Below are 57,671 nucleotides of genomic sequence, written 5' to 3'. Positions count from 1 at the left end.
CATAAGGGTGTTCTTCATTTTTCCAAAGAAACATCCTGCAGTTTACGTAATCTTAATGGCTAGCCAAATCATGCTCCAAAGCTTGAAGAGAAAGGCTATCCCTCGTACTGCCTCCCTCTCCCGGTCTCATATCAAAAATACGATCGACAAATCGATTGACATCCAGCAGCATTGCTTTTCGTTCCTCCAAGGTTACACGCGGCACCGAGTAAAGAAGCTTAATCTCGGCATCCGAAAACTTGGCGAACCCAAACAAATTATCGTTAGCCGCGTAGAGCATATCTTTCTGACGTGATATGCGAATATAATCTTCTGAAGATCCTGTTGTAAAAATCGAGTAGGCTCTCTTGCCCTCAAGCCCATATACACCATCAGAAGAGCGTATGAGTCCTGTTGTGAACACTCTATCTATATATCCTTTAATAACAGCGGGAAATCCGCCCCACCATACCGGTGAAATAATAATCAAGGCATCTGCCCACAATAAATCCTCCTGTTCTTTTACTATCTCCTCTGGCAATACGTTAGTGACCTTAGCCTCTAAATCCTTTAAGCCTGCCGTCGGATTAAATGACATTTGAATTAAATCTTTTACCTTAACATTCGCCCCTCGTACGTTTAAATGAGCGATCACCTGCTCCAAAATCGCTTTGTTAAAGCTCTTAGCATAAGGGTGACCGTATAAAATATTAATATTCATCTTCTTCGCCCCCAGAATATTTTCAGATGGCTTGTCAAAGCTTTAATGCTAATGTAATGTTAAGCCAATGGTATCGAAACAACAAGTAGGCATATTTATAGTATATACTATCAAAAATCATACTAATTGATTTCATAGGACTTTCTGGAATACAAACGATAAGGAGATGGCACAAATGAGTGAAAATCTGAATTATTTTACAGATTGCCCCTTAACAAAGGTTCAGAAAATCATTGGCGGCAAATGGAAAATAGTGATTTTATGGTTTCTGTCCCGTGGTACCCGAAGATTCGGTGAAATTAAACGCGCCTTTCCTGATATCACACAAGCGATGTTAACCAAGCAACTAAGAGAATTAGAAGAAGACGGATTTGTGCATCGTGAAATATTCAGAGAGATTCCTCCCCGGGTAGAATACTCGCTAACAGCTCACGGAGCAAATTTCGTCCCCATATTGCGCAGTATGTATGATTGGGGGGAGGTTCATCTGGAGCACTCGAAAATTAGATGCGTTGAAAAATAGCGATTAAATATACATCCCTTCTTGCCTAGCGTGATCAGACTTTCATCCCTATGTTATAAGTCCATACCAAGTGCATAATGAAAACCCACTATGACCAATTTTGTCAAAGTGGGTTTAATCCTGTTGATATTCATCTTGTCATGTTTATATTCAGTCATGTACCGTTTTTCTAAACCTGGCAGTTCCCATCAACGTGGCTTCACCTTTTCCACTGGGGCAAAACAGCTACCGTTTCGCTTACTGTTGTTTTCCAGTTAATGTTCTCACTTCAATAGGATGCAGATTCGCCTCAATTTGAGCCCGCTGCGGTTCATACCACTCTGGCAGCATTAATTTCTGCCCCAAAGATTCAACAGGTTCATTATTAGCAAATCCCGGTGGATCTGTAGCAATTTCAAATAGGATGCCGCCCGCTTCTCTGAAATATATCGCATTAAAATATTGGCGGTCTATGATTGGAGTCGGCTGATAGCCATAATGCTGGACTGCGCTTCTCCATTCTTCATGTTGTTCGAAATCTTTTGCACGCCACGCAATGTGATGTACCGTGCCTGCTCCACCAAATCCTAAACCCATTTTGGCGAGCGGAACATCTACGATGTTGCCGATTTCTCCTACAGCCTGGTAACGGGCATATTCGGCGTCTTCATCGGTTTTTGTAAATCCGAGTATGGTCTCCAATGCATCCATCGTTTTCTGTGGGTTAACGCTAAATAGCACAGCACCTCCAAACCCCTTAATTGCTTGATCAGCCGAAATGCCACCGTAAGACCAAGTACTATTCGCTCCCGCTTCACGTTCAACAAGCTCAAGTCGTAAGCCCTCATTATCCTCGAATTGAAGATATTGTTCAGAAAAACGGCTCGTTTTCGTAACTTGAATATCAAAGCTTTCTAAACGATGCCGCCAAAAATCAAGTGAACCTGGTGGGACCACATACGAGGTTATACCCACCTGGCCACCTCCGATTCGCCCTTTGGGAGTTCCTGGTGCAGGAAAAAAAGTAATAATCGTTCCAGGACTTCCTGCCTCGTTACCAAAGTACAAGTGGTAAACCTCAGGAGCATCGAAGTTGATTGTTTTCTTCACTAACCGAAGCCCCAGGACGCCGGCATAGAAGTCGACATTTTCCTGCGGGTTACCGGCAAAAGCTGTAATATGATGGATACCTGTAGTTTGCAGTGACATATGAAACCCTCCTTTAATCGTAGGAACCTTTATTTTTTGTTGTTAATGGCTTTTAATGACCTAAACATCATGTTTTATCTAAGTAATGCATCGATAGAATATGAACCTGCTCCTGTCAACGCAATACCAATTGCGACTGCAATAAGAACTAGCGGATATTCATAGCCATTAGCTGTTGCCCAGATCCCGTTTGGGCCATGTACTTTGAAAATTGCTCCGAGCATAGTCACCGTAATCAACAATGCAGCCAGTGGAGTGAATAGTCCTAAAGCAAATAGAGCTCCTCCCAACAATTCCATCAACCCAGCAGACACTGCCATGAATACTCCGGGCTTAATGCCAATCGATTCCATCCAACCGCCCGTACCCTTTGGACCATAGCCGCCAAACCAACCAAAAAGCTTCTGTGCTCCGTGCCCCACCAATAACAATCCAACCACCAAACGTATCATTAACAATCCACTTGCCAACATAAAAATCACCCTCCATATTATATTTACTTAAAGATTATTAAATTAGAGATATTAGATAAAATTAAATTCATCGTTTAGCGATTTGAGCCTGTTCTTTTTTTAGTTTCTCAGGCGTAACATCGTCTCCATTCGGATCATAAATCGTAGCATTCAAGAGAAGGCTTTGTACAGAACCCCGAAAGATTTGAAGGTATTCTTTGCGAAGATCCGTTTGTTCCGTTTTTTCAATTTCAGTCAACCCAACTTCTTTTGCTTTTTTTGCGAGCTGATTAATTCTTTCTAAAATGGTGATCATGTGTATACCTCCCTATTCAAAATTTTCCGGTTGTTTATCTTTAATTTATTTATCTTGATATAAAGATATAATACTTTTTTATCCGTGTCAATACTTTTTCGAAAAGAAAATCAATGCTTGGGTTGCTTACGGAGAAAAAGCAGCAGGAACACTTAGAGATACCTTTAAGCTACAAGTTGTGTAAAACCTCTTCAAGTCAATTACTAGAGCCATAATAAAAAGCCACCAACCAGAATCACTGGCTGATGGCTTTCTTGTCTTACTTAAATGGAGGCGAACCGTGGCACGGCAAATCCACAATTCGGCGGGTGGTGATGTTGAGGATGTTTGGGTAGGTGGCATAAAACCAAGCCAAATTACCCTGTGAATTCTTTCATCTGTTACAAACGAAAGACTTTCATCACCTCGTCGCCAAGATGGTTGATTACCTTAACAGCGATGCGCCCACTCTTGGGTTTGTTGAATGGTCTTGAAGTATCACTATTCAGCGTTGCCCAAGCCTCAGCGTTAATTTCCGCCTTAAGCGTAGTTCTTAAGGACTTATACGGATCATCTGCGCCCAGAAAATATGCATGACGTACGAAAAAACTCTCTTCATTGTAATCAGTATCAATGAACCAACAAGCTATTCCTTCCGCACCGTCGCTACGTACTTCGCCTGTACTTGGGTGAAAGACATCAACTCCGTTGATCTTTAACTGAATTTTCCCAGTCTCATTATTTATGAGATCTATATCAGGCTCTCCAAAGATTACGAACAAGTTACCCGCTCCATTGTTCTTCAGTTCATCAGCCATATGCAAGTCAGCATTCATACGCGCTTTGAGCACCGGTAAGCGTCCAATCTTGTCAAACTCCGAAGAATGAGCATCATAATTAAAAGCACAAGCAATAAGTACATCGAAACCTGCATCAACTGCCTCACGAGCAGCAGCAACAAGATCAGGCCTTGAAACAGTCCCAAACTCTGGACCAATAAAGATTGCAGAGCGTTTCTCTATAGCCACTTCCTCATATTCCTCAGTATAACGCCCTTCGGCACAAATCAGTTTCCCAGGCCAAGGCATAACGGAGGAGAAATTTATCTTATCTTCTTTGTTCGACTGTTGCACACCCGCAGTACGTAGGTTTTCAAGAATCATCATGATGAAGTCCTGTTCCTCAGCATAACCTTCCTTTGATTCCGTAATGCCTTCAATCAACTCGTCATTTTCATCCACTGCCAAGACACGGTGCGGTAGGAGGCTCTCAACAGTAAAAGGCCCAGCTACACGAACCTTCTTATTGTCTTCAAACGGTTTATTATAAAGATACTCAAAGTCTGCTTTCGCTGCGATAGAAGCATCAATTTCTTTTTGTCGGTCAATACGATGTTTCCACCACTGAGCATGTAGTTCCTTTATATAATCGGACCATTTCTCGTCAGGATCTCGCGGAATCTCCCATTCTTCAAATTCACATCCAATTTCTTGGTTTAAGCTTATCCGCAATGGTTCTAGAATCACTTTAAATTTTCCCCAAATAATGTCTATTTCTGAGTTGTTAGCAATAGATTTTAGTGTTATATGTGGTACTCTATCATAGACAAAACCATAACGAATATCATTACGAGTTGGTTCCTCAGATGGAGTGGTGCGAGTTAACTCTGCCTCCTTAATTTGTCCTTCTTTACTATCAGCCAGTAAATAGTAGGGATATGTAGCCCCCATTATCCTAGCACGTGCTAAAGCAAGGGCCACCCGTGAAGTGTCAATCGTAATCCAACGACGTCCCCACTGTTCCGCAACATAAGCAGTTGTACCCGAGCCACATGTTGGATCAAGGACGAGATCACCAGGATCACTAAACGTCAAGAGCACTTGTTCAACAATTCTTACATTAGTTTGAACAACATAGACCTTATGCTGTGCACCTGCAAGATTCTTAGTCCAGATATTATTGTTCGGCGCAGCAGGTTTATCGTTCCATGGTTCAATATAGAAAGGTCTTGTCGTACCTCTGGAAACCCGGCCAGCGTAGGATAGACGTCGCCGACCCTCCTCATGGGTTCTCCAGTGACGCCCCTTACCTGGGTAATACTCATTAGAGAATATACTCCAAGGTACCTGAGAATTTTGAGAATCACCATCCTGTGTCAAAGTAATATCTGTTCGAATTGGTATACGATCTATCGGGATCAACCCTGGGTCTAACTTCCACTCCTTTGGTATCGGGTGCACACGGAGCTCAGAGTCGAGAGTCTTATTAAACTTTGAAAAGTCAATCCCATCGAGAGACTTTGTAGGACGAATAGGGCGATATTTAAGTTGCGATTTAGACTTAGCATATACAATTAAGTAGTCGGATACTGAGGGAACGTAGTTTGATTCTTGATGATGGGTCTTCTTGACAGTAATGAGACAAACAAAATTACTATCCCCAAAAACCTCATCAAGTAGCACCCGTGCCCTATGAACGTTCTCATCACCAATTTGAAGAACAACACAACCAGTATCACTCAATAAATCTCGTGCTGCTGTTAATCTATCTCTTAAATACGTTAAATAAGAATGAATCCCATCTCGCCAAGTATCACGAAAGGCCTTAACTTGTTCTGGCTCACGAGTAATGTGATTAACATTCCCGTCTTTTACATCCCGACTAGTAGTAGACCACTGAAAGTTTGAATTGAACTTAATACCGTATGGTGGATCAATGTATACACATTGAACTTTACCACGCAAGCCTTCACGTTCTGTAAGTGAAGCCATAACTTGGAGACTATCACCAAGTATCAACCGATTAGTCCAACTAGCATCATGCTGGTAGAACTCAGTCTTGGCATTATCATTTAGTAAACCATTAAAATCTTCAAATAGATCGAGCTGCAAATTATCGACTGTTTCACCATCATCGATACGTCGTTGCAGGTCATCGATCAGAACCTTGGGATGTACTTTCTCTTGAATATAGAGAGGCGGCGCTTGAACCACTAGATCCGACCAATCTTGGCTATCTTTTCCACGCCACACTAATTGTGGGTCGAGGTCATGATTTCGACGATTGTAGGAAACACGTATAGGGTCTTGCTCTTCCTTAGCCATCACTGATTGGTACTCTACTGTGGGAATATTTTTGCGGGTCGCATCATCGTGTTTAAGAATTCCAACTGTCTTCTTTATTGTATATTTGTCCAATTAACGCTTCTCCTTTACAACATCTGACCAGTGGCTGAGATAATCAATTTATTAAATTCAGCTTGTAATTTTGCATGGAAGTCAGACTCAATCTCATAAACCTGAGTAAACTCAGCAAAGGACCAACGCCCATACCTGCCAAGGTTATTAACTCCAGGAATCCAATAAGTGTCCATTGCAATTTTCTTTTCCTTAGCATCTTCACGTCGGTAGCCTTTAATCTCAATCACCAAATGTAGCAGGTCACCCTCCCCACGTCCATCATCAACGAGAACTACAAAGTCAGGAATATACTTCCTTTGTTCCGAACCATAGCGGTATGGAACTTCTAACCCTAAATTATGATTTTTAACATACGACTTAACCCTAGGGTGTGACTCGACAACGCGACAAAACTCAGCCTCCCAGTCACTGTCCAAAACAATCCAATTTATATGACTTTTTCTTGCATCAGCCTCCCAACGATTTGTTTTGGAGGTATTAAAATTTACATGTATCGTAGATCCGCTAGGATTGTAGGCGTCTAGCACAACCTTTATAGGCCTCTCTCCAACCAATGATTTGGTAATACCAGCAGTAATACGATTACAAGCCATATCCGCTAACTCTTGGTACATTAACAAGGCTGGATAAGTACCACCTTTACAAACTAGGCAAGTATCAAGCCATTGTTTAGTAATCTGCTTGAGTTGCCCAAACAAATGAAGTTTCGGTGCCTCCCCATGATCACGCCATTTCGTGTAGAGTAAGCGTTTTGTAATATGAAAAAGAAGTGTAGAGCGACGAACCTCTTCCAAATGTCCTAAACTAAGATCGACGTCTTCACCAATGATACCAGCATTTTTAGTAATTGAAGGACCAACGATGTCAGGGGTCAGTTCAAGTATGGATTCAGCATCAAACATTGCTGTAAGTTTTTCTTCTGGAAGCTCCACTCGATATCCTTCGACCCGGGGGAACCTTATTTCGAGGTAATCCCGTTCCGGGCGAACCGCTTTAACAAAGATCGTTTCGCGGGGGGGCTGTGGAGGTGCTATAACTGGCTTAGCAGTAAAATCAAACGGGATACCTAGTACATCAGCATACTCTACATTAAAGAGGCCCTCTTCATTTAAATCATAGGATTGTCGCCGCAAAGCACGTCCAATGACCTGCTCACATAAAAGCTGAGTACCAAAAGCACGCACACCCAAAACATGTGTAACGGTATTTGCATCCCAGCCTTCAGTGAGCATGGAAACCGATACTACACAGCGAATCGATTCACCTAGACGCCCTTTTCTACCAACAGTATTCATTACTTCACGTAGTAATTCCTGATCTGAAAGGATCTCAGCTCCTCGACGATCTCCTGTTCGCTCAATAATTTCCCTGCGAAAACGTTGGATCTCATCTTCAGCCATATTACGAAAGTCTTTATCTAAAGCATTGCCAGACTCAAGTTGTTCACTATCTATTAAAAGAGTACGTGGACGGCCAAGTGGATTACCCAGTTCATCGAAGTTGCGAAATAGCTTCAAGCGTCCATTTTCAATTATCGTAGAGCCATTATCATTCTGTCTGTGGAATCCAGAAATATAATCATAAACTAACTTAGAAGTTGAAGTATTATTGCAAACTACAATAAAGCAAGGTGGCACATTAATGCCACTAGACCTCCAAAGTTCAAAAGTCTTCTCATAGTGACCATACAAAGCTTCTAACGCAGTAAGTAATTCAATAGGCAGGCTAAGCGGGTCGAGTGAATTTGTCTTACCACGTCCTCTTTTTGGCATTCGAGTACGAATGTGCTCCCATAGATTACGGAATTTAGGCATTTCACCGCCAGGTACGTTATCAGCTACGGGAACGCGCGGTAATTTGACAATGCCACATTCGATGGCATCCATAAGCGAAAAGTCGCTTACAGTCCAGGGAAACAAGGAACCCTCAACATATCCAGACCCATTGAGAAAAAAGGGCGTTGCTGATAAGTCAATAACTCGATTTATACCAATCTTTCGATTGACCGTTTCGAGACCAGAAATCCATAACCGAGCAGCCTCGTTATTTTTCTCAGCTTCTTGTCTCTCTTCTGCAGACAAGCTATCTTGGGTATCTGAATTCCTTTTTTCTCGATAACAGTGATGCGCTTCGTCGTTGAGGATCATAATATTCTTCATGCCCATAAGTTCCGGCATTACACGCTGAAGCATCTGTCCCTCAGTTTCTAAGGTATCCAAATCACACCCCCGTCCTTTAAGGAGTGCGCGACCACCTTTCGATAGCTCAACTCGTTCGCGGAGCTTGAAAACATGGTAATTGGTTATGACAATCTTGGCACGTTCGAGAACTGCGAGCATGTCATTAGGTACAAGTTCGCGGCTTTTATAATAGCTATCGGGATCGTTTGGTTGAAGTACTCTGAGCCGATCCCGGATGGTCAACCCTGGCGCTACAATCAAAAATCCACGTGTAAAGTTTTTACTTGTAGGCCGACGAGCGGCATTAATTGTTTGCCAAGCAATTAGCATTGCCATAACAGTAGTCTTACCTGCCCCTGTTGCGAGTTTAAGAGCAAGTCTTATTAAATCCGGGTTCGCTTCATTACTAGCATTAACCAAATGATCGAGAAATTCCTTTCCCATTTTCCCCAGCTTTGGGGCAACTTCTATTAACCAAATGGCTGTTTCAACCGCTTCCACCTGACAAAAAAACGGCCTTTTATTACTGAATTTATGATTTCGCCAGTGCTGAAGTAGCCGAGCAGTCTCAGGTGTGACTTGCCAATCGTTAGGATTGGGCCTATTTCGCCACTGATCCACATGGCGCCTTATTGAATTGATAATTGAAGTAGGGTCGTATTGTTGCTCTTCATTTGATAGACCTTTACCTTCATCAAAAATTAATTGTGTTTGTTCAACCGACCCCTTAAGTTTTCTAGGTTTAGGAATTGGTGTAATGAACTTAGCAGGACGTCTCCTCTCAATGATTTGATGAGTCGGTTGACCCTGTTCATCTAGCTCCCAATACCGTAGGGGATATTCATATGGTGAATTAAGTATGGGCTTCTGAAAAAATTGATTAACCATTTTATACTTCTCTCCTGATAATTACATGAAAGTTTTAGTTTTTAACAAGATCCTGTGGCTTTGATAATCTAATGCGCTCTCTAAAATTAAAATAAACTATCTAAAAATATTATAACTCCGAAGAGCCACTTTGGATACAAAGTTGGAGGTTATTATCAGAAAGCTCAAACGAAGAATCGTATAATTAGTATGACAGTAACATAAATCTCACTTTATGGATGCTATTCAAGAACAAAAACTGGATTTGCCCACATCTTCTTGAACTTCTGCGTAAATGAATACTTTACTCCACTCTTCTGGGATTATTTCAATAACTGTTATTGCAATGTCCTGATACAACTCCGCAATTTTCAATATTCCAATTTAATAAATATATGGGTTCATTTTAAATCAACATTTTTTTTGCACAACACTATCTATTGAGTATTTTATTTCAAAACCTACAAGTCTTTGCAAATCGCCATTGTATATAGGTTTTATCTTTACCTGTACTTCTTCCACTCGCCCTTATTTAGACCCATTCATAGGGACAAGATCGTCAAGGCTACCGGATTCCTTGAATAGTGCCCGTCCTATCCACAGAATCTACTTTTCTTATAACGTCTTCCTAACCAAATATTCCCTCATGCTTATTCATATAAAGTTCCGTCCTTGTTTGCTTCACCCTTATATTTAAACATGCAAAAAAGGTCCATTCCTCTTAATCGTTCAAGTTGGAATGAACCTTTTAAAGCTTATCAAGTGTGTTTACCAAGATTCTTAGTGTTTAGTTTGTTGGTCATACTGTCTGTAACATCTTGTTATTGTGATTGTAAACTGATTTACACAAAATTTCTAGCACACCCAGGTGAAATATATACATTAAGAGTTTATTTATTGTTAAAATCCGCTTCGATCTGTTCAAACCACTCCATAGCAATGTCATCAGCAGTTTTAACTGGATCATTGGAATATACTAAATCATATTTATACTCTGCTTTCAGACTATTTACCCTTACATCATAAACTAATTTAATCTCTGTAGGCATTTCTCTTTTGTATTCATTACATAACTTGTATATTTTTTCGATATCATCATTAATAATATTCATAACACCCTTTTGACGCTCTACAGAAGTATTATATTCCATATTTTCTGTAATAGCATCTATTGCATCATTAAGCTTATGCTTCTTAACAACTTTCCCGTTGATACAATAAAAAAAATCGTTTGAAATAACTCTTTCTTCAAATGAACAATATATAAAGATTTTTTCAGCTTTATCTCTAACATATTCCATACAAATTGAAACCATGTCTGCTTGTAATTCACTAAAACTATCTTCAAAAACTTTAGTCATAATAATCTCCTTTTCAATTCAATAAATTCTTGACGAAAACTTCACCATCTATTTCATACTGTACATTAAATTTGGAGGGTCGCAAACTATCCCCCTCATATTTAACTTCTGCGTCGACTTTCACCTGTTTTCCATTTTTCAAGGCTTTAGCCCACTGGTTCTCTATTTTTTTGTATTGGCTTAAATTTATATTACTAGACTGTGAAACCAAATTGTCCAGATCTGGTGAACCACCAAATCTATCTCCTGCTAAATGACCCGCATGGTCGCCTGGCTCTTTGCCTGGCGTTTTCGGATTATGTGGTAAACGTTCTTCTCTTGTAGTTAATTTTAAATCATCTGTACTAAACTTATCAATTCTCCCCAGATGATCTGTTTCATAATCATATTGGTGCTCACCAGCTTTATACTTCACATTCGGTTTAAGTTTCCCTGCATCATCAAATGGATTATCGGAAGAAGTCTTATTAGGAGCTTTATCCATCCCCTTAGTTCCGAACGGATTCTCGTTTGGTTTCCTCGGTTTCTGTGAGCCAGGTGTTCCTTCGCTCTTACCTGACTTTGCACTTGAAGGTTTAGACGGCGTTGAGCTATTAGGACTTGGCCCCTCGCTTTCAAACATTCGATAAAGATCCTTAGTACTTTTCACACTATTGGATGCTCCGGTATACGTTACCGCCGTCCCATGTGCTCCCAAAACGACAGATTGTGCCATAGCAAGGACGCCTACAGGTGCCCCTACTCCTGAAGCTGTTACCAAACCACCTAAGAATCCTTCTGTCACAGCACCAACCGTTTCTACGGCTCCGGCTACAGTTGTCAAGGAATGTCCGATCACTTCACCTGTTTTACGCGCCATCGGATGATCTGAGGCGTATTCCTTATTCATTAGTCCAAACGAATAATCTTCTACAACTGCTGCTGCTGCTCCTAATACAACTTCTCCACTCACATCTGCGGCATACTCCAACTCGTTCGCCATCTGCTTCGCCATAATGGCTTCATTTTCCGCATTCTGGAGCTGGACTGCCGCCATAAGATCCCACCACGACTGGGGTTCTTCTTCTTGCTTCGGCTTCGGCTGTTGAGCCATGTAACTGTCGTAGTTCGCCCTCCAGCGTTGTCTCAACTCGGCGGGAATTTGCTGATAGGCATGAGCCATAGCATTCGATTCTTTCAGCAAGTTTTGAACGAGCTCTAGAGGACCACCGGAATGGGCCACATGACGTGCACTCGTATATACTTTGCCTAAAATCCACTTGCTATAATAGGCTTGTTTCGCTTGCTCATGCTCGTACTGACTAATCAATCCTTGAAGCGCCAAACCTGCCAAATGTTTTAACGGATGGACACCTGCTTCTTTAGACGCTCCCAAGGTAGGCGTTCCTTTGCTCCGGACAGGGATTGCTGCGGATACTTGTAAAACCGTTGCCGCCACTTTACCTGCTATTCCACCCGATGTATTCAACATCACGTTGGCTACTTTCCCGACTGCTGGAATGGAGCCTAATAGCTTGGATACTGTACCCAGCAATGCGTTAGCCTGTTGAAGCGCCGCTGGACTTGTAACCTTTGCCGTAGGAGTAGAAGTTGTACTTCTGGAAGAAGCGTTAGCTGCTGCCGATTGCGCTGCCTCATACGCCTTAATATTCATCAACGGCGGCTCGGGTACAGGAGGGAGGTCAGCTACGAAAACAGGAGCTTTCACCGTACCTTCCTGATAAATCACTGGGGCTTTCGTGTCCGTCTCACCATCTAGCACCATACTGCTGGCTCCGCCTTTTAAGTATAGTGCGTTTCCAGCCTCCAGTGATAGCTCCTGGCCTGCATCCAGCTTCACTTGATTGCCCTGAATCTGTACATTCCCCGGACTGTTGACGGTGATACCCGTATCCTCATGTAGTGTAATCGAAAACCCATCGGAAGTGGACAGGATCAGCTCTTGCTCAGACATTTCTATGCCGCTACCTTGTACGTGTTTCCATGCCTTCATATCTGGCTGTCCATTGGCGTGGCGATGCTGTCGCAAGGAATCGGTCACATAGGCTTCCTGTTCACAGTGTGTAGGTAAATACAGCTCCACTTGTTCCCCAACTTCAGGCATGTCGTACCAGCCGCTATGTTCTTCCGCAACATAACGGGTAGCTACGGGAAACCAACAGGCTTTAGCTGGGTCTTGCTTCGGATCAATTTCCAGTTGAAGTTGTACGAAATCCTGTTGTACCTTCAACACCGTTCCCGTGAGTGAAATCCCGATAGCTTGATCATTTTCATACCGAGCATAGTGAATATCCTGTTCGGTTTGGAGATCATAACGAGTTTGGAGTAAACCGTCCTTTAACTCTGTAACTGCCCTCACAACGACCAGCTCTTTGCCTTGTCCGATGGGTAACGTAATCAAATCACCCAGCGCATAGTATTGCAGATTTTCAATCGTGTAGGTGACATAAGCGCCATCACGTTCCCCTGGTTTTCCTGTATCTAACTCATGAAACGTTTTTCGTACCCTATAAAATACATCTCGTTCCACCTTATACTGTTTGCCTTCTGGCATTCCAAAGAAAACCTTAGGTGATGCAGCCGTAATCTCCGGCACAAGTACCGAACCAAAGCGAGAGACAAGGCGCTTTAAAAAGGCCCAGTCGGTTTCTTCATATTGTAAAACAAAAGTACCTAATTTAGCATAATTGGTCACCGTATCAATCGCATCTCCATACATGTACTTCCGAATCATTGTAGTGACCAGATCATCATAGGTACGGTGAATATCCTGATAGGAGCGCCTTTTCGTCTTGATATCCATTTGATAGGAATGCGAGGCCGCCTCCAGTTCAAAAGTGTATACCCCCCTTATGCATTGCACAGACATGCATGTAACCAACCCATGAAATAAACGTCTAAGCGACTGTCCTTGCTCATCTAGCTGACGTATGACAATCGGTTCCTGCTCCATGTCCTGTCCAATACACGCCGCTCCCTGTTCTTCCGACAGCATGCCGCTCACATACAGGTATGCATGATCGTTAACGGCCCTGGTAATTCGCAATTGTTCCATATGCTGAGGTTGAAAAGGACCGTATAAGCGTAGACTTTCATACCCTATTCCGTTTTGCAGTACGTCCAAATACTTCATATCTCCTTTCCAGCGGCACAAGGCACGTTCGCCCTCTACCTTGTGTATAGCTACCACACCATTCAGATCCTGAGTTTAAGAGGTTATTTTTAACAGCAAAACATTCTTATGTATGTATCGGATAGATTAGTGATTTTGTTTACAGAAAGCCCCATCCGATCTGTTATTTTGAATTAATATGCTAACGAATGAATATATGAAACCCCAAAACCATCTTCCACCTAAAAGAAAATAGATATTATTACTTTGAAAGGCTCCTGTTATCGGTGAAGCCTTATTTTCCTTAACATGAGCTATATCCACACGCAAAAGAGAGGATGTCTGTATTTCCTGACCATTCACCCAAAATACTACCGAAGGACAAAATATCGTACGCAGTAATAACTGTAGATTCTGATTTTGATAACACATACGATTTACAGGAGTACATCATCACGGAAGGGTTATATGCAGTGACAGTTCATTTTGGGTCTTCTGAAGAAATCGGTCCAACGTGAAATCGCTGGATTAATAACTGGTTTCCAGACAGTGGATGGAAGGCAAACCATCAAGACCTAACTATAAGTGGTACCAAAATCAATGTGTTCCTCCTGAATTGGCATTGATATTTCTATGTACGCCTGTAGTAAAAAACCAATTGTAAAATCTCTTCATCTCAATTATTAAAGCCATATAAAAAGCCACCAACCAGACACTGGTTGGTGGCTTTAAGTACCTTGATGTAAAGCGAGAGAACGAAACCTTGTGTAAAAACAGCACCTCACTTGAAACTCTCCAATCACCAAACTAAACTAAATTCCTGTAAAAAACTACTACTTCTTTCGCCAACTCCAAACTAATTTAATCACCCTTTGAAACTTCATCCAGTGTGTAGATCTTTGCATTCTCAATTTGAATACACGCTGATTGTAGTTCCTCATCCTTTTTCCATTGTTTTATTAACCCTTTTGAGTAGTCCCAGTAACTCTTCACTTCTTCCGCTTCAAAGATTTGGTAGCCATTAATCCATAATTCAGGACGTATCTCTTTATTATCGTATATATAAAGAAGTGCCTTCTTAGGTGAATAACTAAGTCGATAACTTATCGTGAATCCTCTAGACCTTTTCCTTAAATTGTCTACTTCTCTCCAAGCTTCGAAATTAAAATATGTTACATGACTTCTCCTCTCCGAATGAGTAAAACAATCACCACACCCATTACAAGTTAGCTCAATTGCATTATCTTTTTCATAACTTAGCCCAGTGCAGATCCTAAAATTATATGGTTGATGGCATTTTGTGCATGTTAAGCAATCATCAGTTACCTCCTTTAATATTATTAGAAAATCAACAATTCTATTTTGTGTGAAGTCTGGATCATCAGCAGTTAACTCTCGTATCATTTCAGTTTGAAATTTGAATAAAGTAAACAAAGATCCCCTCTTGATTAGTTTTTCAATTAAATTCTTGTAATCCGCAATCTGAAATTGTTTTTCCTTTTCAGTAGTCATTAAGGTCATTATCCTCACTCCAAATCTAATATTATAGTAATTAGTTTCACCAGAATAATAGATTTGCATACAAAAAAAGACACCTTAATGGTGTCTTTTTTAAAGATAGCAATGGAGGCGAGGGGAGTCGAACCCCTGTCCGAAGATAACGACACATAAGCTTCTACGGGTGTAGTGACAGTTTTGATGTCACCCTAGAAACTCCCTGTCACCGGATTCCCTTCGGGTCAGCCTGATTATCTTCTTCAGCTCACCGCAGGCGGAGATGAGACAGCGTATTCCACTATTTGTTAGCCCCTATCCCAGTCACATGGACGATGCTGGGTAGAAGCACGCACACAGTTTCTTAGGCTGCGAAAGCGTAGTTGTTTTGTTGTTTGCCGTTTAATAGGCTTTAGCGTTGATGAAGCGGACGCGTCCCCACTACCCGCTACCCATGCTCGAACTATCCCCGTCGAATCCATAAACGCCCCCTTATTATAAAAGGGCTCCACGGATAAATCCGGAAATACCGGAGCATAAGCATGCATAATATCAAAAGCTGAATTCTAAGATTCAACACTCGAACAAAGTTAAAAGCTTTAAAACTGACTACTTCGTTAGTATACCATATTACAGCTCATTACGGAACGAAATGAAGCCATTTAAGCCTTATAAAATAGCACCATTACAGGAACAAGTAACTTCTCCACGTAATTTGTACCATAACCAATAATACAACAACTTATCTCGCAATTTTCTGCTTCTCACGCAAAGCGCGTTGGATATCACGCTGTGCATCGCGTTTAGCGGCAGCATCACGTTTATCATACTGCTTCTTACCTCTGCCCAGTCCGAGCAAAAGCTTGGCATAACCATTGCGAACATATATCTTTAACGGAACAATCGTGTAGCCTTCCTGTTTGGACAGACCGATAAGCTTGCGAATCTGCTCTTTATGCAACAGCAGCTTACGTGTACGCGTCGGATCGGTAGGATTATTACGATTGCCTTGCTCAAAGGGACTGATATGCATATTGTGAATATGAATTTCGCCATTACGGATCGTAGCAAATGCATCACTTATATTAGAGCGACCATTCCGTAGAGACTTAATTTCTGTTCCCGTTAGCACCATGCCCGCCTCGTAAGTGTCCTCAATAAAATAGTCATGGGAAGCTTTTTTGTTCTGGGCGAGCACTTTCCCGTCTGCCTTCTTACCCATGAATACCACTCCTTATGAATAACGTAATTCACTCTTGAAATCCAGGTATCAAAATCCGGCTACAAAGGAGCCACCTAGAAATATATTGTAACAAATTTCAGATGGTAAAAGCAAGAAAGGTCAAGCCTTCTACATTTCTAATTGCAGTTATATCACACTTAAAGCAAGCGGCTTCCATCCATTACAGCAGACAGAAACCGCTCGTATACCTATCTTCAAATCAGCTTCATTCACTGCAATGAAAGCTCCAACCTTCAAAGCAAGTAAGCTCTAGCTACCTACTTCTTCTTTTTCCGCACAAAGCCCGCGGTGCTATTGCCGCCACTTCCGCCCTTATTCTTCCGCTTGCGACGTGCTGCGCCTTCACCGTTTGGTCTGGCATCACTACCTGGTGTAGCTGCCCCACCGATGAAAATACCGCTGGCAGACGTCTTCTTCCGTCGCTTGCTTGCCCCGGATGCTGGCGAGTTATACCCGCCCTTGCCACTGCCAAAGCCGAAGCTGCTAGCTGAGCCGGCTCCAGCTCCGTTTCCACCGCCGCGCCCTGAACGACCTGCGGTGCTAATACCTCCGCCACCTACGCCTGAACCGGCTTCTTTAGGCTTCCCGGCAGCATCACGACCGCCTTTACGCTCCCTGCCAGCCTTGTCTTTACCACCCTTACGTTCGCGCCCTTCATGGGGTTTGCCTTTACCTCGGCCCTCACCGCCACGCGCAAAACCTCCGCCCTGTCCTGAACCGCCCGTCCGTTCACGGCGTTGCCGTTGCTTCATATCGACAAGTTCAAAGTCAATTGTGTAATCTTCCATGTTCACACGCGCGACGCGAACCTTAACCTCATCCCCAATGCGGAACACCTTGGAGGTGCGTTCGCCAATCAAAGCCATATGCTGCTCGTCAAAGTGGTAATAGTCGTCCGTAAGCGCACTCAGACGCGTCAGACCCTCCACTGTATTGTCCAGCTCAATGAACATCCCAAAGCTGGTTACACTGCTGATGATGCCTTCGAACTCCTCGCCGACCTTGTCCAGCATGTATTCAGCCTTTTTCATCTGCTCTGTATCACGTTCTGCATCCACAGCCACACGTTCACGCTCGGAAGATTGCTGCGCAATATCAGGCATACGTGCAGTCAAATATTCCTGACGCTCGGCTGTTAAAGCCCCGCCGTTCTCCAATACCTCACGAATGACACGGTGAATCACCAAGTCAGGGTAACGACGAATCGGCGATGTAAAATGAGAGTAATACTCCGCTGCTAGCCCAAAATGTCCTGTCGTTTCCGCATCATACTTTGCCTGCTTCATCGAACGCAGCATCATCGTGCTAAGCACGGTTTGCTCCTTCGTACCCTGAATATCTTCCAGCAACGTTTGCAGTGCACGCGGATGAATGGAATTTCCTCTACCTTTGATCTGATGCCCAAAATTAGCCGCGAAAGCCATAAAGTTTTGCAGCTTCTCCGGATCTGGGTCCTCATGAATCCGGTACAAGAAAGGTACTTTGAGCCAATGGAAATGTTCGGCTACCGTTTCATTGGCCGCCAACATAAACTCTTCAATAATTTGTTCAGCTATCGTACGTTCTCTCTTCACAATATCTACAGCTTTTCCTTCATTATCCACAATCACTTTAGCTTCATCAAAGTCAAAATCAACCGCACCTCGGCGCATTCGATTAGCACGCAGCTTCAATGCCAATTCCTTCATCGTGCCGAATACATCAACGAGATCCTTGTACCGTTCCATCAGTTCAGCATCTTCCTCTTCGAGGATTTTGCGAACGTTAGTGTACGTCATCCGTTCCTTCGTTTTAATCACACTGGTGAAAATATCATGCTTTACAACCTTCATATGCTCATTGAATTCCATCTCACAGGATAAAGTCAGTCGATCCACCTGTGGATTCAAAGAACATATTCCGTTCGAAAGTCGATGTGGAAGCATAGGAATGACACGGTCAACCAAATACACGCTACAACCGCGGTTATATGCCTCCTGATCCAGCTTAGAGTTCTCACGCACATAATACCCTACGTCGGCAATATGAACGCCCAGACGGTAGTTCCCGTTCGGCAAGCGCTCTACATTTACAGCATCATCCAGGTCTTTAGCATCCTCACCATCAATGGTAACAATGATCTTATCACGCAAATCGCGCCGTCCCTGACGTACAATCTCTTCTTCCGTAATCGCGTCGGGAGCATTCTCCGCTTCCTCTGTAACTTCATCTGGAAAAGCTTCCGGAAGCTGATGCTTGCGAATAACTGACAAAATGTCGACGCCCGGATCATCCTTATGACCCAAAACTTCCAACACTTCGCCTTCCGCCGCTGCTCGTCCTTCTGGATAGCTCACAATACGCACAACGACCTTTTGACCGTTTACGGCTCCATTGAAGCTTGTTTTTGGAATGAAAATATCCCGGTTAATACGCTTATCATCCGGCAGAACGAAACCATATGCTTCGTGGCTCTGAAACACGCCTACTACTTGAAGCACTGCACGCTTCACGATCCGTACAACTTCACCTTCTAATCGACCGCCCGCAGGTCCCTTCGAGGACACTCTTACCAGTACCGTATCTCCATTCATCGCACTTTTTAAGTCGTTCGCATGAATATATACATCCGGGTGCTCCCGGTCCTCTGGAATCAGAAAGGCAAATCCCTTGGCATGAGCCTGCAAACGCCCACGCTGCAAATCCATCCGTTCCGGCACGCCATAACGGTTTGTGCTGGTCAGCAGGATTTTCCCCTCTTCCTCCAAGGAATTCAAGAGCTTAAGAAATTCACGGAAATCCTCCGCATCCTTAATATCAAAGTGCTGCTCCAGCTCCTGGTAAGTCATGGGTTTGTATGCAGTCTCGCGCATAAAATCGAGTAGTTGTTGCTCTGTTATCATAATATTGTCCACCTCGGGTGACCTTTAATTTTCAGTAATAAATCCGCATGTCCTTGTTCCTGATACAAGGCTCTTAATATACTCATACCCTAGTATACACGAATTTAATCGACGGCATCCCTGCCTGTCCAAAATCTAAAAAAAGCCCCCGTTTCCCGCGAAACGAAGGCTTAAGGTACATATTTATCTTATTTTGCAAAAAATGCAACTAAAACAGAAACGATCATAAAACCCGCACCCAAAACAGCAGTTGCACGTTGTAAAATCAAATCCATACCGCGAGCTTTTGTTTTGCCGAACAGATGCTCAGCACCGCCAGAGATGGCACCGGACAAACCTGCGCTTTTCCCCTTTTGCAGTAAAACAACCGCAATAACAGCAATCGAGAACACAACGAGCAGCACTTTCAAAAAGATTTCCATGAAAAATCCCACCTCCTGAGCTTATACATCTGTTTTGCAAAACAACACAGCCTCTTTTATGAAAACATGTACATATCATGTTATAAATAGCCGGAAATTAACGCAAAACACTATTTTTATTCTACCACAGCTTCCAGTAGATAACAACAGTTATACAAGTCACTCAGCCATTAAGCCTTTGCAAAGTTATGTATTCTCATACACATCCATAATAACAAAAAAACAGACCTGCCCGCGGTGGCGAGTAGGTCTGTTTTTTAATGCGTAAAAGCTTTGAGCGTTCAGACTTCGTGATCATGAACCATGAGTCAGAGGCGCCATCAGCATTTTTGCGCAATATTATTTTTTCAGGTTGTAGAAAGATTTCAGGCCGTGGTATTGAGCCAGTTCACCCAGTTGATCCTCAATGCGGAGCAATTGGTTGTACTTCGCAATACGGTCAGTACGGGAAGGAGCACCTGTTTTAATTTGGCCTGCATTTGTTGCAACAGCGATATCAGCGATTGTGCTGTCTTCGGATTCACCGGAACGGTGAGAGATAACAGCTGTGTATCCTGCGCGTTTAGCCAATTCGATAGCATCGAAAGTTTCAGTCAGCGTACCGATTTGGTTTACTTTGATCAGGATGGAGTTACCGATGTTTTCATCGATACCTTTAGCCAGACGCTCTGTGTTTGTTACGAACAGGTCGTCACCAACCAATTGGATTTTGTTGCCCAATTTTTCAGTGAGCAATTTCCAACCTTCCCAGTCATCTTCGGAGCAACCATCTTCAATAGTGATGATTGGGTATTTATCAACCCAAGAAGCAAGCAGGTCAACGAACTCAGCAGAAGTGAAGGATTTGCCTTCGCCTTCCAAAGTGTATTTTCCATCTTTGAAGAACTCAGTGGAGGCAACGTCCATACCGAGGAATACGTCAACGCCTGGTTTGTAACCAGCTTTTTCGATCGCTTCGATAATAGTGGACAGAGCTTCTTCGTTAGATTTGAAGTTAGGAGCAAAACCACCTTCATCACCAACAGCTGTGTTCAAACCTTTGGAGTTCAGTACGGATTTCAGGTTGTGGAAGATTTCTGCGCCTACACGCAGAGCTTCTTTGAATGTAGGAGCGCCTACAGGCAGAACCATGAACTCTTGTACGTCAACGTTATTGTCGGCATGAGCGCCACCGTTAACGATGTTCATCATTGGCACTGGCAATTGTTTAGCATTGAATCCGCCCAGGTAAGTGTACAGTGGCAAGCCCAGAGCTTCAGCAGCAGCGCGAGCTACAGCCATGGATACAGCCAGAATTGCGTTTGCACCCAATTTACCTTTGTTATGTGTACCATCCAATTTGATCATCAGCGTGTCGATTTCTACTTGGTTCACAGCATCCAAGCCGATTACTTCAGGAGCAATAATTTCGTTCACGTTTTTAACAGCTTGCAGAACGCCTTTACCCAGGTAACGGGATTTATCGTTATCACGAAGCTCTACAGCTTCGTGAGCGCCTGTGGAGGCACCGGAAGGAACGATAGCACTACCGATAGCACCGGATTCCAGATATACTTCAACTTCAACCGTTGGGTTACCACGGGAGTCGAGGACTTCGCGAGCGTACACGTCAGAAATAATAGTCATTTGTACTTAATCTCCTTTGTGAATCATGATTTATTGGTCAAGCCTATACTTATTAAATCAAGCTTACTTGCGGGATGCAATCATAGATTTTCCTGTCATTTCCGCAGGTTGCGGAAGTTGCATCAAATCCAGAAGCGTTGGAGCTACGTCAGCCAGTATTCCATGCTCACGCAAAACGATATTTTCGTCAGTCAAAATGAACGGAACCGGATTAGTTGTGTGAGCTGTGAACGGACGTCCCTGCTCATCAATTTCCATATCCGCGTTACCATGGTCAGCAATGATAATAACCACGCCGCCTTTGGCTTTAACCGCATCTACAACACGTCCAACACATTCATCCGTCGTCTCTACCGCCTTAATCGTTGGCTCCAGCATACCGGAGTGTCCAACCATATCCGGATTGGCAAAGTTCAGGATAATCGCATCATGCTTGTCGGCTTCGATTTCCTTAACAGCAGCATCCGCTACTTCATACGCACTCATTTCCGGCTGCAAGTCATATGTAGCCACTTTAGGCGAGTTGATCAAAATACGAGTTTCGCCAGGAAGCTCCACATCACGTCCGCCACTGAAAAAGAAAGTAACGTGCGGATATTTTTCAGTCTCAGCAATACGCAATTGCTTTTTGTTGTTTTGAACCAACACTTCACCAAACGTGTTATCCAGGTTTTTCGGTTCGTAAGCTACAAAGCCTTCAACCGTTTCGCTGAACAACGTCAGGCAAACAAAGTGCAAATCTTTAGGCAATTTCGGGCCACGGTCAAAACCACGGAAGTCCGCGTTTGTAAATACCTGAGACAGTTGAATCGCACGGTCAGGACGGAAATTGAGGAAGATAACAGAGTCATTGCTTTCGACCAGCCCTACAGGACTTCCGTCAGCCTTCACAATAACCGTTGGCTCCACAAATTCGTCGAACACTGATTTTTCATACGATTCTTTCAATGCTTCCATTGGATCTGTGTATTGAGGGCCTTCTCCGTATACGATTGCACGGTAAGATTTCTCCACACGTTCCCAACGTTTGTCGCGGTCCATAGCATAATAGCGTCCTTGTACAGTCGCAATTTTGCCTACGCCCACTTCTTGAATTTTGGCGATCAGTTGCTGCATGAAGCCTACGCCGCTGTCAGGCATAACGTCGCGTCCATCCATGAAAGCATGAATGTACACTTCAGTTAAGCCTTCTTTTTTCGCCAAGTCCAGCATAGCGAACAGATGGCTGATATGGCTATGCACGCCACCGTCAGACAACAGTCCGTACAGGTGAAGTTTCGTGTTGTTCTTCTTAGCATGTTGCACTGCTTTAACCAGTGTTTCATTGTCGTAGAACTCACCGTCACGAATGGACTTCGAAATACGAGTCAAGTCTTGATATACAATTCGGCCTGCGCCGATGTTCAAGTGACCTACTTCGGAGTTACCCATTTGTCCTTCAGGCAGACCCACTGCTTCGCCAGAAGCCGTCAGCGTTGTATGAGGATACTGTTGTAAATACCGGTCGTAATTCGGTTTGTTGGCCTGCGCAACCGCATTACCTTCTACGGTGTCACGCAATCCGAACCCGTCCATAATAATTAAAGCTACCGGTTTTGGTGCTGTCATCTTACTTCGCCCCCTCAACAAGCGCGATGTACGACGCCGGTTGAAGACTGGCACCGCCCACAAGCGCGCCGTCGATATCGCTTTGACCCAGGTACTCAGTAACATTTTCAGGTTTTACACTGCCACCATACTGAATACGTACAGCATTTGCTGTATTTTCATCATACAGCTCTTTAATCAGACTACGGATATAGGAAATCACTTCATTCGCATCCTGCGAAGTGGAGGATTTGCCTGTTCCAATGGCCCAGATTGGCTCATAAGCAACAACTACTTGTGCAGCCTGATCCTTAGCCAAACCAGCAAAAGCTGCTACAGTTTGCACTTTTACAACCTCTTTGGTTTGTCCAGCTTCACGATCTTCCAGCTTTTCGCCTACACATACGATTGGAGTCAGGTCATGACGGAATGCTGCATGAACCTTTTTGTTCACCGTTTCGTCTGTTTCATTAAAATATTCACGACGCTCGGAGTGTCCGATTACAACGTAGTCTACGCCCAGATCTTTTAGCATTCCACCGCTAATTTCACCTGTAAATGCGCCATCTTCTGCAAAGTGCAGGTTTTGTGCGCCAATTTTAATAGACGTGCCTTTTACTGCTTCAACCAGAGCAGGAAGATTCGTAAATGGTGCGCAAATCACGCTTTCCACTCCTGCAACCTCTGCTTTGCCTTTGATCTCCTCGATGAAAGTTTTAGCTTCTGGTACGGTTTTAAACATCTTCCAGTTACCCGCGATAATCGGTGTTCTCAATGGTTTCAACTCCTAACTATTAGGTGCCCTAAAGCTTTATTCACGCATAGTGCGTTTGATTATTTATCGTTAAGTGCAACAACACCCGGAAGTGCTTTGCCTTCCATAAATTCCAGAGATGCGCCGCCGCCAGTGGAGATATGATCCATTTTGTCAGCCAAGTGGAATTTTTCAGCCGCAGCCGCTGAATCACCGCCACCAATGATGGTGTATGCTTCAGTTGTTGCGCAAGCTTCCGCTACTTCACGAGTACCACCAGCGAAAGGTTCGATTTCAAATACGCCCATTGGTCCATTCCAAACAACCAATTTGGAGTTTTTGATCACATCTGCATAGATTTTACGTGTTTTCGGTCCGATGTCCACGCCTTCCCAATCTGCAGGAATGCCGTCGATATCCACAATGTTTGTGTTCGCCGTAGCGCTGAAATCGTCAGATACAACAATATCAACCGGAAGGTAGAAGTTTTTGCCGAGCTTCTTCGCTTTTTCGATAAATCCAAGAGCTACGTCCAGTTTGGATTCATCCAGTAGAGATTGACCCACTTCATGACCTTGAGCTTTGAAGAATGTATAAGCCAAACCACCGCCAATGATTACGTTATCTGCAATGTTCAGCAGGTTGTCAATCACGTCGATTTTGTCTTTTACCTTGGAACCGCCGATAATGGCTGTAAAAGGACGATCTGGGTTTGAAAGAGCTTTACCGATTACAGACAATTCTTTCTCCATCAGCAGGCCGGAAACAGCCGGAAGAAGATGCGCGATACCTTCTGTGGAAGCATGAGCACGGTGTGCTGCACCAAATGCGTCATTCACGAAAACGTCTGCCAATTCAGCAAATTGCTTCGCCAATTCAGGATCATTCTTTTCTTCTCCTGCATAGAAACGTACATTTTCAAGCAACAGCACGTCGCCGTTTTGCAGTTCAGCCACTTTCGCTTTAACAGCTTCGCCTACCGATTCGTCCACTTTAACTACTGGTTTTTTCAGCAGCTCAGACAAACGTACGCCAACAGGAGTCAGACGCATGGATTCAACAACCTGACCTTTTGGACGTCCAAAGTGACTCGCCAAAATAACTTTTGCACCTTTTTCAATCAGGTAGTTAATGGTTGGCAAGGTTTCACGAATACGCTTGTCATCCGTAATTTTACCGTCCTCAACCGGAACGTTAAAATCTACACGAACAAACACCCGTTTTCCATTCAGTTCTATATCACGTACGCTCTTTTTGTTCATCTCCATATTCCTCCGCACCCTTATAATTTTACGAATCAGGAATTCAAGGCACATTTGATATATAAAGAGCGGAAACAATAACCTGTTTCCGCTCTATGATGTTGCTCAATAAGACTGTTCTTATTTAGCCAGTTTTGCGAAGTATTCCAACGTGCGGATCAATTGTGCAGTGTAAGACATTTCATTGTCATACCAAGCTACAGTTTTCACCAGTTGTTTGTCGCCAACAGTCAGAACTTTAGTTTGAGTTGCATCAAACAAAGAACCGAAAGTAAGACCTTTGATGTCGGAAGAAACGATTTGATCTTCAGTGTATCCATAAGTTTCAGGATCGGAAGCTTCTTTCATCGCAGCGTTGATTTCTTCAGCAGTTACGTTTTTCTCCAGAACTGTTACCAGCTCAGTCAGGGAACCTGTAGGTACTGGAACACGTTGAGCCGCGCCATCCAATTTACCTTTCAACTCAGGGATAACCAAACCGATTGCTTTAGCAGCACCAGTTGTGTTAGGAATGATGTTTTCAGCTGCTGCACGAGCACGACGGAAGTCTCCTTTAGCATGTGGAGCATCCAAAGTGTTTTGGTCGCCAGTGTAAGCATGAATTGTAGTCATCAAGCCTTCAACGATACCAAATTTATCTTGCAGTGTTTTAGCCATAGGAGCCAGGCAGTTTGTTGTGCAAGAAGCACCGGAGATTACAGTTTCAGTTCCGTCCAGAATTTCATGGTTTACGTTGTAAACGACAGTTTTCATGTCGCCAGTAGCTGGAGCGGAGATAACAACTTTTTTAGCGCCGCCTTTCAAATGTTTCTCAGCAGCTTCTTTAGTTGTGAAGAAACCTGTACATTCCAGAACGATGTCTACACCCAGGTCTCCCCAAGGCAGTTCTTCAGGGTTGCGGTTAGCCAAAACTTTAACTTCTTTACCGTTTACTTTGAAGAAGCCGTCATGTACTTCTACTTGTCCTTGGAAATTACCTTGTGTTGTATCATATTTCAACAAATGTGCCAACATTTTGGAATCTGTCAAGTCATTGATTGCTACTACTTCAATACCTTCCACATTTTGAATCCGGCGGAAAGCAAGGCGTCCAATACGTCCGAAACCGTTAATACCAACTTTAACTGTCATGAGTGAGTTCCTCCCAAAGTTCGTTTAGTTTAGTTTTATATATTCAAGACAGACCCGAAAGCCCGTCAAGACAACAATATTCATAAATCCTATATTAATCATTTAAATAACGACTTACAATCTCAACAGCAGCGCCTTCGTCGGTGACTAGAATGTCCTCTTGCCCGAAACGCAGTACCGCATGAATAGCGGCCGCCTTGTTTTTGCCTCCAGCTACACCTAGAACCGTATCGGTACGCCTAATGTCCTCCAATCGGAGTCCAAGCGTCAGCATTCTGTGAACAACGACGCCATCTTCGTTAAAGTAATAACCAAACGATTCAGCTACCGCTCCTTCACTGCTGATCTGGGCAAAGGTTTCGGGATCAAGTTTACGTCTATGTGCCATCGCTATGGCGTTGCCTATCCCGTGAATGATGATACGACTCTCGCGAATCAGGTTCAATATATCCTGAATGTTCGTATCTTCAAGCAAGGAGTTGTAAGCATGATTGCTGAGCAAATCCGGTACATGGAGCAGACGGTATTGAGCGCCTACCTTGCGAGCCATTGTGGAAGCAATTGTGTTGGCCTGCATTTCCATGCTTTCTCCCAAACCCCCGCGTGCCGGTACAAACCACCCACCCTTAAGTGGGCCATTAGAAGGTAGTGCCAGTTGTTCCGCCACGTCGGCAATTGTCGTGCCACCTGTTACAGCGACCACATCCTCGTCGTCCATAACACTCAGCAACGCTTTTGCTCCAGCGCGCCCCAGCTCCTGCTTTGTTAACGGAGAAGCATCCGAATCCCCTGGAACGACAACCACCTTCCTCAAACCATAGGCTTGACGAATCTGGTCCTCCAATTGGGACAGGCCGAACAAGTTGTTCGCAATCGGCTCCAGCTGTTCCAGCAGATCCAGTCCTGCTTTGCTCACCTTCATGCCTACACTCTCAATCTCAATTAGCCCCTGAGCTTTAAGAAGATCGGTTTCGGCGCGCAACACGCGCTCAGTCATGTTCAGTGAAGCTGCCAGTGTTCTGCGTCCAACAACATCGGACAGCATAATCTGATGCAGGATCGTGTACCTTTTTTTCAAAACATCCATGAGGTCGGGCAGAAGCTGCTTCTGTATTTCTAATATCTTTCGCATGCTTTCCACTCCCGCACACTTCTAAGTTCTGTCTCTAATGCTCTATCTCTAACTGGTCTCAAAACGTCCCGGGATAACTTTTTAAGTCCCACGTATATCTTAACCAATATTTGCTCCATATGCAAGTCTATCTGAACCTATATTTCTCAACCATTTATCTGAATATGCGCATTTAATAAAAGCTTGCAATTCACTGCTGTATATCATATAATCATCTTTGTTTCCAATTAACTGTTTAATTAGTTAGTTGTTTGCATTGAATCAACTATGCGCCCGTGGTCCAACGGATATGACGTAGGCCTCCGGAGCCTGAGATCGAGGTTCGATTCCTCGCGGGCGCGCCATTTTAAATGAACGCTTAGATGCTTCTATATAATGTTTTAACCAATAAGAGCGCTGAGGGCTCTTTTTTTTAATCATTAGTTTGACTTTCTTTGACTTTTTGTTTGAAATTGTTTATCATGTGGTTATTACGGTAACAGTTTATAAATAAGGGACGTGTAATCGGCATGTCCACCAAATCCACTAACGATATTTAAGGGAGGTTTTTTGACGTGAGCTATGTTCCTATGGTAGTAGAACAAAGTAACCGCGGCGAACGCGCCTATGACATTTATTCCAGACTGTTAAAGGATCGCATTATTTTGTTAGGCTCGGACGTCAATGACGTTGTAGCCAACTCTATAATTGCGCAAATGCTGTTTTTGGCTGCCGAAGATCCTGAAAAAGATATTCACTTGTATATTAACAGCCCTGGCGGTTCCATTACAGCTGGTATGGCCATTTTCGATACGATGCAATACATTAAACCTGACGTATCTACGATTTGCGTAGGTATGGCGGCTTCCATGGGCGCGTTTTTGCTGAATGCAGGCGCCAAAGGTAAACGTTTCGCTTTGCCAAACAGTGAAATTATGATTCACCAACCCCTGGGTGGTGCACAAGGTCAGGCAACGGATATCGAAATCCGCGCACGCCGCATTCTGAAAATGCGTGATAAACTGAACCGCATTCTCGCAGATCGCACAGGCCAACCACTGGAGCGCATTGAAAAAGATACAGACCGTGACTACTTCATGTCTGCTGATGATGCCAAGGAATACGGTATTATTGATAAAGTGCTAACTAGCTCCTCTCCAGAAGGTGTATAAGAGAAGAAATTTACCTCTTTCGATAACTGGTAAATGAAAAAGCTGCTCCGGATGTCCTTATCCGGTAGGCAGCTTTTTTGCTTTATTGTTTTTTAGGTTATAGACAATTGGACTTATTTATTTCTACTATTCATTCTGTCCCGCAAAAGGCTTTCCACCTTGAGGCAGCAGTTGACCGAACGAGTAGGTGAACTCAGGAATTCCATACGCGTATGGCGCATAATCATACAAATCAAACACGATTGTTACTCCACTGTTAGTCACATAAAAATTCTGATCTGCCGCCAGCTCTTTAAATTTGCCGAATCCTTCGCCAGCCTGAAGTGCATCGATTTTTTTCTTCAAATCAGCATTGAGAAACTTTTTGTAGTTCGGATTTGCCTTCAATACGTCAGACAATTGCAGCAGTTTACCATCAGCGAGCGAGAACGTATATCCTTTACGTGCCGTCATGCCATGCGCGCCACCCGTATACGAGTAGTCCTGCATAATCACACTCAGAATACCATCTTTGTTATAGGCAATCACAAAATCATTTCCGAACTCATACGGTCTTTCTGTTGTAGCCTCTCCCTCAGCCATCATCTTTTTGCCTGCTGCCAATATACCTTCTGCATGCTTTTTAAGCACATTGTTAATGGCCTGTTGAGCCTCAGAATTCAGCTGGCTACCGCTGATTTGCGGGTACTTAATTTTGTAGGACACCTTCGCACTACTCGAAGCTGGAAGTGTTTGAGACGCAATTGTAATCGGATTTAGCTGGCTTTTACTCAGCGTTACTGTTTTCTGAGCTGCATTCCATTGAGCATCTATGCCCAGATAGTCTTTCAGCAAACTCATAGGAATATATAGCTTCCCAGCGATCTGTTTGGCATCCATACTACGTGTATTGATTCCATTGACGTTGACGTAGGCATCCGAGGAAGAAGCCATAATGTAAAGTTTATTGTACCCGCTACCTACGGTATATGTCGCTGTTTTCGCATCATAGCTTACTGGAATCCCCAAGCTGTCGCGCAGTGCGGCCACCGGAATCATTGTACTCCCGTTCACTTGGACACCTTTAGCGGGCAACGTTTTACCATTCCATTGGATGGTGATTCCTGGTTGCTGTGTTGTCGCTTGCTGCTGTTTCGTCGATGCTGCCTGGATATAGGAAACGGGAACAGCTGTGACTCCTGCGAAAATCCCTGCCGCCAGCAGTGCTGAACCCCATTTTTTTGCATGCTTACTCATATTAAATATTCCTCCTGTTAATGATCTGTATTGTCTATGTGTGATAACTACTTTTATTATTATATCTATACCCTATTGTATGTAGTTTACAATCTGTACACTCTCCGATTTCAATATGTACACCTAATAACTCTTAGCTATGACAGACTCATTACAAAAAGGTTTCGGTATACAAAAAAAGCCAGCAAGCCAGCCTGCACATGATGCTGGCCGCTTGTGGCTTCGTTTGATGATCTATATTAGTTCATTTCGTATTGAGCCGACACCTGAACTTTCACTGTTACTTGCCCCGATTGTATCTCTGTCCCGCCACCTGCTACGTCCAAGAGCGATTTTGACATGGCATTTTCACGTTGTGTAAAGATTTGTGCTTCTCCGCCATCTACCGTCACACTCACAAGAGCACCTAACCCGCGTTTGGCTGCCTTAGCTACAGCACTGGCTTTAGATTGTGCGCTTCCCAATGCCTTAGTAATGGCTTCTTCTTCATAAGTCGAAGGATTTTCCACGGAAAAACGTACATTATCTACGTTATTGGCTCCGGACTTGGTCGCCTCATCCAACAACTGACCGATTTTATCCAAATCGCGGTATTTGACGGAAAGTGTATGGTTGGCAGTGTAGCCTTTGAGCTTCTGCCCTTCTTTTTCGTTATAGGTGTAGTTAGGCTGTACATAAAACTGGCTGGTCTGAATGTCATCTGCACTAATGCTCCACTTTTCTTTCAGCAGTTGTGTAACCTTGTTCAATTTTGTAGCATTGGCTTTTTGAGCAGCGGCTGCCGTATTCCCTTCCGATTGTACACCGATAGAGAGATAAGCAATATCGGGCTTCGCCAATACTTCCCCGCTTCCAGTCACATTAATTACACCGTTTACCGTCGAAGCTGTTGACGCAGCATAAGCACGATCTGCCCCCGTCCATAATCCGCCTGCTACTCCCCCTGCCATTAATGCTCCTGCGAGAACTGCCGTGGCTACTGTTTTTGTCCAAAGTCTCATTGAATTCAACCTCTTTCTTGAAAATGTTTGTACCTTCCAGACGGAAAAGACGGAAAAAGGTTGCAGCCAAGCGTACAAATTTCCGAAACAGAGCATGACCACGGGGATTTTAATTATTTATAGTTTGAACTTAATACGGTGTCTATATTCAACAAATCCATCCATAAAACAGTTAACGGAGGAGTTTTCGAAGACTTTTTTCTGGATACAAAAAAAGCCCCAAAGGGGCTTTTCACTAAGAGCATACACCATATCACAAAGCAAATCTTTGTTTATTGATTTTCCAGCTCTACCTTACTAACCAGACTTACTAAAGCGTTTACAGCCTGTTCGGCGTCCGCACCTTCAGCACTAATATTGATTTCAGTACCTGTACTGATGGCAAGACTCATAATACCCATGATGCTCTTGGCATTAACCTTTTTGTCTTCTTTTTCCACAAAAATCTCAGATGAATATTTATTCGCTTCCTGTACGAACAACGCAGCAGGTCTGGCGTGCAGTCCTGTTTTCAAGCGTACGACTACCGGATGTTTTGACATGTCAGCTTACCCCCTCATCAAATAAATCTGGACACTACTTACTCCATTTTATTTATCACATTATAACATTAACCCGGGACAGACACTAGAAAAAAAACTAAAAAAACCGGGGCTGAAAGCCCCACGGACATTCTTTTTACGGAATCAGGCCATTTTCGCCCCTGATTTTGTCAGCCATCTCATCAATTTTGCGAAGCCGATGATTTACACCCGATTTACTCACGACCCCTTTGAGCATTTCCCCGACTTCTTTTAAATTCAAATCGGGATGAGCGAGTCGAATTTCTGCCACTTCACGCAGTTTATCCGGCAAGGTCTCCAAACCAACTTCCCGCTCCAGCAACTTAATATTCTCAATTTGCCGGACAGCAGCTCCGATCGTCTTGTTCAAATTAGCCGTTTCACAATTGACAATGCGATTTACGGAATTGCGCATATCGCGCATAATGCGTACATCTTCAAATTTGAACAAGGCTTGATGCGCCCCAATGATGCTAAGCAGCTCAATGATCTTCTCGCCTTCCTTGATGTAGAGAATAAAACCTTTTTTTCGCTCAATACAGCGAGCATTTAGATGAAATTCATTCGCAAGATCAACGAGTGCCTGACAATGCTCCTCATACATCGAAGAAATTTCAAGGTGGTAAGACGATCCTTCAGGATTGTTGACAGAGCCACCTGCCATAAAGGCGCCCCGCAAATAAGCCCTCTTACAACAGTTTTTCCGAACGATATCCCGATTAATCCCGTCAGTGAACAAGAAACCTTCTGAGACGATATAAAGATCCTTTAACAGCTGTTGCACACCATTGGGAATACGGACAATGTACACATTATTTTTTTTCAAGCGCATTTTTTTCCGTACAAGCAGTTCGATATGAAGTTGAAAATGCTTCTTGATCAAGGAGTAAATCCGCCTTGCAATCGCGGCATTTTCTGTGGACACGTCCAATATCACCCTTTTATTCGACAGTTGTACGGATCCGAGCATACGTATGAGCGCAGATAGTTCCGCTTTCTCACAGCAGGACTGGCTTTCAATCATCGTAAGCTCTTTTTTCGTTTGTGCCGCAAAGGACAAGGGACTCACCTCCTTCTTAATATCCAGTTTTGTACCAATTGGTAAATATGCTGGCTCAATTTGTCGGCATCATGCCGTAGATACGTACGGAACAGAACTAATGTATCTGCCACCACTTTATATCCCCGATCGGTCAGCTCGCCCATGTCTACTTGAACTGGCTTAGCGCCCTGCTCGGCATACATTTCCTGTACTTGGGGTGGAATTTCTCCGTTATTTACAATGACATAGTCGAAGAGATGATGCCCTACATGCTCAAAAATAGCTTGCAGGTGATCTCCTACCGTATAGCCATCGGTTTCTCCAGGCTGGGTCATAACGTTACAGACAAATATTTTGATAGCGTCTGATTTTACTACAGCTTCAGCGAGTTTAGGTACAAGCAGATTCGGTAATATGCTGGTATATAGACTGCCGGGGCCAATCAAAATCGCATCAGCCTCATTAATGGCCTCTACAGCCTCAGGCAACGGCTCCACGTGAGTCGGTTCAAGAAAGACGCGTTTGATTCGTCCGCCCGCTTCCGGGATCTTGGACTCTCCGGTAATCACCGTGCCATCCTCCATTTCGGCACTTAGCACAACGCCTTCCTCTGCTGCCGGCAGCACGCGTCCCCGGACAGCAAATACACGGCTAAGCTCACGCACCGCCGTTACAAAATCTCCCGATATATCGGTCATCGCTGCTAAAATCAGATTACCCAGGCTGTGGCCTGACAATCCTGATCCCGCACCGAAACGGTATTTCAGCATATCTGACATCACTGGTTCCACGTCAGCCAAGGCAGTCAGCACATTGCGAATATCCCCTGGAGGGGGCATCTGCAGCTCACTGCGCAAAATCCCGGAGCTTCCGCCATCGTCAGCGACTGTAACAATAGCCGTAATATCTAGCGGCTTTTGCTTTAAGCCCCGCAGCATGACGGACAAGCCGGTTCCGCCGCCCATAACAACAATACGTGGGCGCTCCCGTTGTGATCCGGTCTCTTTCATGATTTCACCTCATTAATGCCGGTCCCGATCAGCATCCCGATGCGAAACAGAAACAGATTCTGTCTCGCTGGCACCCAGCATTTTTCCTAAATACTCCGATATTGCAACAGAACGATGCTTACCGCCAGTACAGCCAATGCCGATAATGACCTGGCTTTTGCCTTCTTTGCGATATTGCGGAATCAAAAAGTGTAACATATCCAGCAACTTGGTCAAGAATGCCTGAGTCTCGGGCCATTTCATGACATAATCATATACATCGCTATCCTGTCCCGTGTGGGGACGTAGTTGGTCCACATAGTGGGGATTAGGCAGGAAGCGCACATCGAATATAAGATCGGCATCAATGGGAATACCATACTTGAAGCCAAAAGAAGTAATGTTCACGGAAAGCATACTGCTCTCCAGATGAGAAAATCGTGAAATAATCCTCGCCTTTAAGGTTGCAGGCTTCATCACACTTGTATCAATAACCTGTGTAGCCGAGCTTTTTAATTCTTCCAACATCTTGCGCTCCAACCGAATCCCATCCAAAGGCATGCCGTCTGGAGCCAGCGGATGACGTCTACGGCTTTCCTTATACCGCTGTACGAGAACGCCATCATTCGCATTTAAGAATAAAATTTCACAATGAATCGTAAAATGATCTTTAATATAATTCAACGATTCAGACAAGGCGGTGAAAAATTCTCGTCCGCGTAAATCAATTACGAGTGCCACCTTGCCTATTTTACCGTTAGACTGCTCAATCAACTCGGCAAATTTGGGAATCAGTACAGGAGGCAAATTATCAACGCAGAAGAAGCCCAAGTCTTCCAGGCTCTGAACCGCAATGGTCTTCCCTGCGCCTGACATCCCCGTAATAATAATGAGCGTTGCCCACGGCGCAGCATTTTTTAGGTTATCTGTCATATGGACTTCCCTCTCCTTTTGCTTCTTCGCTCTATGCCAGTACCCGTATTATCAGTAACCTGTGGATCAGGAACGTAGCAACAAACCAGCTGCCCCTACGATACCTGCGTCATTGCCCAGCACAGCTGGAACAATCGATACCCCTTTTTGAAGGGGCTCAGGTGCCAGTTTGGTGTACACGCGACGCATCTCTTCAAACAAAAAGTCGCCTGCTTTGGAAACACCGCCACCTATGATAAACAACTCTGGATTAAGCACAGCGGCAACTGCTGCCATAGATTTCCCCAAATAGAAAGCAGCACGGTTCACGATACGCAGAGCGACTTCATCCCCGGCTTTAGCAGCATCAAATACTTCCTTGGCAGCAATTTGATCTTCCAGCGCCAGAGAGGTCCGGTCGCCACGTTCCACAGCGTCCTTGGCCATACGAATGATGCCTGTTGCGGAAGATACAGTTTCCAAGCAACCCATTTTGCCGCATCCACACTGAATAGCCTCCAGATCAGGTACGACACTGATATGGCCAATTTCTCCGGCCATGCCCGAAGAACCTTGGTATATTTTACCGTTTATAATAATGCCGCCACCTACTCCTGTTCCCAGGGTATAGCATACGCAGTTTTCTATGCCTTTGCCTGCACCAGCCCAAGCCTCACCCAGCGCAGCAACATTCGCATCGTTGTCTATTTTCACAGGCTTGCCAATCCGGTTCTCTAGGAGCGCACGGATCGGTACGTCACGAAAGCCAATATTAGGAGCGAGGACAATAATACCATCACGAACATTCGTAAAACCTGCAACGCCTGCACCGACACCCTTTAGTTGATCCCACTCATAAGGAGATTGCTCAACAATATGCCGCACATATTTTTCGATATTACCGATGACAACGTCTACACCTTTATCGGTTTCGGTTGGTCCCTCATATGTGTGCAAAAGCTGTCCGTTTTCATTACAAATGCCGACTTTAATCGCGGTACCGCCCAAATCGACACCTACATAGATACTTTCAGACATGTTCCAAGCCACCTTTATGTTTACTTAAAAACCTGGTATGAAATATACGCTTACAATTCCTACTTCATAATAGTAATCCTACGTTCCAACTATAATTGAAGCCCCCGTTACGGTCAAGGACACTTCCTTGTTGAAAAGTGTACGATTAGCGGAATTTTTAACCTCATGCACCCATAAGAAAAACGTCTATTGACGTACTTTCAAGGAAGCCAGACCACGCTTAACGGAAATTTTTCTTGCGATTATAGATTGTTCAGCTCCGCTGAAAACTTATAAATTCTATAATCATAAAAAGGAGAAAGCCTGTGCAAACGCAGCAGGCTTTCTCTTCCTGAACAAAAGATGCGGCATAACAGAGGTTTCCTTCGCTCTCCCGTTAGCCTTTTTGTATACCATAGACACGCTTTTATTGATCCAGTGTTTCGCTCCAGTCGTGAACAGCACTGCCTTCGAGATACTTCTCGCAGTCCATAGCCGCCATACAGCCCGTTCCCGCAGCCGTAATAGCTTGACGGTAACGGTTATCCTGTACGTCCCCACAGGCAAAAACTCCGGGGATGTTCGTTTCCGTTGTGCCTGGCTTTACTACAATATAGCCGTGTTCATCGGTATGAATTTGTCCGTTCAGGAAACCTGTGTTCGGTGTATGCCCGATGGCTACGAACACGCCATCTACCTCAATCAGCTCATCCTGATTGGTCTCATTATTGTGTACCTTCAAACCTTTTAAGCCAGCTTCTCCCGTCACAACTTCCAGAGGAGTCCGGTTTAATGCCCAATGTACTTTTTCGTTCTCACGCGCACGATCTTGCATAATTTTGGATGCCCGCAACTCATCGCGACGATGGACCAAGGTTACACTGGAAGCAAAACGGGTCAAGAAGCTCGCTTCCTCCATGGCTGAATCGCCACCGCCAACCACGACAATCTTTTTCCCGCGGAAAAAGAATCCATCGCAAGTTGCGCACGTGCTGACTCCGCGACCTACATTGTCCTGCTCACCCGGAATGCCTAGATATTTGGCGGACGCACCTGTAGCAATAATGACCGACTCCGCCTCAATGATACCTTTACCCTCTACCTTCACTTTAAAAGGGCGTTTGCTGAAATCTACTTCCTCTACCCATCCGGAAGTAAATTCAGCGCCAAAACGTTCAGCCTGCTTGCGCATATTATCCATCAGTTCAGGCCCGAGGATACCTTGCTCAAAACCCGGGAAATTTTCAATTTCGGTCGTTGTAGTAAGCTGCCCACCGGGCTGCATCCCTTCAATGATCAGCGGATTCATGTTAGCGCGTGCCAAATAAATAGCCGCTGTGTAGCCTGCAGGACCTGTACCAATAATTATGGATTTATACATACGTTTGTTGCCTCCTTTAAGTGATGTTTGGAGCAGGTCTCAGACCTGCTTTTTAAACGTGGAGAGCGGCTGCTTCAGCTTCTGTTTGATACCACACACGCTGTCAATCTGGCGTGCATAGCGGCTTACGGTCGATACGGAAATACCATAACGATCGGCTACTTCCTGATAGGTGACTGAATGATGATGCATTTTGGCTGTCAAATATTCCAGCGCCGCTGCCCATCCCTCAGTATGCTGAACCATCGGAACTTCCGGGGCGAGCCGATCCAAATACTCCAGCCAAAGCGATTTCAAATCGTGCTGCATGGCCGGATCTGATGGCTTGCTCATGACGGTCAGTACCTTATCCAGCACTGCCTGCCATTGTGGATCGACTGGGGAAGCAGATACATCACCTTCAATTGTATGCGGATCGTTCTCAACCTCCGACTGATCAGAATGTTCCGTTTCCGGGTACATTTTCTGCTCACCCTGCTCCGCCAGCTCTTGCAATACTTGCAAGGCACGACGTTTCAGCTCATCCTCCTGGTCCGGGTCTTCTACGAAGGACTCCAGTGCCTGACGCACCTCATCATCACCGATCAGGCTTAACGCCTGAATGACCTGAAGCTGAGTCGCCCGGTCCCCGTGGCGCAAGGCCCAGAAGAAGGATGATCGGATTAGCGGGTCCTTCTTCATGCTGTCAGGCACCTGGTCAGCACCAAACTTCTCCCACATGCGGAATTGCTCCTCAAACGGGAGATGATAATGATAGCTGAGCACTTGCAGCGGTGTACCCTCCTGCTGGAGTTCCTCCAGTCGGGACAGGAAAAACCGCGGAACTTCCGAGGAAGCATCCTGCTTTTGCAAATGACTCCACAACCGCCGAGCTTCCGCATATCTTCCCGTATTGCTGGCAGCTACCGCCGTGTAATGGTACAAAGAAGCGTCCGCATTGTTCTCTCCATCGCCATGAAGCAACCTGCGGAAATGTCTGTAGGCCTCCTCGTGGCGTCCGAGAATCCCCATAGTGGTCGCCAGCTTGAATACCTGCTCCTCCTGAAACGGTATAGTAACCGCCAAAGTCTGCACCAGACGATCCAATTCCGGGCCGCCGCCCTCGTGCTGATAAAAGATCGCCAAGTTGCACAATGCGTGTAAATTACCCGGCTCATCTTCCAGCACTTGAATAATGGTAGCCTTAGCATTTTGGAACAATCCCATGTAGTAATACGCCAGCGCCAGATTATTCCGCGCAGCGAACATATCCGGTTGTTCCTCTGAAATTTGCTTGAGCAACTGGGCTGCCTGAGCAAATTTCCCCTCCTCCAGCAGGACACGAGCCTGATCATGCTCTACTACTCCCTGCCGGGCCTTAATGCGGTTCAGCTTCGTTGGACGGTCCAGCTCATAATAGAGCAGCTCCATCATTTCCTCCGCTTCATCAAGAAACTGGCCTTCTTCGTCCTCCTCCAGGTACGTGACCAATGCTTTCTCCGCTTCTTCAAACTGCTCCATATTAGCGTAATTATTCGCCATATAGAAATAACACTCTGTCATCGACGAGTCTACGTCACTTAGAACAGAGGACAGGATCTCATTCGAACCTGCATAATCCCCCATCTCTGATAATATACCCGCCATATTGCAATGATTCACCGGATTATCCGGTTCATATTCAACGGCTTTGCGAAAATATTTCAATGCCTTGTCATAATGATTGCGATCAAGCGAGCGCACAGCTTTCTCAAAAAAGAAAGATGCGTCGAAACGCAAAGCAATAATTTTAGGGCTAGGTTCCGATACTCGCAGATGTTTCCCTTTCATAAATAACCAAGGCACCTCCTTTAAAAGTAACTGGCATGTTCATACCCTTCAGTATACCACAACTTCAAAACGACTTGACAGTCGATCCTACCTCATTCCAAAAAACGGATATATGCTCGTATACCGATAGATATAGATACAAGAATACGCTAAATAGCCGAGCGCTTTTTCCCTGTATAAATAGGGAGCGTTCGGCTAGCCACTGGATATGATACTTAGACCCAATAAACGTAATAATTAAAGCGTCAGCGGCACCAGCGAGCGCTCGCGATGCTGAAATACGGCAAGCTCGCGATAGCCGACTTCATATAGAAGCGCGCGTGCCTTCTCCAAGTGCTCGGACAGCTTCGCCGGATCATGAGCATCCGATCCTACGGTCAGCGGGATGCCTAGCGTAAAAGCTTCTTCCAGCATGCGGCGGCTCGGGAACATCTCGGCACAGGGCTTCGAAAGCCCTGATGCATTCAGTTCCATCGCCCGACCGCTACGGGCAACGGCTGAGAGTGCGGAGCGCTCCAGTTCACGCAGCTCCTCCATTTCCTCCGGCTTCGGATGATAGCCGAAGCGCTTAATGACATCCAGATGACCCATGATGTCATACAAACCGGTAGCTGCCGCCTTGGAAACCGCATCATAATACGTGCGGTACACCTCAAGCACATTTTTGCCTTCCCAATGGTGTACCTGACGGAAGTCCGTGACATCCCATTCACCGAGAAAGTGGACGGAACCAATCACATAATCCCAGGGATACGCGGTGATGATGTCCTCGATTTCTCGTTCCCAGCCCTCGATGTAGTCGCCTTCCAAGCCAACACGAATATCAATTTGCCCTTTAAAACGCTCCTTCAGTTCCAAACATTCTTCCACGTATCGGGGAAGCTCCTCCATAGGCATCGCCATTTCCGGATAATAGTCAGCCGGTTTTACATGCAGTAGTGGCATGTGATCGGACAAGCCGAGCTGATCTAGCCCCAGCCGAATTCCCTGCTGCACATACTCTTCCAGACTCCCTATGGCATGCCCGCAGCGGGCGTGATGCGTATGATAGTCGATTTTCATGCGACCCTCCCCCTTTCAACACTACAACAAACCGTACTAATCACGACGAGGACGTTCATGACGGCGATTCAGCTCAGCCAGCACGTCATCGAGCGGTAGCTTGCGCTCCTGCAACAGCACCAGCAGGTGATAAATCAAATCGCTGACCTCCAGGCGCAGTTCGTCATTATCTTTATTTTTGGCGGCAATGATTGTCTCGGATGCTTCCTCGCCAACCTTTTTCAAGATTTTGTCTACACCTTTATCAAAAAGATAAGTCGTATAGGCCCCTTCAGGACGTGTCTCTTCGCGCTCCTTAATAATCGCCTCCAGCTGGGCAAGCACCTCAAAGCGGTCTGCTGAAGCATTGGAAACATCATTTACCAGCGTGTGGTCTCCTGCATTTCCTGCAACAGGTGCTACAGCCGTTCCTGGCGCGGAAATATCACGAAAAAAGCAGCTCGTTGCTCCTGTATGACAGGCAGGACCACTCGGAATGACACGTACCAACAGGGCATCACCGTCACAATCCAGCTGGATGGAGGTGATTTTTTGCGTATTCCCCGAAGTAGCCCCCTTATGCCACAGCTCCTGTCTGGAACGAGACCAGAACCAGGTCTCTCCCGACTCCAAAGATAGTTTCAGCGACTCGCGGTTCATATAGGCCAGCGTCAGCACCTGAAGCGTAGCATCATCCTGCACAATCGTCGAGACAAGACCTGCCTCATTCCAGCGGACATTATCCAGTATCTGCTCCAGAGATAGCTGTTGGTTCAATTCGTTGCTCATCGTATCTCCACTCCTCTGCGCTTCAAATCCCGTTTTAGCTCAGGGATTCCTATTTCTTTATAGTGAAAAATCGTTGCTGCTAATCCAGCATCCGCTTTGCCCGCCGTAAACACGTCATAGAAATGCTCCTGTTTGCCTGCTCCGCCAGAAGCGATAACTGGAATCCCAACGGTATCCGATACCGCGGAAGTCAGTGGCAGGTCAAAGCCGTCCTTGGTTCCGTCCGCATTCATGCTGGTCAGCAGAATCTCACCGGCTCCCAACTGCTCAGCTTCCTTGGCCCAGGCCAAGGCGCGGATACCAGATGGCGTGCGGCCTCCGTGCGTATACACTTCCCACTCGCCCCACGCCTTGTTGTACTTGGCATCAATGGCAACAACGATACATTGTGAGCCAAAGCTGCGCGCACCCTCCGCAATCAGCTGAGGGTTACGGACAGCTGCCGTATTTACGCCGATTTTATCAGCTCCGGCACGCAAAATGCGTTTCATATCATCGACATGAGATATCCCGCCACCTACGGTGAAAGGAATGGCAATTTCCCCGGCTGTCTGACGAACTACTTCTTCCATGGTGGCACGCCCTTCAACTGAAGCAGAAATATCCAGAAATACGATTTCGTCTGCCCCTTCCCGGTCATAAAGCGCCGCCAATTCCACCGGATCGCCTGCATCGCGTAAGTTCACAAAATTAACGCCCTTAACCACCCTGCCATCCTTTACATCCAAGCAGGGAATAATACGTTTAGCCAGCATGCCTACTCCCCCTATGCCTTTGCTACAGCTTGTACGGCGACCTGTAAATCAATGCTGCCTGTATACAATGCCTTACCCACAATAGCACCGCCCACACCCTCTTTCGCATAGGTGCTCAGCGTGATTAGATCGTCCATCTTGCTGACACCGCCGGAAGCGATCACGGTTCGTCCACTGCTTTTCGCAAGGGCTACGATAGCCTCAACATTCGGGCCTTGCATCATTCCGTCGCGGGAAATGTCTGTGAAAATGAACGTTTCAGCTCCCTTGGAGGCCAACTCAGCAGCCAATTCGTCCGCTCGAACCTCCGAGGTTTCAAGCCATCCGCGCGTGGCCACATAGCCATTCCGTGCATCCAGACCAATGGCGATCCGATCACCGTAGGTACCCAATACCGCTTCCGTAAAAGCACGATCCTCAATCGCTGCCGTCCCCAAGATCACACGGCTCACGCCCAGCGACAACAGCCGCTCGACATGTTCACGTGTACGCAGGCCGCCACCCACTTGTACAGGCACTTGCACCGCAGAAGCGATGCGCCCAATGAGCTCATCGTTCACCGGTTGACCTGCTTTAGCACCATCCAAATCAACCAAGTGAATGTAGGAGCCGCCCAAACGCTCCCATTCTTGGGCAACCTCCACCGGGTTTTCGTTGTATATCGTCTCCTGGTTATAATCTCCTTGTACCAGTCGTACACATTTGCCATCGCGAATATCAATCGCCGGGTATATCGTGAACAAAGTATGACCCCCCTGTGAGCTATTCAACATCTATATGCCTTTACATCAATCAACGACCAAAGTTCGCGTACCTCCAACTGCAGACTCACGAATCGTTACGCTCGCTTTTCCGCTTCCGCTAGTTCCAAAAACTGACGAAGCAGTTGCATCCCCATTTCCCCGCTTTTCTCTGGGTGGAACTGCATGCCATATACATGGCCTCTGCCCACGATAGCCGTTACGGGCCCACCGTAGTCGGTCACCGCCAGCAGGTCACTTTCGACCTCCGGCTTCGCATGATAGGAATGCACAAAATACACATGTCCTTCCTCCAAGCCCTGTAGCAACGGGTGATCCGGCTGAGTCATACGCAGACGATTCCAGCCCATATGCGGCACTTTAACCCCCAGATCAGGAGCAAACCGAATAACCTCGCCTGGTAAAATATTAAGCCCTTCGTGACTGCCGTATTCTTCACCACGAGTGAATAACAGTTGCATTCCTAGACAAACACCGAGCAGCGGTTGTCCAGCGCTTGCAACCTCCTGAATCACCCGATCCAATCCGCTGGAACGCAAATGCTCCATAGCGTCCCCGAATGCCCCTACACCCGGCAAAATCACACCGCTGGAGGAACGAATCACTTGGGCATCTCCCGTTACTACAGCCTCATAGCCAAGACGCTCAACCGCCTTGCTCACACTATGCAGATTGCCTCTGCCGTAATCCACAATAGCAATGGACATGGACTACAGCACTCCCTTCGTTGAAGGCACTCCCGTCACTCGCGGATCAATGGAGGTCGCTTCATCCAGTGCACGTCCCAGTGCTTTGAACACCGCCTCAATCATATGGTGGGTATTTTGCCCGTAGTGAACGATGACGTGTAGCGTCATGCGAGCCTCCAACGCAAATTTCCACAGAAATTCATGCACCAGCTCTGTCGAAAAGCTCCCTACCTGCTGTGATGGATACTCCGCACGATACTCAAAATGGGGTCGGTTACTCAGATCAATGACAACTTGCGCGAGCGCCTCATCCATCGGTACAAAGACGCTGGCATAGCGCTTAATTCCTTTTTTATCACCCAACGCTTCCAGTAAGGTTTGCCCCAAACAAATACCAATGTCCTCCACGGTATGATGATCGTCGATATCAACATCCCCTCTGGCCTGTACATTAAGATCAAATTGTCCGTGCTTGGTGAACAAATCCAGCATGTGATTCAGAAAAGGAACATCCGTTTCAATCTCAGCTTGCCCTGTGCCGTCTACTGCAAAAGATAGCTGAATATCCGTTTCGTTCGTCTTCCGGCTGACGCTGCCTGTACGTCCTGTTACGTTATTTTCGTTCCCCATCGCCATCCACCGCCTTCTTTTCATTGTCCAATCGAACTTGTATCGCCCGTGCGTGACCTTCCAGTCCTTCATGGCGGGCAAGCTGCATAATCGTCTCTCCATTGCGCAGCAGTGCTTCCTTGCTGTAATAGATCATACTCGACTTCTTGATAAAATCATCAATATCCACTGGCGAAGAAAACCGCGCCGTTCCATTCGTCGGGATAATGTGGTTAGGTCCAGCAAAATAATCGCCTACCGGCTCCGAGCTGTACGCTCCCAGGAAAATAGCTCCCGCGTTTTCGATCAGACCCACATGCTCCATCGGCTGCTCTGTCATAATTTCCAAATGTTCTGGTGCCAGTTGGTTTACAATATGGATACCCTCTTCCAAAGTGTCGACGACAATGATAGCCCCGTATGCCTCCACAGATGCAGCAGCAATATCTCTACGCGGCAGCTCTGCCAATTGGCGCTGTACTTCAGCTGATACTTCTTTGGCCAAGCGTTGCGAGGGCGTAACCAGTATGGCTGAGGCCATTTCATCATGTTCCGCCTGTGAAAGCAGGTCGGCCGCTACATAAGAGGCATTCGCCGTGTCGTCAGCCAACACGACAATTTCACTTGGTCCCGCTATACTGTCGATATCCACCGCGCCGTACACCTCTCGCTTCGCTAGCGCTACATAAATGTTGCCGGGACCGCAAATTTTATCGACTGGTTCAATGCTATGTGTTCCGTAAGCGAGAGAGGCAATCGCCTGCGCTCCGCCAACCCTATATATTTCCGTTACACCAGCCTCTGCCGCAGCTACCAGTGTATATGGATCTATCCCTGCCTTGCCGCCTGTAGCCGGGGGTGTCACCATGACAATCTCCGGTACACCAGCTACCTGAGCGGGAATGACATTCATCAGCACCGAGGATGGATAGGCTGCTTTACCGCCCGGAACATACACGCCTACACGTTTCAACGGTCGGATAATTTGGCCGAGCAAGCTACCATCCGGCTGTAAATCCATCCACGAATTACGTTTTTGCTTCATGTGAAAAGCACGGATATTATCCGCCGCCTCTCGAATCGCCTGTAAAAAAGAAGGCTCTACCTTGTCATATGCCGCCTTCAATTCTTCCTCCGTCACACGAAGTTGCTCTGCTACCAGCGATACACCATCAAACGATTGCGTATACCGCAGGACAGCCTCATCCCCCTCTTGGCGTACCGAATGAATAATGGTACGCACAGCCTCATTTTGCTCAGGTGTGCCGTAATCCACCTCCCGTTGGAGGCTGAAATCACGGGCTGATACGATCTTCATTTGTCCATTCCCCCTTACTTGCAGCTTGCAGAATGCCCTGTAACCATTGGCTTATTCCTTTAGTTCATTTATTCACGGGGTGCCACCGCATTTGGAATCACCTGATGCAATCGGTCACACAACGCCTGAATCGGGCCGTTTTTCATCCGGTAGCTGACCCGATTGGCAATCAGACGACTGGTAATATCCAGTATGCTGATCTGCTCGACTAATCCGTTCTCCCGCAAGGTTTGCCCCGTTTCCACCATATCAACAATACGGTCTGCCAGACCAATTAACGGCGCCAGTTCAATGGAGCCATTCAGCTTAATAACCTCCACCTGTTGACCTTGCTCCCGAAAATACTGGGAAGCCACGTTCGGATATTTTGTAGCGACCCGCTGACGAATACCTGGCTGCCAATCTGGTAAAGCAATCACCGACATCCGGCAACGAGCAATCCCGAGATCCAGCAGTTCATACACATCCTTGTTTTCTTCCAGCAAAACATCCTTGCCCACGATGCCGATGTCCGCCGCCCCATACTCTACGTACGTAGGAACATCGACGGGCTTCGCCATAATAAATTCCATGCCTAGCTCAGGCAGTGGAATGACCAGTTTACGCGTTTCGTCCACATCCAGTGGAATCGGAACCCCCGCTTGGCGAAACAGCTCGGAAGCCTGCTTATAAATCCGTCCCTTTGGCATGGCTACCTTCAACGTTTCCGTCATGGCAATTCTCTCCTTTGTACTGGCTGTCTTCCTTCGGCTGTATAGCTGTATACCTCTGCGTACAGGCCATGCTGTTCACGACGTCGATCTTCCGTTCCGCCCGTGAGCCCTGTCACTACCGTAAGGCCTATTGCGCGTAGCTGTGCCGCTGCGGATAACGCCTCTTGGCGTCCCTGTGCGTCATAACGGATAAGTACAGGAAGCTTCGTCTCCATTTGGATACCATCCACACCATCGACGATCCGGTTCGTCTTCAATGCAAATCCCGTTGCAGGTACGGATCGACCAAACTGCTGAAGCAGATTGTCATAGCGACCTCCGTTGCATACCGGGAACCCAATCTCCGCCGCATAGCCCTCAAAAGTCATTCCTGTATAATATGAAAAATCTCCGATCATGGTAAGGTCGATTAACACATGCTCAGATACGCCGTAAGCCTCCAGTACTTCCCACACCTCGCACAAATGTGCAATGGATCGAATCGTCTGCTGCTCCACACTAAGACGGGTAGCCTGGTCACAAATTTCTTTTCCACCGCGCAACCGAAGAATAGCTTCCAGCTTATCCCGATGTTCGGGAGCCAAGCCCAAAGCTTCAATCGCTGTTCGGTAGCCCACTACATCACGACTGAGCAACAGTTCCTTTAGCGCTTGTTGTTCAGCCTGACGGCCGGGAATGATTTCCTCAAATAAGCCGTTCAGGAATCCCACATGCCCCATGGCAATTTTAAAAGAGGTCACCCCTGCTGCCTGTAATGATGCAATTGCCAATGCTACAACTTCTGCATCAGCCTCAGGCGAATCATCACCCACCAGCTCCACACCCGTCTGAAAAAACTCCGCTTCTCTTCCTGCTTCTTCCTCAATCGCCCGAAATACATTTGCGTGATAGGAAAGTCGGAGTGGTACTTCCTCTTCCTTTAGCAACGAAGATACCACCCGTGCAATCGGAGCGGTCATATCCGATCGCAGCACCAACGTGGTTCCCCGGTTATTGAGCAATTTAAACAGCTTGCGATCGGAAGTAGAACTAGCCACTCCCACCGTATCGTAGTATTCCATCGTAGGCGTCATAATCTGGCGGTAACCCCAACGCTCCATGCATTCGAGTACATTCAGTTCAATGGTTCGCAGCTTCGACACTGCACGCGGAAGATAATCTCGAACCCCTACAGGGATCTCGAACCCTTTTGGCTTAGACATCTCTATCACCTCATGATTTCACAATATCTTTATCATGGTAAAGTGCTAACAAACTAAAGTATATTCGATATATTATCATGCCCTACTTGTGAACGTCAACCGAACAGCGCAGCCCTTTTTTTTACGGATTCGCCAAGTGGCTGCCCCTCTCTATATTTTATCCAATGCAAAATACATGAATCCTATATGAATAACATCTATCAACGTATTCTCCGGAGCAAGACCGCGCTTACGGTAATTTTTGTGCATATAGAGTTGTTCAGCTCCACTGAAAACTTATAAATTCTATACTCTAAAAAAAGACTGCCAGCTTTAAGCTAACAGTCCAAATCAAAATATTTAGCTATTTATCTGTTCATCTTTACTCCGGGAAGGAAACTTTGGAACCGTGCCCAAACCGATCCATGCAAATGGTACATATCGAAAACACAACGTCACAATCAGCCATGAGCCAAACAGCGCCAACAACCATCCACCCGCAACAGAGAAGATATATTCTACCGGCGTTCCTTGGAAATCCAACTTGCGATACACCCGCAATAACGCTGGGTGAAGTAAATAAATGCCGAATGAGCATGCCCCCAGCCAACTGATTAACATTCGCAGCCTATCGTTAGTATGACGATATAATAAGACCGAGAACTGAAACAGCACCAGCGCAGAGACGAGGGCATATGCATTATGGAGCAGTTCATAGATCAGCGAGTCTGCATAGATGGCTTTGCGGTATGCTACAAACCATATTTGCACATAAGCTATACCCAGGAGTAGCCAAGCCACCCACAAGCCCCACCAACTGATCAACTGACTGCGACTAATTGCCGTACCTGACACCGGTAAAAGCCACTTTTTAAACCCTTCATATCCAATTGCTACAGCTGCACCCAAGGCAAAATAACTGATATACGTAATCGCAAGACTTCCTCTTTCCTCTTGCCAAACGTATTTGTTCAGCAATACAAACCCCCATTGAATGACTAACCCTACTATCAAAATGACAAAGGCTGCTCTCCGTGGACTCGATATCGAATGGCATAAACGCTGCACTCCCCACAGCAACAGCGGAAAGACCAAATAAAATTGGATGATGATGATGACATAATACAAATGCGTGTATGCCTTTCCCGTTAACAGCACGAGCGGAAGATCACTGAGCGGCATCAACCCACGTGTTACCAAGGTCAAATAATACACAAGAGAAAACAAAACGTACGGTAACACAATAAACATCAGTCTTTTTCGGAAAAATATAAGCATATTCTTACCACGAAGCGGCCTATCAACATAATTGTAAAATAAAACAAACCCGCTCACAAAAATAAATACGGGCACTGCAAAGCTACTAAACACATTTAAAAATAAAAAAGGATAAAACAATAGAGAATGACGCGCATCAATTAAAGCCATTGAAGTCGCATGAATGGTAACAACGGCTGCAATTAATATTCCCCGGTAAATATCAAGCTCTGGTATACGTTCTTTTTTGACCAAATCAACACGCTCCTATATCGCCTTGCAAATATGTCTGTTATCAATCTTTAAACATAATTAACATGCATTACCCCACTTATTATACAGAAAAACAATGCAAGAAAGACCCCTTAATACATAAGGGGCCTTTCTATTGTGCTATTTACTGCTCATTCACACCAGAGCGTCTTAAATCACGTAACGGATTGCCACCCACAAATGCACCTGCGGGCACGTCTTTATGCACGACGGCTCCGGCCGCTACGATAGCTCCGTCACCGATGGTCACACCCGGCAAAATGGTTGTGTTGGCGCCGATCAACACATGATCACCAATCACCACTTTACCGATACGATACTCCTCTATGAGGTATTCGTGAGCCAGTATCGTCGTGTTATATCCAATGACCGAATTGTTCCCTATCGTAATATGCTCCGGAAAAAAAACATCTACCATCACCATCAGGCCGAAGGCCGCATGTTGCCCCACCTTCATCCCCAGCATTCTGCGGTAAATGACGTTTTTCAGAGAAAGCACAGGACAATACCGGGCAATCTGTATAAAAATAAAGTTCTTAATGCCTTTCCAGCGGCTCACCGTCCGATAAATCTGCCACAACGCATTGGGACCTTCTACAGGATAGCGGTTCACCTTTCTCACGATACATTGACACCTTGAAGCTCCAGCTTCAGCAAATCCCGCATATCATGCAACATGTAGTCTGGCCCATATCCGCGCAGAGTTTCCTCACCCTTGAGCGACCAAGCTACACCAGCCGATTTCACACCTGCTGCCTGAGCTGACAAAATATCAAAAGAACTGTCTCCGACCATCAATGTATGCTCTGCTTCAGCATTCAAACCTGCCAATGCCTTGAGCACTGGCTCAGCGTGTGGCTTTGGATGCTCCACATCGTCTACCGTCACAATATAGTCCATAGAGGAGGTCAGATTGAACAGGTTAAGTACACGTAACGTGGATGGTCGTATTTTGGTTGTCACAACCCCCAGCTTAATTCCTCGCGCACGCAACTCCTGAATAACCTCAATGACATATGGAAATGGCTTCACCATTTGATCATGATGAATCTGATTATAAGCACGATAGTCCTTAACTAACCCAGATACATCCGTTAATCCCGAAAAAGTACGGAGTTGATCGTCCAGCGTTCCACCCATATGAGGAATAATATGCTCCCGCGTCAGCGGATCAGCATCCGGATGATTCAAAATGTGTAGAAATGTGCTGATAATCAACTCATTCGTATCCATGATGGTGCCGTCTAAATCAAACAAAATCGTATTTATCATAGATGCTCCTTCTTGTCCTCGTCCGTGTCTTCCTTAGGTAGCTTATCCGTCGTAGCTGTTGGAGGAACCGCGCCCTGTCCTGGACGGGATACCTGTTCTGGCGTCACGTCAGGTACCTGATCAATCCCCGCTTTGCTGGAGATAATCGGATCGCTATACCGAGCAACAGATGTGCCCTTCCGGCGACGAACCAAAATGAAAATCACGGCGGCTACCACAATGAAAATAGGCAGCAATTGCGAGATCCGTACATTACCGTAACTCGGGTCCAGATGCCCTGGTTCAAACCCTAACCACACCATAGGAGACCACAAAGCATTCACAAAGGAAGCCAGCCAATCTGGTCCCTGAAAAGCCAAACTATCCGTCCGTACACGCTCGATGAAAAAGCGGCCAATCGAGTACCAAATGAAGTAAAACGCAAACATTTCGCCTGCACGTACAAATTTCATACGACGAATGACGAGCAGCAAAATCACACCGACAATACTCCACAGTGATTCATATAAAAATGTAGGGTGATGGAAAACCCCGTTAACGTTCATCTGATTCACAATGAAATCCGGCAGATGGAGCTGATTTCGCAAAAATGTTTCTTCCGTCGGTCCACCGTAGGCTTCCTGATTGACAAAATTACCCCAGCGTCCAATCGCTTGACCGATCAGTAGGCCTGGTGCACAAATATCAGCGATACGCCAGAAGTTATACCCTTTATACCGGAAATAAATGACCGCACATATAATGGCTCCGATCAAGGCACCGTATATCGCAATACCGCCGTTCCAAATTTTGAAAACATCCCATAGATTATCTCGGTAGTCTTCCCATTTGAAGGCTACATAATAAATACGCGCTCCAATAATAGCTGATGGAACACCTAGAAGCAGCATATCCATAAAAAAGTCCTGCGGAATACCGAATCTTTTTCCTTCACGGATGGCGAGATATAAACCCACAAGCGCCGCCAGCCCCAAAATAAGCCCATACCAGTGGACCTTGATTGCCCCGATTGAAAAAGCGATCGGATTCAGCAGTAATGTTGCCGTTGACATATGTTTCTCTCACTCCTCGTTCTTCCTTGCAAACGAACAAACCTTAATCCATCTCTTCCATATCTTCAGAAATCGTAGCAGTCAGCTTGTTTGTAAATTGCAGGGCTGCATTAACACCCATTTGTTTCAAACGATAGTTCATTGCCGCCACCTCGATAATAACAGCCAAGTTTCGGCCCGGACGAACTGGGATCGTAACCAGTGGAACATCTGTATCAATAATACGTGTCGTTTCTTCATCTAGACCAAGACGGTCATACTGCTTGTCCTGCTGCCATGCCTCTAGACGGACAACCAATGTAATCCGCTTGTTATTACGAACTGCGCCAGCACCAAACAGCGTCATCACATTAATAATGCCCACGCCACGAATTTCCAAGAGGTGACGGATCAGCTCAGGTGCCGTACCATGCAGCTGAAAATCGGACGTTTGCCGAATTTCTACCGCATCATCTGCTACCAAGCGATGTCCACGTTTAACCAGTTCCAGTGCCGTTTCACTTTTACCAATTCCGCTACTTCCTGTGATAAGCATTCCCACGCCATACACGTCACACAGTACACCATGAATAGTCGCCGTAGGAGCCAGCTTTCTTTCGAGAAAGCCTGTGATGCGGCTTGATAAAATCGTCGTCGCCATATTAGTGCGCAGTACAGGAATATCTCGCTCTGCGCTCGCCTCCACTAGCTCAGCCGGTACCTCCAGACCACGTGTGATAATAATGCATGGAGTCAGCTCTGTACACAGACGCTCCATCCGATCCCGTCGCTCCTCAGGAGGCAGCATCCCCAGAAAAGCCAACTCAGACCTTCCCAGAAGCTGTACCCGCTCCTGTGTATGATATTCAAAATACCCGGCCATCTCCAGACCTGGGCGATTCAAATCATCCACTGTGATCAGTCTTCGCAGACCTTTTTCACCAGAAATAACTTCCATTTGAAACTGCTGTACAAGCTCGGATACCTTTACCTGTTTAGCCATTGTATTCTCCCCTTCATCTGCAAAACCGGATTCTATACGTCATTTGATTTATGTAGCTTTACCCTATTAACCATACAGCCCAACGCCAGTCTATGCTGCACTGCACCAATCCACACTCCATTTGATTTAACGCTATGGTTCCAGGCTAACTCTATTCCGACAGCTGGATTGATCCCATCTAGGAACCTTGCCTGCATCTAGACCTGTACCATTGTACCCATCGTATCGGAATTTTCCAATGAATGCAATGCCGAAGCTAGTAGCCGTATGCGATATACAAAAAGAGTCGCAGTTATCCGCTTGGGGAAAACTGCGACTCTCTTCCAGAGGCAAATTTTATTCGCCAACCAGAATACTCAATTCCGATTCCTTATCAAAAATATGAACCTTGTTCATATCAACAGCCAACTTCGCTTTGACACCATCACGAGTATTGGAACGTCCGTCTACACGGGCAATAATCGTATCATTTCCGGCACCGCTCAGGTACAACAGCATTTCATGACCGAGATTTTCTGTTACATCCACAGTGGATGTAAAGATTGTATTCGGAGAAGCCTCCAAGAATACAGGCTCTTCATGAATATCCTCAGGACGGATACCCAAGATCACTTCTTTGCCGATATAGCCCTTCGCTTTTAAAATCTGTCCCTTACCTTCTGGTACGAACAGATCCAGACCTGGCGCATTAAAGTGCAATGCACCTTCTTTTTCAACCAGCTTACCTGTGATAAAGTTCATCGTAGGAGAGCCGATAAAACCAGCTACGAACAGATTCACTGGACGGTTATACAGTTCATCTGGGGATGCAGCTTGTTGGATAATACCATCCTTCATAACGACAATCCGGTCACCCATCGTCATGGCTTCGACCTGGTCATGGGTTACGTAGATAACAGTCGTCTCCAGACGCTTAGCCAGCTTCGTGATTTCCGCACGCATCTGACCACGCAGCTTGGCATCCAAGTTGGACAGTGGCTCATCCATCAAGAACACTTGCGGGTCACGCACAATCGCACGTCCCAAGGCAACACGCTGACGCTGACCACCTGATAACGCTTTCGGCTTGCGATCCAGCAGATGCTCAATATCAAGGATTTTAGCCGCTTCACGTACACGTTTGTCAATTTCTTCTTTCTTCACCTTACGGAGCTTCAGACCAAAAGCCATGTTTTGGTATACATTCATATGCGGATACAAGGCATAGGATTGGAATACCATCGCGATATCGCGGTCCTTTGGAGCCACGTCGTTCACAACACGATCTCCAATGTACAATTTACCGTCTGAAATTTCCTCCAGACCAGCGATCATACGGAGCGTAGTAGATTTACCACAACCGGAAGGACCAACCAATACGAGAAACTCTTTATCTTGAATGTCCAAATTGACATCAACAACCGTAGCTTTATCTGCACCCGGATATTTTTTGAAAATATGCTCTAAACGTACACCAGCCATAGCTTTTGCCTCCCTAAGATCAAGTTATGAAATCGAATACATTTCTTACTTGTATCTTACCCTAGTACACGTAGCGTGGCTATTCGCAAACTGCACAAAAATGCTATTTTCTTTTTGTCACTTTGTACAATAGGAGATAGAGCTTGACCAAAACTGCATCATTAAACGTCCGCACGTCCAATCCGGTCTCCTGTTTGATCTTGTCCAAACGGTAAATCAACGTATTTCGATGCACATACAGACGCTTAGCTGTCTCACTCACATTACAATCCAATTGAAAAAAGATATCTAATGTAGCCATCGTTTCTGAGTCTTCCAGTATGACAGATGATTTCATTACCTGCTCTAAAAATAGTACGCGTTGTTCCTTGGGAATGCGGTTTAACAGCCTTTCTAAATGAAGCTCCCATGAAAAGTGGATGTGCTCTGTTACATGAAAAATCTTGCCCAGATGTATCGTCTCCCATAACAAATTCAGCTCTTGGGGAAGACTTTGCAAAGGGATCGAAGGCTTAGAAACCGCCAAATGGAATACACCCACCCACTCATTCGCAATAAGCTCATATAGGCCCAAGCTAAAAGCCGTAAGAACCTCCTCCAGCGATTCCGTAAAATCTGCATCCCTGGACTCAGTGTCTTTATCCCGTTCATCGTCAGCTCCTAATAAAAGCTCCTTTTTAGCCATAATCAGCCAAGACTGTTCGTCCAATGGAGTAAGTAACACATCCCCTCCAAAATAGCTCGCGAACAATCGATGAAGCTGCGTATAAGTAATAGCCCCCTCCTGTGTTCCCTCGCCATTCAGTAAAATCGGAACCATACACGCTGATAGCGAATCACGAAGCTGCAATTCATCAGGAACCTCTTCTTCCCTGTTTAAATTGGCAGCCTGCTGTATGAGCCATTGTCCAAAACGATTCATCCGCTCTTCCTCGCTATAAATCGGGTTGTCCGACAATTGTGGACCGTTCTGCCAGACCTGCTCCATGTTCCCCAATAGCGCTTCTACCAGTTTCCGTTCTCGATCCGTCAAATATCTGGCCTCTACCACAAAGGCAGCCAGTTCACCTGCCGACGCACGAAACGGAAAATATAACTTGTTGTCACGGACAAACGATCTATCCGGAATAACTGAATCGGCTGTCTCTCCCTCTGCCATCACTTCCGGGCACCAAGGCACTATGGTAAAAGGCGCTTGAATAATATTCTGAAGCTGTTGCTGAATCCATTCTGTATCCAGAGTCACGCGATCACCACTTCACTTTTTTTAGAATATAGAATAAGCACTGAGCGAACATAATGAACTCATTATAACCTGTCGATACCGTAAAATAAAAAAGCTATATAAAAACATAACTTAAAACAATACAAAAAAAGCCATCAACCTATAGTTGATGACTTCTGATGAGCCATGAAGGACTCGAACCTTCGACACCCTGATTAAAAGTCAGGTGCTCTACCAACTGAGCTAATGGCTCGTAAAACTGGTGGAGGATGATGGATTCGAACCACCGAACCCGTAAGGGAGCAGATTTACAGTCTGATGCGTTTGGCCACTTCGCTAATCCTCCATATAAAGGTGGCTCGGGACGGAATCGAACCGCCGACACGAGGATTTTCAGTCCTCTGCTCTACCGACTGAGCTACCGAGCCATACCCATTAACAAAAAAATAAAGTGCGGAGGGATACCCCTTCCCACTTTAGTACGGAAAAACTATTGAATTGAAAAATGGCGGAACTGACGGGATTCGAACCCGCGATCTCCTGCGTGACAGGCAGGCATGTTAGGCCTCTACACCACAGTTCCCTAGATTTTTCAAAATTCAAAAAATGGTGCCGGCGAGAGGACTTGAACCCCCAACCTACTGATTACAAGTCAGTTGCTCTACCAGTTGAGCTACACCGGCACAATGGTGGAGGCTGAGGGGATCGAACCCCCGACCCTCTGCTTGTAAGGCAGATGCTCTCCCAGCTGAGCTAAGCCTCCTGGGTATGTATGGTAGCGGCGGAGGGGATCGAACCCCCGACCTCACGGGTATGAACCGTACGCTCTAGCCAGCTGAGCTACACCGCCATAACATAATATTTCGCTAGCTTGTCCTAAATGGCGGAGAGAGAGGGATTCGAACCCTCGCACCACTTTCGCAGTCTAACCCCTTAGCAGAGGGTCCCCTTATAGCCACTTGGGTATCTCTCCATATAAATGGACTCGCTTAGCAAAATTCCGCAAGTTATTCTTTAAATCAACAAAGTGATTTGGAATATCAAGCGCAATTTCAAGGTTACACCCTGAAAACTGGATCCGAAACTCATTTGCGTTTTATTCTTAGGATAAGCCCTCGACCGATTAGTATTGGTCAGCTCCATGCATTACTGCACTTCCACCCCCAACCTATCTACCTCGTCGTCTTCAAGGGGTCTTACGAATTGGGAAATCTCATCTTGAGGGGGGCTTCACGCTTAGATGCTTTCAGCGCTTATCCCTTCCGTACATAGCTACCCAGCGGTGCTCCTGGCGGAACAACTGGTACACCAGCGGTACGTCCATCCCGGTCCTCTCGTACTAAGGACAGCTCCTCTCAAATTTCCTACGCCCACGACAGATAGGGACCGAACTGTCTCACGACGTTCTGAACCCAGCTCGCGTACCGCTTTAATGGGCGAACAGCCCAACCCTTGGGACCTACTTCAGCCCCAGGATGCGATGAGCCGACATCGAGGTGCCAAACCTCCCCGTCGATGTGGACTCTTGGGGGAGATAAGCCTGTTATCCCCAGGGTAGCTTTTATCCGTTGAGCGATGGCCCTTCCATGCGGTACCACCGGATCACTAAGCCCGACTTTCGTCCCTGCTCGACTTGTAGGTCTCGCAGTCAAGCTCCCTTCTGCCTTTGCACTCTTCGAATGATTTCCAACCATTCTGAGGGAACCTTGGGGCGCCTCCGTTACTCTTTAGGAGGCGACCGCCCCAGTCAAACTGCCCACCTGACACTGTCCTCGCACCGGATTACGGTACCAAGTTAGAACCTAGATACGATCAGGGTGGTATCCCAAGGATGCCTCCTCTCAAGCTGGCGCTCAAGATTCAACGGCTCCCACCTATCCTGTACAGATCGTACCCAAATTCAATATCAAGCTGCAGTAAAGCTCCATGGGGTCTTTCCGTCTTGTCGCGGGTAACCTGCATCTTCACAGGTATTAAAATTTCACCGGATCTCTCGTTGAGACAGCGCCCAAGTCGTTACGCCATTCGTGCGGGTCAGAATTTACCTGACAAGGAATTTCGCTACCTTAGGACCGTTATAGTTACGGCCGCCGTTTACTGGGGCTTCGGTTCATAGCTTCGCCCGAAGGCTTACCACTCCCCTTAACCTTCCAGCACCGGGCAGGCGTCAGCCCGTATACTTCGCCTTGCGGCTTCGCACAGACCTGTGTTTTTGCTAAACAGTCGCTTGGGCCTTTTCACTGCGGCCCCCTCGGGCTATTCACCCTACCGAGGCACCCCTTCTCCCGAAGTTACGGGGTCATTTTGCCGAGTTCCTTAACGAGAGTTCTTCCGCGCGCCTTAGAATTCTCTTCTCGCCTACCTGTGTCGGTTTGCGGTACGGGCACCTTCTCCTGGCTAGAGGCTTTTCTTGGCAGTCTGAGATCATGACCTTCGCTACTATAATTTTCGCTCCCCATCACAGCCCAGCCTTACGATGTGCGGATTTGCCTACACACCAGCCTCACTGCTTAGACGGACATCCATCAGTCCGCGTCACTACCCTACTGCGTCACCCCATTGCTCATAACGGATTACGGTGGTACAGGAATTTCGACCTGTTGTCCTTCGACTACGCCTATCGGCCTCGCCTTAGGTCCCGACTTACCCTGAGCGGACGAACCTTCCTCAGGAACCCTTAGGCTTTCGGCGGATCTGATTCTCACAGATCTTTTCGTTACTCATACCGGCATTCTCACTTGAATGCAGTCCAGCGCTCCTTACGGTACACCTTCAACCCGCATTCAACGCTCCCCTACCCCTGATGCAAGCATCAAGCCATAGCTTCGGTGGTGTGTTTAGCCCCGTTACATTTTCGGCGCAGAGTCACTCGACCAGTGAGCTATTACGCACTCTTTCAATGGTGGCTGCTTCTAAGCCAACATCCTGGTTGTCTGTGCAACTCCACATCCTTTCCCACTTAACACACACTTGGGGACCTTAGCTGATGGTCTGGGCTGTTTCCCTTTCGACAATGGATCTTAGCACTCACTGTCTGACTCCCGGAACTAAATCTATGGCATTCGGAGTTTGACTGAGCTTGGTAACCCTTGCGGGCCCCGCACCCAATCAGTGCTCTACCTCCACGATTCTTTTTTCCGAGGCTAGCCCTAAAGCTATTTCGGGGAGAACCAGCTATCTCCGGGTTCGATTGGAATTTCTCCGCTACCCCCACCTCATCCCCGCATTTTTCAACATGCGTGGGTTCGGGCCTCCAGTGCGTGTTACCGCACCTTCACCCTGGACAGGGGTAGATCACCCGGTTTCGGGTCTACGTCCACGTACTCATTCGCCCTATTCAGACTCGCTTTCGCTGCGGCTTCAGCTCTTCACCTTAACCTTGCACGGGAACGTAACTCGCCGGTTCATTCTACAAAAGGCACGCCATCACCCATAGATCGGGCTCTGACTTCTTGTAAGCACACGGTTTCAGGATCTATTTCACTCCCCTTCCGGGGTGCTTTTCACCTTTCCCTCACGGTACTGCTTCACTATCGGTCGCCAGGGAGTATTTAGCCTTGGCAGATGGTCCTGCCGGATTCATACGGGGTTTCACGTGCCCCGCACTACTCGGGATCCGTCTCGGAGAGAACAAGTTTTGAACTACAGGGCTTTTACCTTCTCTGGCGGGCCTTTCCAGACCTCTTCATCTAACCGGTTCCTTTGTAACTCCATGTGAGACGTCCCACAACCCCAAGAAGCAAGCTCCTTGGTTTGGGCTAATCCGCGTTCGCTCGCCGCT

46 protein-coding genes, 9 tRNA genes, 1 rRNA gene and 1 other RNA gene (1 of these 57 running past the window's edge) are annotated in these 57,671 nt (G+C 45.9%); 3 read left to right on the top strand and 54 right to left on the bottom strand.

Annotated features, from left to right (window positions below; all coding sequences use genetic code 11):
• Positions 1-52: 52 nt before the first annotated feature.
• On the bottom strand, positions 53-700 hold the full coding sequence (locus ACM1ND_RS00790) for an NAD(P)H-dependent oxidoreductase (protein ID WP_023986498.1): 648 nt from the start codon (positions 698-700) through the stop codon (positions 53-55).
• Between the two features lie 175 nt (positions 701-875).
• On the opposite strand from ACM1ND_RS00790, the gene ACM1ND_RS00785 reads away from it, so the two are divergent.
• Positions 876-1,223 (top strand): winged helix-turn-helix transcriptional regulator, encoded by a 348-nt coding sequence (locus ACM1ND_RS00785; RefSeq protein ID WP_034094951.1) that lies wholly within the window; start codon positions 876-878, stop codon positions 1,221-1,223.
• A 237-nt stretch (positions 1,224-1,460) separates the two neighbouring features.
• Here the strand turns inward: ACM1ND_RS00785 and ACM1ND_RS00780 are convergent, their stop codons facing one another.
• From ACM1ND_RS00780 to ACM1ND_RS00690, 19 genes are all read right to left on the bottom strand, one after another.
• A complete protein-coding gene (locus ACM1ND_RS00780; protein WP_418026920.1) occupies positions 1,461-2,411 on the bottom strand; it encodes a ring-cleaving dioxygenase in 951 nt (316 codons plus the stop codon).
• 74 nt (positions 2,412-2,485) lie between these two features.
• Complete coding sequence (locus tag ACM1ND_RS00775; protein WP_071559498.1) at positions 2,486-2,884, bottom strand: DoxX family protein; 399 nt, start codon at positions 2,882-2,884, stop codon at positions 2,486-2,488.
• A 67-nt stretch (positions 2,885-2,951) separates the two neighbouring features.
• A complete protein-coding gene (locus ACM1ND_RS00770; protein WP_028541879.1) occupies positions 2,952-3,179 on the bottom strand; it encodes a DUF896 domain-containing protein in 228 nt (75 codons plus the stop codon).
• 380 nt (positions 3,180-3,559) lie between these two features.
• Positions 3,560-6,355 (bottom strand): site-specific DNA-methyltransferase, encoded by a 2,796-nt coding sequence (locus tag ACM1ND_RS00765; RefSeq protein WP_071559499.1) that lies wholly within the window; start codon positions 6,353-6,355, stop codon positions 3,560-3,562.
• A gap of 14 nt (positions 6,356-6,369) precedes the next feature.
• Entirely contained in the window at positions 6,370-9,426 is a 3,057-nt protein-coding gene (locus ACM1ND_RS00760) for a BPTD_3080 family restriction endonuclease (protein ID WP_071559500.1), read from the bottom strand.
• Between the two features lie 225 nt (positions 9,427-9,651).
• The gene (locus ACM1ND_RS00755) at positions 9,652-9,765 is read right to left on the bottom strand and encodes an immunity protein YezG family protein (protein WP_233903871.1); all 114 of its coding nucleotides are present in this window, start codon (positions 9,763-9,765) and stop codon (positions 9,652-9,654) included.
• Between the two features lie 530 nt (positions 9,766-10,295).
• Positions 10,296-10,766: a DUF600 domain-containing protein gene (locus ACM1ND_RS00750; RefSeq protein ID WP_071559501.1), complete on the bottom strand. Its 471-nt coding sequence runs from the start codon at positions 10,764-10,766 to the stop codon at positions 10,296-10,298.
• 13 nt (positions 10,767-10,779) lie between these two features.
• Positions 10,780-13,890 carry a DNA/RNA non-specific endonuclease gene (locus tag ACM1ND_RS00745; RefSeq protein WP_071559502.1) on the bottom strand — a complete coding sequence of 1,037 codons (3,111 nt, stop codon included), beginning with the start codon at positions 13,888-13,890 and terminating at the stop codon, positions 10,780-10,782.
• An 849-nt stretch (positions 13,891-14,739) separates the two neighbouring features.
• Positions 14,740-15,459 carry a hypothetical protein gene (locus ACM1ND_RS00740; protein WP_143757182.1) on the bottom strand — a complete coding sequence of 240 codons (720 nt, stop codon included), beginning with the start codon at positions 15,457-15,459 and terminating at the stop codon, positions 14,740-14,742.
• A gap of 40 nt (positions 15,460-15,499) precedes the next feature.
• Positions 15,500-15,864: a transfer-messenger RNA gene (gene ssrA / locus ACM1ND_RS00735) on the bottom strand.
• A 250-nt stretch (positions 15,865-16,114) separates the two neighbouring features.
• Positions 16,115-16,594: an SsrA-binding protein SmpB gene (gene smpB / locus ACM1ND_RS00730; protein WP_013308270.1), complete on the bottom strand. Its 480-nt coding sequence runs from the start codon at positions 16,592-16,594 to the stop codon at positions 16,115-16,117.
• 278 nt (positions 16,595-16,872) lie between these two features.
• A complete protein-coding gene (gene rnr / locus ACM1ND_RS00725; RefSeq protein ID WP_028541877.1) occupies positions 16,873-19,497 on the bottom strand; it encodes a ribonuclease R in 2,625 nt (874 codons plus the stop codon).
• Positions 19,498-19,685: 188 nt separating this feature from the next.
• Positions 19,686-19,919, bottom strand: coding sequence for a preprotein translocase subunit SecG (gene secG, locus ACM1ND_RS00720; RefSeq protein ID WP_013308268.1), 234 nt, complete (start codon positions 19,917-19,919; stop codon positions 19,686-19,688).
• 339 nt (positions 19,920-20,258) lie between these two features.
• A complete protein-coding gene (eno, locus tag ACM1ND_RS00715) occupies positions 20,259-21,545 on the bottom strand; it encodes a phosphopyruvate hydratase (protein ID WP_013308266.1) in 1,287 nt (428 codons plus the stop codon).
• A 63-nt stretch (positions 21,546-21,608) separates the two neighbouring features.
• A complete protein-coding gene (gene gpmI / locus ACM1ND_RS00710; protein ID WP_028541876.1) occupies positions 21,609-23,153 on the bottom strand; it encodes a 2,3-bisphosphoglycerate-independent phosphoglycerate mutase in 1,545 nt (514 codons plus the stop codon).
• Position 23,154: 1 nt separating this feature from the next.
• Entirely contained in the window at positions 23,155-23,907 is a 753-nt protein-coding gene (gene tpiA / locus ACM1ND_RS00705) for a triose-phosphate isomerase (protein WP_023986490.1), read from the bottom strand.
• 59 nt (positions 23,908-23,966) lie between these two features.
• Complete coding sequence (locus ACM1ND_RS00700; protein WP_025722932.1) at positions 23,967-25,148, bottom strand: phosphoglycerate kinase; 1,182 nt, start codon at positions 25,146-25,148, stop codon at positions 23,967-23,969.
• Between the two features lie 120 nt (positions 25,149-25,268).
• Positions 25,269-26,279: a type I glyceraldehyde-3-phosphate dehydrogenase gene (gene gap / locus ACM1ND_RS00695; RefSeq protein ID WP_023986488.1), complete on the bottom strand. Its 1,011-nt coding sequence runs from the start codon at positions 26,277-26,279 to the stop codon at positions 25,269-25,271.
• 94 nt (positions 26,280-26,373) lie between these two features.
• On the bottom strand, positions 26,374-27,411 hold the full coding sequence (locus ACM1ND_RS00690; RefSeq protein ID WP_023986487.1) for a sugar-binding transcriptional regulator: 1,038 nt from the start codon (positions 27,409-27,411) through the stop codon (positions 26,374-26,376).
• A 269-nt stretch (positions 27,412-27,680) separates the two neighbouring features.
• On the opposite strand from ACM1ND_RS00690, the gene ACM1ND_RS00685 reads away from it, so the two are divergent.
• A tRNA-Arg gene (locus ACM1ND_RS00685) sits at positions 27,681-27,755 on the top strand.
• Positions 27,756-27,965: 210 nt separating this feature from the next.
• Entirely contained in the window at positions 27,966-28,562 is a 597-nt protein-coding gene (clpP, locus tag ACM1ND_RS00680) for an ATP-dependent Clp endopeptidase proteolytic subunit ClpP (protein ID WP_013368815.1), read from the top strand.
• A gap of 126 nt (positions 28,563-28,688) precedes the next feature.
• On the opposite strand, the gene ACM1ND_RS00675 is transcribed toward clpP, so the two are convergent.
• From ACM1ND_RS00675 to ACM1ND_RS00510, 34 genes are all read right to left on the bottom strand, one after another.
• Positions 28,689-29,798: a PdaC/SigV domain-containing protein gene (locus tag ACM1ND_RS00675; protein WP_254349147.1), complete on the bottom strand. Its 1,110-nt coding sequence runs from the start codon at positions 29,796-29,798 to the stop codon at positions 28,689-28,691.
• A 239-nt stretch (positions 29,799-30,037) separates the two neighbouring features.
• Positions 30,038-30,799, bottom strand: a complete 762-nt coding sequence (locus tag ACM1ND_RS00670) for an SIMPL domain-containing protein (RefSeq protein WP_013308258.1) — start codon at positions 30,797-30,799, stop codon at positions 30,038-30,040.
• A 272-nt stretch (positions 30,800-31,071) separates the two neighbouring features.
• Complete coding sequence (locus ACM1ND_RS00665) at positions 31,072-31,341, bottom strand: HPr family phosphocarrier protein (protein WP_013368811.1); 270 nt, start codon at positions 31,339-31,341, stop codon at positions 31,072-31,074.
• Between the two features lie 136 nt (positions 31,342-31,477).
• Complete coding sequence (gene whiA, locus ACM1ND_RS00660) at positions 31,478-32,422, bottom strand: DNA-binding protein WhiA (RefSeq protein ID WP_013308256.1); 945 nt, start codon at positions 32,420-32,422, stop codon at positions 31,478-31,480.
• Between the two features lie 5 nt (positions 32,423-32,427).
• On the bottom strand, positions 32,428-33,414 hold the full coding sequence (locus ACM1ND_RS00655) for a gluconeogenesis factor YvcK family protein (protein ID WP_023986485.1): 987 nt from the start codon (positions 33,412-33,414) through the stop codon (positions 32,428-32,430).
• 12 nt (positions 33,415-33,426) lie between these two features.
• The gene (gene rapZ, locus ACM1ND_RS00650; RefSeq protein ID WP_013308254.1) at positions 33,427-34,326 is read right to left on the bottom strand and encodes an RNase adapter RapZ; all 900 of its coding nucleotides are present in this window, start codon (positions 34,324-34,326) and stop codon (positions 33,427-33,429) included.
• Positions 34,327-34,392: 66 nt separating this feature from the next.
• Positions 34,393-35,343 (bottom strand): ROK family glucokinase, encoded by a 951-nt coding sequence (locus tag ACM1ND_RS00645; RefSeq protein ID WP_023986484.1) that lies wholly within the window; start codon positions 35,341-35,343, stop codon positions 34,393-34,395.
• A 406-nt stretch (positions 35,344-35,749) separates the two neighbouring features.
• Positions 35,750-36,703 carry a thioredoxin-disulfide reductase gene (gene trxB / locus ACM1ND_RS00640; protein WP_013308252.1) on the bottom strand — a complete coding sequence of 318 codons (954 nt, stop codon included), beginning with the start codon at positions 36,701-36,703 and terminating at the stop codon, positions 35,750-35,752.
• Between the two features lie 39 nt (positions 36,704-36,742).
• Positions 36,743-38,512: a tetratricopeptide repeat protein gene (locus ACM1ND_RS00635; protein ID WP_023986482.1), complete on the bottom strand. Its 1,770-nt coding sequence runs from the start codon at positions 38,510-38,512 to the stop codon at positions 36,743-36,745.
• A 237-nt stretch (positions 38,513-38,749) separates the two neighbouring features.
• Positions 38,750-39,574: a histidinol-phosphatase HisJ gene (hisJ, locus tag ACM1ND_RS00630; protein WP_023986481.1), complete on the bottom strand. Its 825-nt coding sequence runs from the start codon at positions 39,572-39,574 to the stop codon at positions 38,750-38,752.
• A gap of 36 nt (positions 39,575-39,610) precedes the next feature.
• The gene (gene hisIE, locus ACM1ND_RS00625) at positions 39,611-40,342 is read right to left on the bottom strand and encodes a bifunctional phosphoribosyl-AMP cyclohydrolase/phosphoribosyl-ATP diphosphatase HisIE (RefSeq protein ID WP_023986480.1); all 732 of its coding nucleotides are present in this window, start codon (positions 40,340-40,342) and stop codon (positions 39,611-39,613) included.
• Entirely contained in the window at positions 40,339-41,097 is a 759-nt protein-coding gene (hisF, locus tag ACM1ND_RS00620) for an imidazole glycerol phosphate synthase subunit HisF (protein WP_023986479.1), read from the bottom strand. The genes hisIE and hisF overlap by 4 nt, the downstream gene beginning before the upstream one ends.
• An 11-nt stretch (positions 41,098-41,108) precedes the next feature.
• Positions 41,109-41,840 (bottom strand): 1-(5-phosphoribosyl)-5-[(5-phosphoribosylamino)methylideneamino]imidazole-4-carboxamide isomerase, encoded by a 732-nt coding sequence (gene hisA, locus ACM1ND_RS00615; protein ID WP_023986478.1) that lies wholly within the window; start codon positions 41,838-41,840, stop codon positions 41,109-41,111.
• 95 nt (positions 41,841-41,935) lie between these two features.
• Positions 41,936-42,565 (bottom strand): imidazole glycerol phosphate synthase subunit HisH, encoded by a 630-nt coding sequence (gene hisH / locus ACM1ND_RS00610; protein ID WP_023986477.1) that lies wholly within the window; start codon positions 42,563-42,565, stop codon positions 41,936-41,938.
• 3 nt (positions 42,566-42,568) lie between these two features.
• Positions 42,569-43,177: an imidazoleglycerol-phosphate dehydratase HisB gene (gene hisB, locus ACM1ND_RS00605; protein ID WP_013308245.1), complete on the bottom strand. Its 609-nt coding sequence runs from the start codon at positions 43,175-43,177 to the stop codon at positions 42,569-42,571.
• Positions 43,161-44,474, bottom strand: coding sequence for a histidinol dehydrogenase (gene hisD / locus ACM1ND_RS00600; protein WP_264454304.1), 1,314 nt, complete (start codon positions 44,472-44,474; stop codon positions 43,161-43,163). The genes hisB and hisD overlap by 17 nt, the downstream gene beginning before the upstream one ends.
• A gap of 68 nt (positions 44,475-44,542) precedes the next feature.
• Positions 44,543-45,187, bottom strand: a complete 645-nt coding sequence (gene hisG / locus ACM1ND_RS00595; protein ID WP_023986475.1) for an ATP phosphoribosyltransferase — start codon at positions 45,185-45,187, stop codon at positions 44,543-44,545.
• Entirely contained in the window at positions 45,184-46,389 is a 1,206-nt protein-coding gene (locus ACM1ND_RS00590) for an ATP phosphoribosyltransferase regulatory subunit (RefSeq protein WP_418026919.1), read from the bottom strand. Before ACM1ND_RS00590 ends, hisG begins: the two co-directional genes overlap by 4 nt.
• A gap of 339 nt (positions 46,390-46,728) precedes the next feature.
• Positions 46,729-47,880 carry an acyltransferase gene (locus ACM1ND_RS00585; RefSeq protein WP_418026918.1) on the bottom strand — a complete coding sequence of 384 codons (1,152 nt, stop codon included), beginning with the start codon at positions 47,878-47,880 and terminating at the stop codon, positions 46,729-46,731.
• Positions 47,881-48,022: 142 nt separating this feature from the next.
• Positions 48,023-48,520 carry an acyltransferase gene (locus tag ACM1ND_RS00580; RefSeq protein WP_028541869.1) on the bottom strand — a complete coding sequence of 166 codons (498 nt, stop codon included), beginning with the start codon at positions 48,518-48,520 and terminating at the stop codon, positions 48,023-48,025.
• Positions 48,517-49,170 carry a pyrophosphatase PpaX gene (gene ppaX / locus ACM1ND_RS00575; protein WP_028541868.1) on the bottom strand — a complete coding sequence of 218 codons (654 nt, stop codon included), beginning with the start codon at positions 49,168-49,170 and terminating at the stop codon, positions 48,517-48,519. The genes ACM1ND_RS00580 and ppaX overlap by 4 nt, the downstream gene beginning before the upstream one ends.
• On the bottom strand, positions 49,167-50,222 hold the full coding sequence (gene lgt, locus ACM1ND_RS00570) for a prolipoprotein diacylglyceryl transferase (RefSeq protein WP_023986466.1): 1,056 nt from the start codon (positions 50,220-50,222) through the stop codon (positions 49,167-49,169). Before lgt ends, ppaX begins: the two co-directional genes overlap by 4 nt.
• 43 nt (positions 50,223-50,265) lie before the next feature.
• Entirely contained in the window at positions 50,266-51,204 is a 939-nt protein-coding gene (gene hprK / locus ACM1ND_RS00565) for an HPr(Ser) kinase/phosphatase (RefSeq protein ID WP_013308232.1), read from the bottom strand.
• Between the two features lie 336 nt (positions 51,205-51,540).
• Positions 51,541-52,665 (bottom strand): ABC transporter ATP-binding protein, encoded by a 1,125-nt coding sequence (locus tag ACM1ND_RS00560; RefSeq protein WP_250241705.1) that lies wholly within the window; start codon positions 52,663-52,665, stop codon positions 51,541-51,543.
• 103 nt (positions 52,666-52,768) lie between these two features.
• Entirely contained in the window at positions 52,769-53,911 is a 1,143-nt protein-coding gene (locus ACM1ND_RS00555) for a PucR family transcriptional regulator (RefSeq protein ID WP_028541866.1), read from the bottom strand.
• A gap of 159 nt (positions 53,912-54,070) precedes the next feature.
• Positions 54,071-54,143: transfer RNA gene (locus ACM1ND_RS00550), tRNA-Lys, on the bottom strand.
• A gap of 7 nt (positions 54,144-54,150) precedes the next feature.
• Positions 54,151-54,236: transfer RNA gene (locus ACM1ND_RS00545), tRNA-Tyr, on the bottom strand.
• Between the two features lie 9 nt (positions 54,237-54,245).
• Positions 54,246-54,318 (bottom strand) — tRNA-Phe (locus tag ACM1ND_RS00540).
• A 78-nt stretch (positions 54,319-54,396) separates the two neighbouring features.
• Positions 54,397-54,473, bottom strand: a tRNA-Asp gene (locus ACM1ND_RS00535).
• 24 nt (positions 54,474-54,497) lie between these two features.
• Positions 54,498-54,573 (bottom strand) — tRNA-Thr (locus ACM1ND_RS00530).
• A 4-nt stretch (positions 54,574-54,577) separates the two neighbouring features.
• Positions 54,578-54,653, bottom strand: a tRNA-Val gene (locus ACM1ND_RS00525).
• A 10-nt stretch (positions 54,654-54,663) separates the two neighbouring features.
• Positions 54,664-54,740 (bottom strand) — tRNA-Met (locus ACM1ND_RS00520).
• 31 nt (positions 54,741-54,771) lie between these two features.
• Positions 54,772-54,863 (bottom strand) — tRNA-Ser (locus ACM1ND_RS00515).
• 130 nt (positions 54,864-54,993) lie between these two features.
• Positions 54,994-57,671, bottom strand: a 23S ribosomal RNA gene (locus tag ACM1ND_RS00510) (it continues 247 nt past the right edge of the window).

It is taken from the genome of Paenibacillus sp. JJ1722 (genome assembly GCF_048282685.1).
Lineage (GTDB): Bacteria > Bacillota > Bacilli > Paenibacillales > Paenibacillaceae > Paenibacillus > Paenibacillus polymyxa_B.
The sequence above is the reverse complement of the archived record's forward strand: the minus strand, read 5'-3'. Positions and strand labels throughout refer to the sequence as shown.

Excerpts from the sequence above, each read along its gene's own strand:
- ACM1ND_RS00790 (WP_023986498.1), bottom strand. The coding sequence starts at position 700 with ATGAATATTAATATTTTATACGGTCACCCTTATGCTAAGAGCTTTAAC.
- ACM1ND_RS00785 (WP_034094951.1), top strand. The coding sequence starts at position 876 with ATGAGTGAAAATCTGAATTATTTTACAGATTGCCCCTTAACAAAGGTT.
- ACM1ND_RS00780 (WP_418026920.1), bottom strand. The coding sequence starts at position 2,411 with ATGTCACTGCAAACTACAGGTATCCATCATATTACAGCTTTTGCCGGT.
- ACM1ND_RS00775 (WP_071559498.1), bottom strand. The coding sequence starts at position 2,884 with ATGTTGGCAAGTGGATTGTTAATGATACGTTTGGTGGTTGGATTGTTA.
- ACM1ND_RS00770 (WP_028541879.1), bottom strand. The coding sequence starts at position 3,179 with ATGATCACCATTTTAGAAAGAATTAATCAGCTCGCAAAAAAAGCAAAA.
- ACM1ND_RS00760 (WP_071559500.1), bottom strand. The coding sequence starts at position 9,426 with ATGGTTAATCAATTTTTTCAGAAGCCCATACTTAATTCACCATATGAA.
- ACM1ND_RS00750 (WP_071559501.1), bottom strand. The coding sequence starts at position 10,766 with ATGACTAAAGTTTTTGAAGATAGTTTTAGTGAATTACAAGCAGACATG.
- ACM1ND_RS00740 (WP_143757182.1), bottom strand. The coding sequence starts at position 15,459 with ATGCAAATCTATTATTCTGGTGAAACTAATTACTATAATATTAGATTT.
- smpB (WP_013308270.1), bottom strand. The coding sequence starts at position 16,594 with ATGGGTAAGAAGGCAGACGGGAAAGTGCTCGCCCAGAACAAAAAAGCT.
- rnr (WP_028541877.1), bottom strand. The coding sequence starts at position 19,497 with ATGATAACAGAGCAACAACTACTCGATTTTATGCGCGAGACTGCATAC.
- secG (WP_013308268.1), bottom strand. The coding sequence starts at position 19,919 with ATGGAAATCTTTTTGAAAGTGCTGCTCGTTGTGTTCTCGATTGCTGTT.
- eno (WP_013308266.1), bottom strand. The coding sequence starts at position 21,545 with ATGACTATTATTTCTGACGTGTACGCTCGCGAAGTCCTCGACTCCCGT.
- gpmI (WP_028541876.1), bottom strand. The coding sequence starts at position 23,153 with ATGACAGCACCAAAACCGGTAGCTTTAATTATTATGGACGGGTTCGGA.
- ACM1ND_RS00700 (WP_025722932.1), bottom strand. The coding sequence starts at position 25,148 with ATGAACAAAAAGAGCGTACGTGATATAGAACTGAATGGAAAACGGGTG.
- gap (WP_023986488.1), bottom strand. The coding sequence starts at position 26,279 with ATGACAGTTAAAGTTGGTATTAACGGTTTCGGACGTATTGGACGCCTT.
- ACM1ND_RS00690 (WP_023986487.1), bottom strand. The coding sequence starts at position 27,411 with ATGCGAAAGATATTAGAAATACAGAAGCAGCTTCTGCCCGACCTCATG.
- ACM1ND_RS00675 (WP_254349147.1), bottom strand. The coding sequence starts at position 29,798 with ATGAGTAAGCATGCAAAAAAATGGGGTTCAGCACTGCTGGCGGCAGGG.
- ACM1ND_RS00670 (WP_013308258.1), bottom strand. The coding sequence starts at position 30,799 with ATGAGACTTTGGACAAAAACAGTAGCCACGGCAGTTCTCGCAGGAGCA.
- ACM1ND_RS00665 (WP_013368811.1), bottom strand. The coding sequence starts at position 31,341 with ATGTCAAAACATCCGGTAGTCGTACGCTTGAAAACAGGACTGCACGCC.
- ACM1ND_RS00655 (WP_023986485.1), bottom strand. The coding sequence starts at position 33,414 with ATGAAAGAGACCGGATCACAACGGGAGCGCCCACGTATTGTTGTTATG.
- rapZ (WP_013308254.1), bottom strand. The coding sequence starts at position 34,326 with ATGACAGATAACCTAAAAAATGCTGCGCCGTGGGCAACGCTCATTATT.
- ACM1ND_RS00645 (WP_023986484.1), bottom strand. The coding sequence starts at position 35,343 with ATGTCTGAAAGTATCTATGTAGGTGTCGATTTGGGCGGTACCGCGATT.
- trxB (WP_013308252.1), bottom strand. The coding sequence starts at position 36,703 with ATGTATAAATCCATAATTATTGGTACAGGTCCTGCAGGCTACACAGCG.
- ACM1ND_RS00635 (WP_023986482.1), bottom strand. The coding sequence starts at position 38,512 with ATGAAAGGGAAACATCTGCGAGTATCGGAACCTAGCCCTAAAATTATT.
- hisJ (WP_023986481.1), bottom strand. The coding sequence starts at position 39,574 with ATGAAAATCGACTATCATACGCATCACGCCCGCTGCGGGCATGCCATA.
- hisIE (WP_023986480.1), bottom strand. The coding sequence starts at position 40,342 with ATGAGCAACGAATTGAACCAACAGCTATCTCTGGAGCAGATACTGGAT.
- hisF (WP_023986479.1), bottom strand. The coding sequence starts at position 41,097 with ATGCTGGCTAAACGTATTATTCCCTGCTTGGATGTAAAGGATGGCAGG.
- hisH (WP_023986477.1), bottom strand. The coding sequence starts at position 42,565 with ATGTCCATTGCTATTGTGGATTACGGCAGAGGCAATCTGCATAGTGTG.
- hisB (WP_013308245.1), bottom strand. The coding sequence starts at position 43,177 with ATGGGGAACGAAAATAACGTAACAGGACGTACAGGCAGCGTCAGCCGG.
- hisD (WP_264454304.1), bottom strand. The coding sequence starts at position 44,474 with ATGAAGATCGTATCAGCCCGTGATTTCAGCCTCCAACGGGAGGTGGAT.
- hisG (WP_023986475.1), bottom strand. The coding sequence starts at position 45,187 with ATGACGGAAACGTTGAAGGTAGCCATGCCAAAGGGACGGATTTATAAG.
- ACM1ND_RS00590 (WP_418026919.1), bottom strand. The coding sequence starts at position 46,389 with ATGTCTAAGCCAAAAGGGTTCGAGATCCCTGTAGGGGTTCGAGATTAT.
- ppaX (WP_028541868.1), bottom strand. The coding sequence starts at position 49,170 with ATGATAAATACGATTTTGTTTGATTTAGACGGCACCATCATGGATACG.
- lgt (WP_023986466.1), bottom strand. The coding sequence starts at position 50,222 with ATGTCAACGGCAACATTACTGCTGAATCCGATCGCTTTTTCAATCGGG.
- hprK (WP_013308232.1), bottom strand. The coding sequence starts at position 51,204 with ATGGCTAAACAGGTAAAGGTATCCGAGCTTGTACAGCAGTTTCAAATG.
- ACM1ND_RS00560 (WP_250241705.1), bottom strand. The coding sequence starts at position 52,665 with ATGGCTGGTGTACGTTTAGAGCATATTTTCAAAAAATATCCGGGTGCA.